General features: G+C 72.5%; 52 protein-coding genes, 2 tRNA genes and 2 pseudogenes (2 of these 56 only partly in view). 29 read left to right on the top strand and 27 right to left on the bottom strand.

Translation table 11 applies throughout. From position 1 onward, the window contains the following. From tdh to AB0E88_RS14030, 5 genes are all read left to right on the top strand, one after another. Positions 1-893: the 3' portion of an L-threonine 3-dehydrogenase gene (gene tdh / locus AB0E88_RS14050; protein WP_361629108.1), read on the top strand. It extends 136 nt beyond the left edge of the window; only the last 893 of its 1,029 coding nucleotides appear in the window; its start codon lies beyond the left edge, outside the window; its stop codon occupies positions 891-893. Between the two features lie 46 nt (positions 894-939). Next, the gene (locus AB0E88_RS14045) at positions 940-2,133 is read left to right on the top strand and encodes a glycine C-acetyltransferase (protein WP_361629105.1); all 1,194 of its coding nucleotides are present in this window, start codon (positions 940-942) and stop codon (positions 2,131-2,133) included. A 252-nt stretch (positions 2,134-2,385) separates the two neighbouring features. Then, complete coding sequence (locus AB0E88_RS14040) at positions 2,386-3,288, top strand: LysR family transcriptional regulator (protein ID WP_361629102.1); 903 nt, start codon at positions 2,386-2,388, stop codon at positions 3,286-3,288. Between the two features lie 192 nt (positions 3,289-3,480). After that, entirely contained in the window at positions 3,481-3,840 is a 360-nt protein-coding gene (locus AB0E88_RS14035) for an MmcQ/YjbR family DNA-binding protein (RefSeq protein WP_361629099.1), read from the top strand. Positions 3,841-4,035: 195 nt separating this feature from the next. Next, positions 4,036-5,304, top strand: coding sequence for an MFS transporter (locus tag AB0E88_RS14030; protein WP_361629320.1), 1,269 nt, complete (start codon positions 4,036-4,038; stop codon positions 5,302-5,304). Between the two features lie 133 nt (positions 5,305-5,437). Here AB0E88_RS14030 and AB0E88_RS14025 read toward each other — a convergent pair whose 3' ends face one another. Next, a complete protein-coding gene (locus AB0E88_RS14025) occupies positions 5,438-6,376 on the bottom strand; it encodes a transketolase C-terminal domain-containing protein (protein WP_361629096.1) in 939 nt (312 codons plus the stop codon). A 38-nt stretch (positions 6,377-6,414) separates the two neighbouring features. Beyond that, positions 6,415-7,119, bottom strand: a complete 705-nt coding sequence (locus AB0E88_RS14020; RefSeq protein ID WP_361629093.1) for a transketolase — start codon at positions 7,117-7,119, stop codon at positions 6,415-6,417. Positions 7,120-7,278: 159 nt separating this feature from the next. Between AB0E88_RS14020 and AB0E88_RS14015 the strand changes: the two genes are divergently transcribed. After that, positions 7,279-7,352, top strand: a tRNA-Pro gene (locus AB0E88_RS14015). 198 nt (positions 7,353-7,550) lie between these two features. Here the strand turns inward: AB0E88_RS14015 and AB0E88_RS14010 are convergent. Beyond that, entirely contained in the window at positions 7,551-8,648 is a 1,098-nt protein-coding gene (locus AB0E88_RS14010) for a glycosyltransferase family 2 protein (RefSeq protein WP_361629090.1), read from the bottom strand. Between the two features lie 131 nt (positions 8,649-8,779). On the opposite strand from AB0E88_RS14010, the gene AB0E88_RS14005 reads away from it, so the two are divergent. The 5 genes and pseudogenes from AB0E88_RS14005 (at position 8,780) to AB0E88_RS13985 (ending at position 11,592) form a co-directional block, all read left to right on the top strand. Beyond that, positions 8,780-9,439, top strand: a complete 660-nt coding sequence (locus AB0E88_RS14005; RefSeq protein WP_361629087.1) for a TetR/AcrR family transcriptional regulator — start codon at positions 8,780-8,782, stop codon at positions 9,437-9,439. A 205-nt stretch (positions 9,440-9,644) separates the two neighbouring features. Next, positions 9,645-9,821 (top strand): hypothetical protein, encoded by a 177-nt coding sequence (locus AB0E88_RS14000; RefSeq protein WP_361629084.1) that lies wholly within the window; start codon positions 9,645-9,647, stop codon positions 9,819-9,821. Between the two features lie 70 nt (positions 9,822-9,891). After that, the gene (locus tag AB0E88_RS13995) at positions 9,892-10,542 is read left to right on the top strand and encodes a class E sortase (protein ID WP_361629081.1); all 651 of its coding nucleotides are present in this window, start codon (positions 9,892-9,894) and stop codon (positions 10,540-10,542) included. A gap of 65 nt (positions 10,543-10,607) precedes the next feature. Continuing rightward, positions 10,608-10,769, top strand: a pseudogene (locus tag AB0E88_RS13990) (xanthine dehydrogenase); the annotation flags it as partial. After that, positions 10,765-11,592, top strand: coding sequence for an XdhC family protein (locus AB0E88_RS13985; RefSeq protein WP_361629078.1), 828 nt, complete (start codon positions 10,765-10,767; stop codon positions 11,590-11,592). The pseudogene AB0E88_RS13990 and the gene AB0E88_RS13985, both read left to right, overlap by 5 nt. Positions 11,593-11,605: 13 nt before the next feature. Here the strand turns inward: AB0E88_RS13985 and AB0E88_RS13980 are convergent, their stop codons facing one another. The 3 genes and pseudogenes from AB0E88_RS13980 to AB0E88_RS13970 form a co-directional block, all read right to left on the bottom strand. Beyond that, positions 11,606-12,133: an NUDIX hydrolase family protein gene (locus tag AB0E88_RS13980; protein WP_361629075.1), complete on the bottom strand. Its 528-nt coding sequence runs from the start codon at positions 12,131-12,133 to the stop codon at positions 11,606-11,608. 24 nt (positions 12,134-12,157) lie between these two features. Next, positions 12,158-13,285 carry an amidohydrolase family protein gene (locus AB0E88_RS13975; RefSeq protein ID WP_361629317.1) on the bottom strand — a complete coding sequence of 376 codons (1,128 nt, stop codon included), beginning with the start codon at positions 13,283-13,285 and terminating at the stop codon, positions 12,158-12,160. Next, positions 13,282-14,684: pseudogene (locus AB0E88_RS13970) on the bottom strand (glutamine synthetase family protein). The gene AB0E88_RS13975 and the pseudogene AB0E88_RS13970 overlap by 4 nt, the downstream one beginning before the upstream one ends. 134 nt (positions 14,685-14,818) lie before the next feature. On the opposite strand from AB0E88_RS13970, the gene AB0E88_RS13965 reads away from it, so the two are divergent. Beyond that, a complete protein-coding gene (locus tag AB0E88_RS13965) occupies positions 14,819-15,682 on the top strand; it encodes a Cof-type HAD-IIB family hydrolase (RefSeq protein WP_361629072.1) in 864 nt (287 codons plus the stop codon). 4 nt (positions 15,683-15,686) lie between these two features. Here AB0E88_RS13965 and AB0E88_RS13960 read toward each other — a convergent pair whose 3' ends face one another. Then, on the bottom strand, positions 15,687-16,307 hold the full coding sequence (locus tag AB0E88_RS13960) for a class I SAM-dependent methyltransferase (RefSeq protein ID WP_361629069.1): 621 nt from the start codon (positions 16,305-16,307) through the stop codon (positions 15,687-15,689). Between the two features lie 206 nt (positions 16,308-16,513). Here AB0E88_RS13960 and AB0E88_RS13955 point away from each other — a divergent pair, with 206 nt between their 5' ends. Next, positions 16,514-17,758 (top strand): amidohydrolase, encoded by a 1,245-nt coding sequence (locus AB0E88_RS13955; RefSeq protein WP_361629066.1) that lies wholly within the window; start codon positions 16,514-16,516, stop codon positions 17,756-17,758. 150 nt (positions 17,759-17,908) lie between these two features. On the opposite strand, the gene AB0E88_RS13950 is transcribed toward AB0E88_RS13955, so the two are convergent. From AB0E88_RS13950 to AB0E88_RS13935, 4 genes are all read right to left on the bottom strand, one after another. Then, positions 17,909-18,574, bottom strand: coding sequence for an endonuclease (locus AB0E88_RS13950; protein WP_361629063.1), 666 nt, complete (start codon positions 18,572-18,574; stop codon positions 17,909-17,911). Continuing rightward, complete coding sequence (locus tag AB0E88_RS13945; RefSeq protein WP_361629060.1) at positions 18,571-18,903, bottom strand: DUF3140 domain-containing protein; 333 nt, start codon at positions 18,901-18,903, stop codon at positions 18,571-18,573. The genes AB0E88_RS13950 and AB0E88_RS13945 overlap by 4 nt, the downstream gene beginning before the upstream one ends. A gap of 51 nt (positions 18,904-18,954) precedes the next feature. After that, positions 18,955-19,434, bottom strand: a complete 480-nt coding sequence (locus tag AB0E88_RS13940) for a DNA starvation/stationary phase protection protein (RefSeq protein ID WP_361629057.1) — start codon at positions 19,432-19,434, stop codon at positions 18,955-18,957. A gap of 180 nt (positions 19,435-19,614) precedes the next feature. Continuing rightward, a complete protein-coding gene (locus AB0E88_RS13935) occupies positions 19,615-20,439 on the bottom strand; it encodes a lysophospholipase (protein WP_361629054.1) in 825 nt (274 codons plus the stop codon). 135 nt (positions 20,440-20,574) lie between these two features. On the opposite strand from AB0E88_RS13935, the gene AB0E88_RS13930 reads away from it, so the two are divergent. From AB0E88_RS13930 to AB0E88_RS13920, 3 genes are all read left to right on the top strand, one after another. Continuing rightward, complete coding sequence (locus AB0E88_RS13930; RefSeq protein ID WP_361629051.1) at positions 20,575-21,762, top strand: thiolase family protein; 1,188 nt, start codon at positions 20,575-20,577, stop codon at positions 21,760-21,762. Between the two features lie 224 nt (positions 21,763-21,986). Continuing rightward, positions 21,987-23,498 carry a long-chain fatty acid--CoA ligase gene (locus tag AB0E88_RS13925; RefSeq protein ID WP_361629048.1) on the top strand — a complete coding sequence of 504 codons (1,512 nt, stop codon included), beginning with the start codon at positions 21,987-21,989 and terminating at the stop codon, positions 23,496-23,498. Positions 23,499-23,674: 176 nt separating this feature from the next. Next, positions 23,675-24,448 carry a sulfite exporter TauE/SafE family protein gene (locus AB0E88_RS13920; protein WP_361629046.1) on the top strand — a complete coding sequence of 258 codons (774 nt, stop codon included), beginning with the start codon at positions 23,675-23,677 and terminating at the stop codon, positions 24,446-24,448. Here AB0E88_RS13920 and AB0E88_RS13915 read toward each other — a convergent pair. Beyond that, on the bottom strand, positions 24,445-26,772 hold the full coding sequence (locus AB0E88_RS13915; protein WP_361629043.1) for a helix-turn-helix domain-containing protein: 2,328 nt from the start codon (positions 26,770-26,772) through the stop codon (positions 24,445-24,447). The genes AB0E88_RS13920 and AB0E88_RS13915 overlap by 4 nt on opposite strands. A gap of 296 nt (positions 26,773-27,068) precedes the next feature. On the opposite strand from AB0E88_RS13915, the gene AB0E88_RS13910 reads away from it, so the two are divergent. Both AB0E88_RS13910 and AB0E88_RS13905 read left to right on the top strand, forming a co-directional pair. Then, on the top strand, positions 27,069-27,794 hold the full coding sequence (locus AB0E88_RS13910; protein ID WP_361629040.1) for a DUF4232 domain-containing protein: 726 nt from the start codon (positions 27,069-27,071) through the stop codon (positions 27,792-27,794). A gap of 278 nt (positions 27,795-28,072) precedes the next feature. After that, positions 28,073-28,822 carry a cobalt-precorrin-6A reductase gene (locus tag AB0E88_RS13905; RefSeq protein WP_361629037.1) on the top strand — a complete coding sequence of 250 codons (750 nt, stop codon included), beginning with the start codon at positions 28,073-28,075 and terminating at the stop codon, positions 28,820-28,822. Here AB0E88_RS13905 and AB0E88_RS13900 read toward each other — a convergent pair. The 4 genes from AB0E88_RS13900 to AB0E88_RS13885 all read right to left on the bottom strand — a co-directional run bounded on the left by AB0E88_RS13900 (position 28,809) and on the right by AB0E88_RS13885 (position 32,842). Next, positions 28,809-29,276 (bottom strand): hypothetical protein, encoded by a 468-nt coding sequence (locus tag AB0E88_RS13900; RefSeq protein ID WP_361629034.1) that lies wholly within the window; start codon positions 29,274-29,276, stop codon positions 28,809-28,811. The genes AB0E88_RS13905 and AB0E88_RS13900 overlap by 14 nt on opposite strands. Positions 29,277-29,319: 43 nt before the next feature. Next, a complete protein-coding gene (locus AB0E88_RS13895) occupies positions 29,320-31,395 on the bottom strand; it encodes an MDR family MFS transporter (protein WP_361629031.1) in 2,076 nt (691 codons plus the stop codon). Between the two features lie 82 nt (positions 31,396-31,477). After that, entirely contained in the window at positions 31,478-32,251 is a 774-nt protein-coding gene (gene cobF, locus AB0E88_RS13890; RefSeq protein ID WP_361629028.1) for a precorrin-6A synthase (deacetylating), read from the bottom strand. Between the two features lie 48 nt (positions 32,252-32,299). After that, positions 32,300-32,842, bottom strand: coding sequence for a DUF309 domain-containing protein (locus AB0E88_RS13885; RefSeq protein ID WP_361629025.1), 543 nt, complete (start codon positions 32,840-32,842; stop codon positions 32,300-32,302). A 104-nt stretch (positions 32,843-32,946) separates the two neighbouring features. On the opposite strand from AB0E88_RS13885, the gene AB0E88_RS13880 reads away from it, so the two are divergent. Then, positions 32,947-33,020 (top strand) — tRNA-Pro (locus AB0E88_RS13880). 78 nt (positions 33,021-33,098) lie between these two features. On the opposite strand, the gene AB0E88_RS13875 is transcribed toward AB0E88_RS13880, so the two are convergent. From AB0E88_RS13875 to AB0E88_RS13860, 4 genes are all read right to left on the bottom strand, one after another. Further along, positions 33,099-33,407 carry a tyrosine-type recombinase/integrase gene (locus AB0E88_RS13875; protein ID WP_361629022.1) on the bottom strand — a complete coding sequence of 103 codons (309 nt, stop codon included), beginning with the start codon at positions 33,405-33,407 and terminating at the stop codon, positions 33,099-33,101. Positions 33,408-33,961: 554 nt separating this feature from the next. Then, positions 33,962-34,336 (bottom strand): hypothetical protein, encoded by a 375-nt coding sequence (locus AB0E88_RS13870; protein WP_361629019.1) that lies wholly within the window; start codon positions 34,334-34,336, stop codon positions 33,962-33,964. A 223-nt stretch (positions 34,337-34,559) separates the two neighbouring features. After that, positions 34,560-34,790: a DUF397 domain-containing protein gene (locus tag AB0E88_RS13865; RefSeq protein WP_361629016.1), complete on the bottom strand. Its 231-nt coding sequence runs from the start codon at positions 34,788-34,790 to the stop codon at positions 34,560-34,562. Positions 34,791-35,045: 255 nt separating this feature from the next. Beyond that, entirely contained in the window at positions 35,046-35,495 is a 450-nt protein-coding gene (locus AB0E88_RS13860) for a hypothetical protein (protein WP_361629013.1), read from the bottom strand. Positions 35,496-35,681: 186 nt separating this feature from the next. Between AB0E88_RS13860 and AB0E88_RS13855 the strand changes: the two genes are divergently transcribed. Genes AB0E88_RS13855 through AB0E88_RS13840 form a run of 4 tightly spaced genes read left to right on the top strand, consistent with a single transcriptional unit; the run spans position 35,682 to position 37,645 of the window. Beyond that, a complete protein-coding gene (locus AB0E88_RS13855) occupies positions 35,682-36,101 on the top strand; it encodes a hypothetical protein (RefSeq protein WP_361629010.1) in 420 nt (139 codons plus the stop codon). Beyond that, positions 36,061-36,585, top strand: a complete 525-nt coding sequence (locus tag AB0E88_RS13850; RefSeq protein ID WP_361629007.1) for a DUF6879 family protein — start codon at positions 36,061-36,063, stop codon at positions 36,583-36,585. Before AB0E88_RS13855 ends, AB0E88_RS13850 begins: the two co-directional genes overlap by 41 nt. A 7-nt stretch (positions 36,586-36,592) precedes the next feature. After that, positions 36,593-37,447 carry a helix-turn-helix transcriptional regulator gene (locus tag AB0E88_RS13845; protein ID WP_361629004.1) on the top strand — a complete coding sequence of 285 codons (855 nt, stop codon included), beginning with the start codon at positions 36,593-36,595 and terminating at the stop codon, positions 37,445-37,447. A gap of 12 nt (positions 37,448-37,459) precedes the next feature. Then, positions 37,460-37,645 (top strand): DUF397 domain-containing protein, encoded by a 186-nt coding sequence (locus AB0E88_RS13840; RefSeq protein WP_361629001.1) that lies wholly within the window; start codon positions 37,460-37,462, stop codon positions 37,643-37,645. A gap of 934 nt (positions 37,646-38,579) precedes the next feature. Here AB0E88_RS13840 and AB0E88_RS13835 read toward each other — a convergent pair. After that, the gene (locus AB0E88_RS13835) at positions 38,580-39,344 is read right to left on the bottom strand and encodes an IclR family transcriptional regulator (RefSeq protein ID WP_361628998.1); all 765 of its coding nucleotides are present in this window, start codon (positions 39,342-39,344) and stop codon (positions 38,580-38,582) included. Between the two features lie 130 nt (positions 39,345-39,474). On the opposite strand from AB0E88_RS13835, the gene AB0E88_RS13830 reads away from it, so the two are divergent. Then, positions 39,475-40,320 (top strand): methyltransferase domain-containing protein, encoded by an 846-nt coding sequence (locus tag AB0E88_RS13830; protein WP_361628995.1) that lies wholly within the window; start codon positions 39,475-39,477, stop codon positions 40,318-40,320. An 85-nt stretch (positions 40,321-40,405) separates the two neighbouring features. Here AB0E88_RS13830 and hutH read toward each other — a convergent pair whose 3' ends face one another. Beyond that, positions 40,406-41,941 carry a histidine ammonia-lyase gene (gene hutH, locus AB0E88_RS13825; RefSeq protein WP_361628992.1) on the bottom strand — a complete coding sequence of 512 codons (1,536 nt, stop codon included), beginning with the start codon at positions 41,939-41,941 and terminating at the stop codon, positions 40,406-40,408. 224 nt (positions 41,942-42,165) lie between these two features. On the opposite strand from hutH, the gene AB0E88_RS13820 reads away from it, so the two are divergent. After that, complete coding sequence (locus AB0E88_RS13820) at positions 42,166-42,969, top strand: IclR family transcriptional regulator (protein ID WP_361628989.1); 804 nt, start codon at positions 42,166-42,168, stop codon at positions 42,967-42,969. 103 nt (positions 42,970-43,072) lie between these two features. Here AB0E88_RS13820 and hutC read toward each other — a convergent pair whose 3' ends face one another. Beyond that, positions 43,073-43,828: a histidine utilization repressor gene (gene hutC / locus AB0E88_RS13815; RefSeq protein ID WP_361628986.1), complete on the bottom strand. Its 756-nt coding sequence runs from the start codon at positions 43,826-43,828 to the stop codon at positions 43,073-43,075. Positions 43,829-44,195: 367 nt separating this feature from the next. On the opposite strand from hutC, the gene hutU reads away from it, so the two are divergent. The 3 genes from hutU to AB0E88_RS13800 all read left to right on the top strand — a co-directional run bounded on the left by hutU (position 44,196) and on the right by AB0E88_RS13800 (position 47,597). Then, positions 44,196-45,872, top strand: a complete 1,677-nt coding sequence (gene hutU / locus AB0E88_RS13810; RefSeq protein WP_361628983.1) for a urocanate hydratase — start codon at positions 44,196-44,198, stop codon at positions 45,870-45,872. After that, a complete protein-coding gene (gene hutG / locus AB0E88_RS13805) occupies positions 45,869-46,885 on the top strand; it encodes a formimidoylglutamase (protein ID WP_361628980.1) in 1,017 nt (338 codons plus the stop codon). Before hutU ends, hutG begins: the two co-directional genes overlap by 4 nt. Before the next feature lie 109 nt (positions 46,886-46,994). Further along, positions 46,995-47,597 (top strand): GNAT family N-acetyltransferase, encoded by a 603-nt coding sequence (locus AB0E88_RS13800; RefSeq protein ID WP_361628977.1) that lies wholly within the window; start codon positions 46,995-46,997, stop codon positions 47,595-47,597. A gap of 91 nt (positions 47,598-47,688) precedes the next feature. Here the strand turns inward: AB0E88_RS13800 and AB0E88_RS13795 are convergent, their stop codons facing one another. Beyond that, positions 47,689-48,453: a TetR/AcrR family transcriptional regulator gene (locus tag AB0E88_RS13795; protein ID WP_361628974.1), complete on the bottom strand. Its 765-nt coding sequence runs from the start codon at positions 48,451-48,453 to the stop codon at positions 47,689-47,691. A 217-nt stretch (positions 48,454-48,670) separates the two neighbouring features. Between AB0E88_RS13795 and AB0E88_RS13790 the strand changes: the two genes are divergently transcribed. Further along, complete coding sequence (locus AB0E88_RS13790) at positions 48,671-50,512, top strand: glycoside hydrolase family 15 protein (RefSeq protein ID WP_361628971.1); 1,842 nt, start codon at positions 48,671-48,673, stop codon at positions 50,510-50,512. Here the strand turns inward: AB0E88_RS13790 and AB0E88_RS13785 are convergent. The 3 genes in view from AB0E88_RS13785 to AB0E88_RS13775 are tightly spaced (each overlapping or abutting the next) and all read right to left on the bottom strand, a layout consistent with a single transcriptional unit that may run on beyond the window. Further along, the gene (locus tag AB0E88_RS13785) at positions 50,427-51,197 is read right to left on the bottom strand and encodes a class I SAM-dependent methyltransferase (protein ID WP_361628968.1); all 771 of its coding nucleotides are present in this window, start codon (positions 51,195-51,197) and stop codon (positions 50,427-50,429) included. The genes AB0E88_RS13790 and AB0E88_RS13785 overlap by 86 nt on opposite strands. After that, a complete protein-coding gene (locus AB0E88_RS13780; RefSeq protein ID WP_361628965.1) occupies positions 51,194-52,444 on the bottom strand; it encodes a pyridoxal phosphate-dependent aminotransferase family protein in 1,251 nt (416 codons plus the stop codon). The genes AB0E88_RS13785 and AB0E88_RS13780 overlap by 4 nt, the downstream gene beginning before the upstream one ends. Then, on the bottom strand, positions 52,441-55,318 hold the 3' portion of the coding sequence (locus AB0E88_RS13775; RefSeq protein WP_361628962.1) for an EAL domain-containing protein. It continues 359 nt past the right edge of the window; only the last 2,878 of its 3,237 coding nucleotides appear in the window; the start codon falls outside the window, past its right edge; it ends in the stop codon at positions 52,441-52,443. The genes AB0E88_RS13780 and AB0E88_RS13775 overlap by 4 nt, the downstream gene beginning before the upstream one ends.

Here is a 55,318-nt window from a genome sequence, read left to right as displayed (position 1 = left end):
CCTGGGACGGCTGGGCGCAGCAGGCGATCGACACCCCGCTGGTCATCGGGCACGAGTTCGTCGGCGAGGTCGTCGAGACCGGCCGGGACGTCGCCGACATCGCCGTCGGCGACCGCGTCAGCGGCGAGGGCCATCTGGTGTGCGGCAAGTGCCGCAACTGCCTGGCCGGCCGCCGCCACCTGTGCCGGGCCACCGTCGGCCTCGGTGTCGGGCGCGACGGCGCGTTCGCGGAGTACGTCGCGCTGCCCGCGTCGAACGTGTGGGTGCACCGCGTCCCCGTCGACCTCGACGTCGCCGCGATCTTCGACCCCTTCGGCAACGCCGTGCACACCGCCCTGTCCTTCCCGCTCGTCAACGAGGACGTGCTCATCACCGGCGCCGGCCCGATCGGTCTGATGGCCGCCGCCGTGGCCAAGCACGCCGGGGCCCGCCACGTCGTCATCACCGACGTCAGCGACGAGCGCCTGGAGCTGGCGCGGAAGATCGGCGTCAGCCTCGCCCTGAACGTGGCGCGGGAGCAGATCGCCGACGGCCAGCGCGAGCTGGGTCTGCGCGAGGGGTTCGACATCGGCCTGGAGATGTCCGGCCGGCCCGAGGCGCTGCGCGACATGATCGCCAACATGACGCACGGCGGCCGTATCGCCATGCTCGGCCTGCCCGCCGAGGAGTTCCCGGTCGACTGGGCCCGGATCGTCACCTCGATGATCACCCTCAAGGGGATCTACGGCCGGGAGATGTTCGAGACCTGGTACGCGATGTCGGTGCTGCTGGAGGGCGGCCTCGACCTCGCCCCCGTGATCACCGGCCGCTACGGCTACCGCGACTTCGAGGCGGCGTTCGCGGACGCCGCGAGCGGCAAGGGCGGCAAGGTCATCCTCGACTGGACCGCGTGACCCCGCCCCGGCCCCGTCCCCGCGAGCAATCCTAGGAGCTTTGACGATGTTCGAATCCGTGCGCGACGACCTGCGTGCCACCCTCGACGAGATCCGCGCCGCCGGTCTGCACAAGCCCGAGCGGGTCATCGACACCCCGCAGTCCGCGACCGTCAACGTCACCGCCGGCGGCCGCCCCGGCGAGGTCCTCAACTTCTGCGCCAACAACTACCTCGGCCTCGCCGACCACCCCGAGGTCGTCGCCGCCGCCCACGCGGCGCTGGACCGCTGGGGCTACGGCATGGCCTCGGTCCGCTTCATCTGCGGCACCCAGGAGGTCCACAAGGAGCTGGAGGCGCGCCTGTCGGCGTTCCTCGGCCAGGAGGACACGATCCTGTACTCCTCCTGCTTCGACGCCAACGGCGGTGTCTTCGAGACGCTGCTCGGCGAGGAGGACGCCGTCATCTCCGACGCCCTCAACCACGCCTCCATCATCGACGGCATCCGCCTGTCCAAGGCCCGCCGCTTCCGCTACGCCAACCGGGACCTGGAGGACCTGGAGCGCCAGCTGAAGGAGGCGTCCGGGGCGCGCCGCCGCCTGATCGTCACCGACGGCGTCTTCTCCATGGACGGCTATGTGGCGCCGCTCGCGGAGATCTGCGACCTCGCCGACCGCTACGACGCGATGGTCATGGTCGACGACTCGCACGCCGTCGGCTTCGTCGGCCCCACCGGCCGCGGCACCCCCGAGCTGCACGGCGTGATGGACCGCGTCGACATCATCACCGGCACCCTCGGCAAGGCCCTCGGCGGCGCCTCCGGCGGTTACGTCGCCGCCCGCGCCGAGATCGTCGCGCTGCTGCGCCAGCGCTCGCGGCCGTACCTGTTCTCCAACACGCTCGCCCCGGTGATCGCGGCGGCCTCGCTGAAGGTCCTCGACCTGCTGGAGTCGGCCGACGACCTGCGGGTCCGGCTGAACGAGAACACCGCGCTGTTCCGCCGCCGGATGACCGAGGAGGGCTTCGACATCCTCCCCGGCGACCACGCCATCGCCCCGGTGATGATCGGTGACGCGGCCGTCGCCGGCCGGATGGCCGAGCTGCTGCTGGAGCGCGGCGTGTACGTGATCGGCTTCTCCTACCCGGTCGTCCCGCAGGGCGCCGCCCGCATCCGCGTGCAGCTGTCCGCCGCGCACTCGACCGAGGACGTGAACCGGGCCGTGGACGCGTTCGTCGCCGCGCGGGCGGAACTGGACGCCTGACCGGCACGTGGGGCGTGCCGCGCTGACCGGGGCGCCGGCCTGTCGCGTCGTGGCAGCGTGCCCGGGCCCGGAGCGGTGACGGCCTCCGCCGGTGCGTCGTGACTGCGGCGCGCAGTTCCCCGCGCCCCTTCGGGGCGTGATGCCGGCCGTCGCCGGTCTGGTGCCCGGGCCCCGGCCCGGCTCCCTGACCGGCGACGGTGGTGCCCCGGCCGGACGGCCTGCCCGCTCGGCCGACCTGAGACAATCGATTCCGTGATCGAAGCGCGGCGGCTCCACATCCTCCGTGCGGTGGCCGACCACCGCACCGTGACGGCGGCTGCCGCCGCGCTGTACCTCACCCCGTCGGCGGTCTCCCAGCAGCTCACCGCGCTGGAGCAGGAGACCGGTCACCGCCTGGTCGAGCGCGGCGCCAAGGGCGTACGGCTCACCCCGGCCGGGGAGATCCTGCTCAGCCACACCAACGCCGTCCTCGCCCAGCTGGAGCGGGCCGAGGCGGAACTCGCCGCCTACGGCTCCGGGCAGGCCGGCACGGTCACCGTCGCCGCCTTCGCCACCGGCATCGCGCTGGTCGTCGCGCCCGCGGTGGCCCGGCTCGCCGGGACCGCCCCCGGCATCCGCATCCGCGTCCAGGACGCCGAGGGCGACGCCAGCCTGCCGATGGTGCTGGACCGGCAGGTCGACGTGGCGGTCGCCGTCGAGTACCGCGGGGCGCCGCCCGCCGACGACCCCCGCCTCACCCACATGCCGCTCTACGCCGAGCCGTTCGACGCGGTCGTCCCGGTCAGCCACCGCCTCGCCGACGCCGTCGAGGTCCCCCTCGCCGACCTGGCCAAGGACCCCTGGATCGGCCCCTACCCCGGCAATCCCTGCCACGACGTCGTCGTCCTGGCCTGCGAGCACGCCGGCTTCCAGCCCCGCCTGGAGCACTCCTCCGACGACTTCCGCGCGGTCGTCGCCCTTGCCGCGGCCGACGCCGGAGTGGCCCTCGTGCCGCGCTCGGCGCTGCGCGGCATGGACCTCACCGGCGTCGTCGTCCGCCCGGTCGACGGCGCACCACCGACGCGCCGCGTCTTCGCCGCCGTACGCCGCGGCGCGGAGGAGCACCCGCTGATCCGGCCGGTACTGGACGCGCTGAGCGAGGCGGCCGACATCTGAGGCCGCTCGTGAGGCGTCCGGTCCTCCCACAGGGCTGGTCGGCCGGCCCGCAGGAGCGGGGCGGGCTCCGCCTCGACCCGACACGCGGCGAGCCCCGACGGCGTTCTGCGGCCGACGACCCTGCACTACAAGCAGGTCGCACCGGCCGGCGCCCCCGGGTGAGTGTCAGTGGCGGCGGCTACGGTTCGTGCCATGCCGGATGCCGAAGACGTACGCCGTGTCGCGCTGTCCCTGCCGGACACGACGGAGAAGACCGCCTGGAGCATGCCCACGTTCCGGGTCGCGGGGAAGATGTTCGCCACGCTGCCCGAGGACGAGACCTCCATGGCGGTGCGCTGTCCGAAGGAGGAGCGCGACGAACTCGTGCTGGCCGAACCGGGGAAGTTCTGGATCGCCGGGCACGAGGCGCAGTTCGCCTGGATCCGGGTCAGGCTCCGGGCGCTGGAGGACGAGCGGGAGCTGCGCGACATCCTCGCCGACTCCTGGCGCCAGGCGGCCCCGACCCGACTGCTGGAGTCCTACCCCGAGTTGGGGCAGCCGGCCCCGGAATGACCGTGGGGGAAAACCCCGTGGCGATGTCAGTGGCGGATGGCATGATCCGACGGCAGTGACGGCAAGGGCGGCAGCCGGAGTGGAGGGGGCTCCGGCTGCCACGGGACACCGGGAGGGGAGGGGCCTCGGGTGGGTGACACCAGGAGCGCGCCGGGGGGCGGCGCGGGAGGGGCCGGTGACACCGGAGCCGCGGCGGTGAGCGGCGGGGGAGGGGTGTGGTCGCGGGACTTCACGCTGTTCTTCGTGGCGCGGGCCGTGGCCCGGCTCGGCGACACCATGCTGCCGGTCGCCCTCGCCGCGGGGCTGCTCGAGCGCGGGTACGGCGCGGGCGCGGTCGGACTCGCCATGGCCGCGACCGCCGCCGCGTTCGCCGGGCTCGTCGTCTTCGGCGGGGTCGTCGCCGACCGCTTCTCGACCCGCAAGCTGATGATCGGCGCCGACCTGGTCCGGCTGGGCACCCAGTCCCTGGCCGCCGGCCTGTTCTTCGCCGACCACGTGGTGCTGTGGGAGATCTGCGCGATCGGGTTGGCCAACGGTGTCGCGGGCGCCGTCTTCCAGCCCGGCGTGGCCAGTACCGTCCCCCGTCTCGCCGCCGACATCCAGAGCGCCAACGGCGCCATCCGCATCGCCGAGTCCGCCGCGCAGCTCGCCGGCCCCGCGCTCGCCGGTCTGCTCGTCGGCTTCGCCTCCCCGGGCGGTGTGTTCGCGGCGCACGCCGCCACCTACGCCGTCAGCGCCCTGTGCCTCCTGCTGATCCGGATGCCCCCGCTCGCGCACGGCGAGCGCCCGGTCGGGCGCGGCGCCCGCGCCTTCCGCGCCGATCTCGTCGAGGGCTGGCACGAGTTCCGGGCGCGCACATGGCTGTGGGGGGTGATCGCCGTCTGGTGTCTGTACATGATCGCCGTGTGGGGACCGAGCGTGCCCCTGGTCGCCGCCGAGGTGGTCCAGCACCACGGGCCGCGCGCCTACGGCCTGGTCAACTCCGCCCTCGGCGCCGGCACCGTCGTCGGCGGTCTGCTCGCGCTGCGGCTGCGCCCGCGCCGCATGCTGCGCGCCGGGGCGATCGCCCTGTTCGGCTTCGTCGCCTTTCCGGCGAGCGTCGGCGCGGGCCTCGGCCTGCCCGCCATGGCGGCCGGGGCCGCGGTCGCCGGGGCGGCGATGTCGTTCTGGAGCGTGATGTGGGCGACCAGCGTGCAGACCCAGGTCCCCGCCGACGTCCTCAACCGCATCCACGCCTACGACGTCGCCGGGTCCCTGGCGATGATGCCCGTCGGCCAGGCCCTGGCCGGGCCCGCCGCCTCGGCGCTGGGCGCCGGCCACGTGCTTCTGGTCTCCGCGGCGGCCAGCGTCGTCGTCGCCCTCGCGCTCCTGTCCGTGCCCGCGATACGCGACCTGGTCCGCGCCGACGCGACCCCGCGGCGCGGAACCGCGATTCCGCGGCCGACGCGGACGGAACACGGCTGACCCGGCGCGCGGCAGGCGCTGCCGGAACGCGGCCGGCTCGGGCCGGGCCGATGCGGCCGGAACACGGGACTCGGCCCCGGCCGATGCCGACGGAGAGCGGCCGGCCCGGCGTGCGCCGGTGCGGACGGCCGGCTCACCCCCGGCCGGTGGCGACGTTCACGGCCGGCTCACCCCCCGGCCGCAGGAACCCGGCGATCCGCTCCCGCAGCGAGGCGGCGTCCAGGCCGTGCGCGGCCACGTGCTCCTCGATGGTCCCGTAGCGCCGCAGCTCGCGGCGTCCCACACCGAGCCCCAGCACCCGGTGCGGCAGGTCGGCCAGGGCGTCGTTCGCCGCGGCCGTCGAGGTGCCCGCCAGATACGGCTCGACCAGGACGACGTCCGGCCGTGCCGCGTCGGCCGCCCGGCGCAGGGCCGCCGAGTCGAAGGGCCGCACGGTCGTCGCGTACAGCACCGTCACGTCGAGGCCCTCGGTCGCCTCCAGCACGGCGTCCAGCATCGGCCCCACGGCGACGACGACGCCCTCCCGTCCCTCCCGCACGGTCGAGAACCGCTCCCCGTCGACGGGCCGGCCCTGGGCGTTCGCCTGCACCGACAGCCGCACGTACACCTTGTCGTCGCCCGCCGCGACGGCGTGCCGCAGCAGCGTCTCGGCCTCGTCGGGGTGGCCGGGAACGTGCACGGTCCAGCCGTCCAGCGTGTCCAGCAGCGCCACGTCCCCCGGCGCCATGTGGGTGAAGCCGCCCGCCGGCCAGTCGAAGGAGGCGGCCGCGCTGACCAGCACGGCGCCGAGTCCCTGGTGCCCGAGGTCCAGTTTCACCTGCTCGAAGGGCCGCTCCACCAGAAAGCTGGCGAAGGTGTGCAGCACCGGCCGCAGCCCGGTGAGCGCCAGCCCGGCGCCCGCGCCGACCAGCAGCTGCTCGCGGATGCCGACGTTGACCACCCGGTCCGGATGGCGGCGCGTCGCCTCGGCGAAACCGTCCTTGCCGATCTCGGCGAGCACGACGGCGACCCGCGGATCCTCGTCCAGCAGCCGGGTGAGCACAGGGGCGAACCGCTCGCGCATGGTCTCCATGAGAAAAGCTCTTCCTTCCGGGTCAGAGGGGGCCGGGATCAGGCGTACTTCGGTTCGACACGGGCGACCACGACGTGCGGGCGCCCCGGATGGGATGCGGTGAACGCGGCGTACAGCACGTCGTGGTCGCGGCCGTCCACGGTCACCGCCGACCAGCCCGCCGCCTCGAAGCGGGCCGCGATCCCGCCGGGCCTGGCATGGCTGGCGGAGGCGTTGTCGATCACGACCGTGTGCAGCCGGTCGAGACCGGCCGGCCCGGCGAACGCGATCGCCTCGTGGTTGCTGCCCTCGTCCAGCTCGGCGTCCCCGATCAGCACCCACACCGCCGGATCGGTCAGCTGCCGCGCCCGCAGCCCCAGCGCGGCGCCGACGGCGATCGGCAGCCCGTGCCCGAGCGAGCCGCTGCCGATCTCGGCGCCCGGCACGAGCATCCGGTCCGGGTGGTGCCCGAGCGGCGAGTCGTACGACCCGAAACCGGTCAGCCACTCCACCGGCACGAACCCCTTCGCGGCCAGCACCGCGTAGTACGCCATCGGCCCGTGCCCCTTGGACAGCAGGAACCGGTCCCGTGCCGGGTTGTCGAGCCGGTCCGGAGCGACCCGCAGCACCCGGTCGTACAGCACCCACAGCGCGTCCAGTGTGGACGTGGCGGCCGGCCCGTGCTTCTCGTCGCCGGTCATCAGCCCCATGAGCGCGGGCAGATCGGCGTAGCCGTACCCGCGAACTTCCTCGGTGATCGTCATGCCGACGAGCGTGCAACCTCAACCGGACTTGAGGTCAAGGCCGCCCTTCAGCGGCCTGCGTGCGGCCGTCGGCCCGAAAGGGGCGCGCGACCACCGACGCGAGTGCGGTATTGTTTCCCTGTCCGTTCGGCCGGGGGAAACCCCAGGTCAGGTGGGCAACGGGACGTGGCGCAGCTTGGTAGCGCACTTGACTGGGGGTCAAGGGGTCGCAGGTTCAAATCCTGTCGTCCCGACTTCGCGAAGTCGCGAGTCGGAGGCTGTTTCGGCGAGATGCCGAGGCGGCCTCCTCTGCGTTCCCGGCAACGGGACCGTCCACCGCCCGTCCACCGGTCGCCCCTCACCCGCCGCCCGTCCACCGGTCGCCCCTCACCCGCCCGGCGACCGCTCGGTCGTCGCCCGCCCGGCGCCCCTCACCCGGCGACAGCCCCCGCCTACCAGGTGCGGTCGCGGCGCAGTGCCGACTCCGCCAGCGCCCGGATGTGCACTCCCTGCAGGAACAGGTCGTAGAACCATTCGGGCAGGACCAGCATCGAGGTGGCCGCCACCCGCCATCCCCGGGCCTTGACGGTGATCGCGCGCTCGACGGCGTAGAACCCGGTGAGGGCCAGCCAGAACGGGGCGACGTGCACGCCGGCCCCGGTGGCCAGGTACCACAGGACGGCCCCGACGTAGATGGCGGACACGGCCGTGCCCAGCAGGGCGACGAGCTGTCTGCCCCATCCCTCGCAGGTGTGGCGCGTGAGCCCGTAGTCGAACAGGTTCTCCAGCGCTCCGCGCTTCCAGCGCAGTCTCTGCCGGGCCAGGTCGCCCCAGGTCGGCATGACCTCCGTCGTCATGGTGGCGCGGGAGGGGGCGACCACGCGCCAGCCGCGGTGTTTGAGGGCGAGGGTGAGTTCGTTGTCCTCGGTCAGCACCTTGGTGTCGTAGACGCCGTCCGCTGCCGGGAGCTGCCCGTCGCGTCGGGCGGCCAGGACGTCTCTCAGTGCCGCCACCCGGAACAGGCAGGCGGTGCCCGTCAGACAGAGCACCTTTCCCCGCTTGCGTGCGGTGTCCCGGGCGTACCGGACGTACTCGTTGCGCTGGAACGCGCCGCACAGTCCGCCGCCCTCGCGGCCGCGGAAGTTGCCGCCCACGGCGCCGTAGCCCTCGCGCAGCCTGACCAGCGTCACCTCGATGAAGTCGGGATCGAGGTAGGTGTCGGCGTCCTGGACCAGCACCGCGTCCTCGTCGGCGAGGGCGGGCAGCAGTTCGCCCAGCGCCCCGTTGAGGTTTCCGGCCTTCTTGTGCCGGTTGCCGGCCGAGTGCCGCACCTCCGCGCCCGCGCGGCCCGCGATGCGCTCCAGCTCGGCCGTCGTGCGCGGGTCCCGGTGGGGGTCGAGGGTCACGATCACCCGGTCCGCGGGGTGCGTCTGCCGGCTGAGCGCGTCGAGGACACGGGGCAGTGAGTCGACTTCCTTGTAGGCGGGCACGACCACCACCACCTGGTGTGCGGCGCCGGTGACACAGCGGTGCCCCTCGGTGCGAGACATGACGTCCGCCCTCCGTCGAGCAGAACCGGACGGGTTCCGAAATGTATGTTTACGGCGTATACGTACACTATGGAACCAGGGGGTGCGCAGTCAACGCGAGCGCGCGGCGCCGAGGGGCGTGGAGGTGCGGCATGGCGGCGACGGGACGGGGCGGCGGGTACGGCCGGCTGAGCCGGCGCCGCATGCTGCTCGGCGCCCTTCGGCTGGTGGACCGGGAGGGGCTCGCCGCGCTGAGCATGCGCCGCCTGGGGGCCGAACTCGGCGTCGAGGCGATGGCGCTCTACCGGCACGCGGCGAGCAAGGACGAGCTCCTCGACGGGCTGATCGAGGAGCTGCACCGCGAACACGAGGAGCGCCGGGCCGCCGAGGAGCAGCCGGATGCGGCGGACGGGACGGAGCCCTGGCGCGCCGGCCTGCACCGCATCGCCCGGACGACGTACGAGATCTGCCGGGACCACCCCCGGGCCGCACCCCTGCTGACCACCCGGGTGCTGGAGGCGCCGCTCGCCCGCCGGCCGCCCGCCGTGCTCAAGGAGCACCTGGCGGTACTCGCCCGGCTGCGGGAAGCCGGACTCGACGAGCGCCGCGTTCCCGTCGTCTTCCGCGCCTGCCTCACCTGGATCCACGGCTATCCGGCGGTGGATTTGTGCCTCATGGAGCCCCCGGAGGAGCTGCCGGAACTGCGGGCCGCCACGGCCGCCGAGCCGGGCGGGACGACCGGGCTCGCCACCGGTCTCGACGCGCTGCTCGACCGCCTAGTCGGGCCGGCCGGGGCGCAGACCGAGGGGTAGACGCCGCTGCGGTTGACGTGGGCGGCGCACCGGAGGAGGGTTGTATGTATACGGCGTAAACAGGCGCCGATACGGCGTAAACAAGCGCCTGTCGCGGCGCGACCGGGCGCCGTCGGCACCTCCCTCACGAAAGCGCGCGTATTCACGGACCGGGTTTCCTTTCGGCGTGCTTTTGCTTTTTCCGATCGTGCGAAAGGAGCACCTCATGGCGGATTACACAGGCGCCGGAACCGCGGCTTCCGCCGGTGTCGGTGCAGGCGTCCTGCCCGTCACCGGCCGGGTGGACAGCCTCTGGTTCTGGGTCGTGATGTTCGTCCTCGTCTCGGCGGGATTCGCCCTGCTGCGGCTGGTTCCGCGCCGGGCGCACGACGACGACACCTAGCCCAGCCGGCCCATTCCCGAGGCCGGGCCGCCTGCCCGCGGCCCCGCCGGAACGCCGAGGACGAGGCACCATGCGGACACTGATCCGTCTGTTCGGGTTCGGCCTGATCCTTGCCGGGCTGCTGGTCGGGGGTCTCGCCCTGTACCAGAACCGGCAGCACGACGAGGCCTACGGCCGGGCTCAGCGCGACCTGCGCGCACAACTCGCGCATCCGCCGACGGGGCACGACGAACCGGCCGTCGCCACCGCGAGACCACGGACGCGGACGCGGCCGGATCCCGGGGACGGAACCGCGCTCGCGGTGCTGCGCATCCCGAAATTCGGCGCCGCGTACCACCCGGTGATCGTCGAAGGCGTCACCCCGGACGATCTCACCGAGGGACCGGGGCACTATCCCGGCTCCGCGATGCCCGGCGAGGTCGGCAACTTCGCGGTCGCCGGTCACCGGACGGGCTGGGGCGAGCCGTTCCGGTGGCTGAACACGCTGGTGCGCGGCGACGCACTCGTCGTGGCGTGGCGCGGGCGGACGTACACCTACCGCGTCACCGGCACCAGGACGGTGGAGCCGACGGACGTCGGTGTCGTCCTGCCGGTCCCGAACAGGCCCGGCGTCACGCCCGACCGGGCCCGCATCACCCTCACCACGTGCGCGGACCGCGACCCGCTGACCCGCGCCTACACGCACCGCCTCATCGTCTGGGGAGAACTGGACCGGCCCTGACGTTCCCTCCGCCGCGCCGGCGGCCCGGGTAACCTGGCCCGCGAGCCGACAGGGAGGGCCCGCTCATGCGTGAACTCGCGGACACGGCGCGGCAATGGGCCGCTCAGGGACGGGCCGGAGTGCTCGCCCGGCCACTGACCGAGCGCGGATTCGGGCCCAAGCGGCCGGCCGACGCGCTGCTGATCGACGCGGACGGCCGCTGCCACGGGGCCCTGTACCGGGGTGCCGTCGACCGCCTCCTCGCCGACGAGGCCGCCGCGCTCACCGCCGCGGGCCGCACCGCCCGCGTGTGCGCGGTGGCCGTCCACGCCGACGAGGGTCCACCAGGCGCGGCTGACCTGCGGCGGCCAGGCGGAGATCCTCCTTCAGCCGCTGTCCGCCCTGCCCGCCCGCTGGTGGGACCTGCTCTCCGACGGCGCCGACGCCGCCCTGCTCACCCGCCTCGACGCGTCCCGCGACGAGGCCGTCAGCCGCGTGGTCGAGACCGCCACCGACACCACCGATGCCGTCGCCCCCCATGCCGGCGCCGACTTCTTCTCCGACGCGGCCGCGCAGGCCCGTGCCCTGCTGCGCCGGCACCGGGCGGGGCGCGAGGTCGTGCCGGGCGGCGACGGCGTCGTCCTGATCGAGAGCTGTCCGGCCGTTGTGCACCTGGTGATCGTCGGCGCGGGCGAACTGGCCGAGCTGCTCTTGGCGCAGGCCCGGCTGCTGGGCTGGAACGCCACCGCGACGGAGGACCCGGAGCGCGCCCGTGCGCTGCTGGCCGCCCGCCCGGCCGCCGCCTGCCTGATCGTCCTCAGCCACGAGCCCGAGGTCGACGTGCCGGTGCTGCACACGGCGCTGGCCTCCGGTGTCCCGTACGTCGGCGCGCTCGGTTCCCGGCACACCCAGGAGCGGCGCGCCGCCGCTCTGCTGGACACGGGCCTGGCCAAGGAGCGGCTGAGCGACATCCACGGCCCGATCGGCCTCGACCTCGGCGCGCGCACCCCGGCCGAGACGGCCCTGGCGATCTGCGCCGAGGTCCTCGCGGCACTCGCCGGAAAGCCCTGACGAACGCGGGGTGTCAGTGGGGCAGGCCGAGGTGCGCCAGGGCCTGGCGGAGCAGAAAGCCGTGGCCGCCCGGCATCTCGCTCTGCACGCCCGGCGAGGCCGCCTCGTGCGGGTCGAACCAGACCAGGTCCAGGGCGTCCTGACGCGGCCGGCAGTCCCCGGTCACCGGCACGACGTAGGCGAGGGACACCGCGTGCTGGCGGGGGTCGTGGTACGGCGTGATGCCCTGCGTGGGGAAGTACTCGGCCACCGTGAAGGGCTGGAGCGAGGCCGGGATGCGGGGCAGCGCCACCGGCCCGAGGTCCTTCTCCAGGTGCCGCAGGAGGGCGTCGCGGACCCGCTCGTGGTGCAGGACCCGGCCGGAGACCAGTGTCCGGCTGACCGTTCCGTCCGGCCCGATGCGCAGCAGCAGGCCGATGCTGGTGACTTCGCCGCTGTCGTCGACCCGGACGGGGACGGCCTCCACGTAGAGGATCGGCATGCGCGCCCGCGCCTGCTCCAGCTCGTCGGAGGACAGCCAACCGGGCGTGGTTTCGGTCATGTCAGACATTGTTTGATCATACTTTCAGGAGGGGCCGGAAAGGCGGTAGACCTGGCGGGCGTTGTGTGCTCCCGCCCACTCGGCGATACGCAGCGCGTCCGGAAGGCTCATCTCGTCGGCGGCCACCCGCGCGTCCAGCAGCTCGGCCAGCCCCCGCCGGAAGGCCAGCGCCCCGAGGGCGTAGAACTCGGCCGCACCGCAGGCGTCGGAGCTGTACAGCAGCTTGCGGAACGGCGTGATCTCCAGGGCCTCGGCCAGCACCGCACGCGCGCGGGCCGGGCCGACGTGGTGCAGGGTGAGGCCGACGTCCAGGTGGACCTGCTCGAACACCGCGGCCAGATACGCGGCCTGCCGCTGGTACGGCCAGCAGTGCAGCAGCAGGACCGGGATCGTGCCGGCGGTCAGATGCAGCCAGTCCGTCAGCAGCGCCGGGTCCGAGCGGTGCAGGCGCAGATCGTTGTCGCCGAAGCCGACGTGCAGCTGGAGCGGCAGCCCCAGGTCGACGGCGGTCCACAGCAGGTGCCGTACCAGCACCGGGTCGGTGAGCCGGCCGCCGTGCGCCGGCCAGGCCGCGGCCGCGGCGGTGACCTCCGCGTCCGTGGGGCGGGCCGGGTCCAGCGCGAAACCGGTGCGGTAGGCGGCGACCGACTTCACCGCGACCACGCCGGGCCGCCGTACGGCCTCGAGGGCGGCCGCGCGGAACGCGCCGGCGTACGCGTCCGCCTCGACCCCGCGCGCGGCCACCGACTCCGCGACCGACTCCAGCCGCACCACCTCGTACGCCACCGCCGCTTCCGCCGCCTCGGCGGGGCCGACGGATCCGGCGGGCGCGAAACCGGTGTCGACGCAGTACGCCTCCGTGTGCGCGGCGGCGAGGAAACGCCGGTTCACCTCCCGCGGGCCCAGCTCAGCACGGCGCGCCAGATACTCCTCGGCCGGCGCGTGCCGTTCCAGATCCAGCAGGGGAGCGCAGTACCGGCGTACGGCGAGGCCGACGGGTGTGTCGAAGGTCGACGTCCCGGGCCAGCGCTCGCCCTCGGTGAGCAGCTCCTCGAACCCGGCCCGGTCCAGGTCGGTCGCGACGACACCGTGGCAGTGGTGGTCCACCAGCGGCAGCGCGGCGAGCGCGTCGGCGACGGCGCCCACGGTCAGTACCGCCACCGGTAGGCGGCGGCGACCTGCGCGTCGTCCAGTCCGGCCACGGCGGCGACCTCCCCTTCGCGTACGGCGATCACCGCGTCCGCGAGGACCGGGCCGAGCGCGCCGCGCAGCACCGTGTCCGCCCGGAACCGGTCCACCGCCTCCGTCAGGGACACCGGCAGCCGGTGCACGTCCCGCTTCGCCGCCTCCTCGGCCGGAAGCCGGGCGGGGTCCCCGGTGACCTCGTCGGGCAGTACGGCGCCCGAGGCCAGTCCGTCCAGCCCGGCGGCGAGCAGGCAGCCCAGGGCGAGATAGGGGTTGGCGGCCAGGTCGACGGGCTTGACCTCGACGTTCGCGTCCGACGCGCGGCGGCCCGCCATGCCGGCGATCAGCCGCAGGGCGCACTCGCGGGTCTCCAGGCCCCAGGCGGTGTACACCCCCGCCCACTGCGAGGGCTTCAGCCGCAGATAGCTCGCGGGGCTCGGCGCGGTCACCGCCGTCAGGCCGGGCAGATGGCCGAGGAGGCCCGCCGCGAAGGACTCGCCGTCGGCCGTCATGCCGTACCGGCGCTCGCCGCCCGTGTGCAGGTTGGCCCCGGCCCGCCACGCGGAGAGGTGGACGTGTCCGCCGTTGCCGACGCCCTCGGCGAGCACGGCCGGCGCGAACGACACCCGCAGTCCGTGCCGCCGGGCCACCGTGCGGATCGTGTGCCGCACCAGCACGCTGCGGTCGGCCGCCGCCACCGGGTCGAGGGCACCGACGGAGATCTCGAACTGCCCGGGGGCGTACTCGGGATGCAGCTGGTCGACGTCCACCCCCTGGGCGTGGCAGGCGGCCAGCAGATCGGCGAGGTAGTCGCCGAGCTCCACCTGCCGGTCGGCGCCGTAGGCGGGACCGGTGGCGGCGGGCACGAACTCCCCGTCGGCCGTCGAGCCGAGCCCCACCGACCACTCGATCTCGATCGCGGCGCGGAAGGACAGCCCGTGCGCGCGGGCCGCGTCCGCGGTGATCCGGCGCAGAAAGGTCCGGCTGCACCCGGGATGCGGCTCCCCCTCCTGCGTGATCCGGTCCACGGGCGCCCACGCCCACCCCGGCCTGTCCGCCAGCACGGTCAGGCGGTCCAGGTCGGGGAAGAGACGCAGATCGCCGTCCGGGGAGCCGAGCACGTCGGTGGTGGCGATGCCGTCGCCCGCCAGGAAGGTGTCGAACACCGGGACATCCCGACGCCCCACGCCGCCGCCGAGGCGAGCTTGGCGGTCGGGACGGTCTTGATCCGGGTGACCCCGGCGGTGTCGACGTACGCCAGCACGATCCCCTGCACGCCCCGGCCGGAGAGCTCACCGGCCAGCGCGGTGGCCCGCTCGACGTCTCCTGGGCGTCCGCCGGGGACGGGATCGGCAAGGGTGGTCATCGCATCCTCCTCGTCGCACCGGGCGTCGCCGCCTCATTGTGCCGTCCGGTGATCACGCTGTCCCGGGAATCGGGACAAGGGCGCGCAGACACCTCCCGTAGGGTGGAAAGGACGCCCCCGACCGAGAGCAGGACATGCCCTACAGCAGCGCGCCCCTGGTCAGCACCCCCGAGCCCCGCTCCGGTGACGCCCCCGCCGACATCAGGCTGATCGTCACCGACATGGACGGCACGCTCCTGGACGACGACAAGCAGGTCCCGCCCGGCCTGTGGCGGACGCTGGAGCTGCTGCGCGAGCGGGGTGTGCTGTTCAGCCCGGCGAGCGGACGCCAGTACGCCACCCTCGCCAGGCAGTTCGCGGACGTCGCCGACGGCATGGTGTTCATCGCCGAGAACGGCACGTACGTCGTGCGCGACGGCGTCGAGCTGAGCTCCGACCCGCTGCGGCGGGAGGCCGCCGCCGGCGTCGTCGGCGCGGCCCGCCGTCTCGCGGCCGGCGGCGTCGACCTCGGCGTCGTGCTGTGCGGCAAGCGGGCCGCGTACGTCGAGCGCAGCGACGAGGCGTTCCTCGCCGAGGTGCGCAAGTACTACGCCGAGCACCGCGTCGTGCCGGACGTCACCGCCGTCGACGACGACTTCATCAAGGTCGCGCTGTACGACTTCGGCTCGGCCGAGCACGGCACCGCCCCCGGGCTCGCGGAGTTCGCCGGCACCCACCAGGTCGTCGTCTCCGGCGAGCACTGGGTGGACGTGATGAACCGCACCGCCGACAAGGGCGCCGCCGTCCGCCGCCTGCAGCGCGAGCTGAGCATCACCCCGGCCCAGACCATGGTGTTCGGCGACTACCTCAACGACCTTCAGATGCTGGACGCCGCCGAGTGGTCCTTCGCGATGGCCGGCGCCCACCCGGAGGTCGTGCGCCGCGCCCGGCACCTGGCCCCGTCGAACAACGACAACGGCGTCCTGCGCACCATCGCCCGCGTCCTTGGGCTGCCGTAGCGGCTCAGCCGGCGACCCGGCCGACCAGCACGAACTCGTTGTACGGGAAGACACCGCCGACGGCCCGGGGGAAGGGGAAGGAGTACGTCCGCGCGACGGCGATGCCCGCCTTCTGCGCGTGCCGGTCCAGTTCCTCGAAGCCGACGAAACGCACATGCGTGGCGTCGGTCCGGTAACCGGCCTCCTGCGGCGTGATCAGCACGACCGACCCGCCCGGCTTGACCAGCGGCAGGTACTGCTCGAGCACGCTCTGGGCGAGGTCCTCGTCCATGTGCTCCAGGACGTGCGCGCACAGCAGGCTGTCGAACGAGCCCGGCCCGCACTCGGGTGCCTCGGCCAGCTCTTCCGGCGTGTACGCGGTCAGCCCCCGCTCACGGCACATGGCCACGGAGTGCGCGTTGTGGTCGACGCCGACGCTGTCGGGTCCGCAGTTCAGCAGGTTGCGGCCGAGCCCGCAGCCCACGTCGAGAACCCGGCCGAGGCGCAGACGCCGCAGATTCCACCGGTACGGGGCCTGGGTCGGCAGCAGCCGTCGGATCCCGGCCTTCTCCAGCCGGGCGAGCCGCTGGGTGTAACCGGAGGATGCTGTTGCTGAGCCAAGAGCTTCGTCCTGGACTCCGGACATCGGTGACCGCCGTCCTTTCGGGTTCACGCAGGTGATCTCTGCCACAACCTATGACGTGGAACGGGCGCCGCACGGAAACGAATCGGCCATTCTCATATTTTCACCTTGCCGTCACTTGCGGTAGCGGCCGTGCGAGCGCGGGGGTCTGGAGCCGGCCCGGTCCGGCGGCGGAGAATCGCCGCAGCCGATCACGAGGAGGCAGCAGCATGATCGATCCGGCCGCCGTGGCCCGCCGGGCGCGCGAGGTGACCGACGCGGTGAAGGCCGCGGAGCTCGAGGACTTCTACCGCGACCTGCACCGCCATCCCGAGCTCGCCTTCCAGGAGCACCGCACCGCGGGCAGGCTCGCCGCACGGCTCGACGCGGCCGGATACGCGGTGACCGAGGGCGTCGCCGGCACCGGCGTGGTGGGGGTGCTGGCCAACGGCGACGGGCCGGTGGTGTGGCTGCGCGGAGACATGGACGCGCTGCCGGTACGGGAGGCGACCGGGCTGCCGTACGCCTCGACGGTGGACGGGGTGATGCACGCCTGCGGTCACGATCTGCACGTCACCTGGCTGGCCGGGGCCGCCGAGGCCCTGGCGGCGGCCCGCGCCACCTGGTCCGGCACGCTCGTGGTGATCGGCCAGCCCGCCGAGGAGAGCGGCGGGGGAGCGGGCGCGATGGTCGCGGACGGCCTGCACGAACGCTTCCCGCACCCCGACGTCCTGTTCGGCCAGCACGTCGCCCCCGGCCCGGCCGGGTTCTACCCGCACACCCCCGGCCTCACCATGTCGGCCGCGGACGACATCGACGTCGTCGTGCGCGGCGTCGGCGGCCACGGCTCACGCCCCGAGTCCACCGTCGATCCGGTCGTGACGGCGGCGTACATCGTCACCCGGCTGCAGACCGTGGTCGCCCGCGAGGTGGCCGCGAAGGATTCGGCGGTGCTGACGGTGGGTCAGTTCCACGCCGGCACCAAGCACAACATCATCCCGGACGAGGCCCGGCTCGCGCTGAACCTGCGCACCCAGAACCCGGTGGTACGCGAACGCGTCCTCACCGCCGTCCGGCGGATCGTGGAGGGCGAGTGCGCGGCGGCCGGCTGCCCGCTCCCGCCCGAGCTGACCGTGCACCAGGGCTACCCGAACACCGTCAACGACGCCGCCCTGGACGGCGAGATCGCATCGGTGCACCGCGCGCTGTTCGGCGAGCACACCGTCTTCGACTTCGGTCCGGCCATGGGCAGCGAGGACTTCTCGCTGCTGGCGCCGCAGGGCGTGCCGTACGACTACTGGTACGTCACCTCGACACCGGCCCCGGTGTGGGAGGCGGCCCCCGGCGAGGATCTGGCCGAGAAGTTCGGCAACGTCCCCGGCAACCACAGCCCCCTGTTCGCCCCCGACCCGGCGGTCCTGCTGCCGGGCGTCCAGACCCTGGTCGCGGCGGCCCTCACCCGCCTGGCGACCTGAGCGCAACGCGCGGGCGGCGGGCGGCGACCCGGGACCCCGGCCTTCGCGGAGCGCGGGGTTGGCGGGCCCGGGACCCCGACTCGAGCGGAGCGCGCGGGCGGCGGCCCGGGACCGCCGTCCGCACGGGCCGCCGCCGCATGCCGTACGGGCTCAGCCTCTCTGGACCCGCCGCCGCACGTCGTCCACGACCGCTTTGTCCAACGCGGCCCGCACCAACGCCGCGGCCAGCACCGCCGTGTCCGCGCCCCCCGCGAGCCGCACCAGCTCACCGGGGTCCTCCGGCAGCCCGAGCCGCGCGGCGCCCTGCAGTGCCTTGGCGTCCACCAGCGGGCCCACCTCCCCCCACACCCGCTGCACCTCCCGCAGAAAGATGTCCGCGCCGGCCGGCCCCACGCCCGGCACCTCCCGCAGCAGCCGCCGCAGCGTCTCCGTGTCGCCGCCCGCCTCCTCGCGCAGTCGCCGCAGGTCCCCCCGCCATCGCGCCATGACGAGCTCGGCCCCCTCGCCCAGCATGGTCGCCGTGCGCTCGTCGTAGCGCCGGTAGCCGCCCCGCCCCAGCGCGTCGACCCGCGCCTGCCAGTCCGCCTCGGCCATCCGGCGCGGATCGCGCAACCCGGCCGCGTCCAGCTCGCGCGCGGCGGCGATCGCCACCGAGGCCCGGATCCGGGCGCTGAGCAGCATCGCCAGTACCAGGAGCCGGTACAGCGGCTGCGGCGTGTCCCGCAGCCGGATGCCGGCCTCCTCGGCGTACGTGCGCCCGTGGGCGCGCACCAGCTCCCTTACCAGTTCCCGCAGCGCGCGCCGGTCGTCGCTCACGGCTTCAGCGGGTCGTGTCCGATCGTCATCAGCCGGTGCCGGCGGCGGGTGTCCTCGGCCTGCGGCTCGTTCTCGACGTCGGCCTCCTCCTCCACCGTCTCCACGACCTTCCGCATCACCCGCAGGTCGTCCTGGGTGAGGTCGGTGCGCCGCTTCTGCAGGATGGCCAGCACGTGCTGCCCGGTCGGGCTCCCCGCCTCCTCCGGCAGGGGCTCGGTGTCCTCGGCGGCGTCCCGCACCTTCAGCCAGGCGGCCAGCTCGGCGGAGGTCATGTTCACCGCGCGGTGGAAGTCCTGCCACAGCGCGTCGAGTTCCAGGGCGTCGGTCATCAGCTGCCCCTTTCGTTGTGTCGCACGGCTCACGGGGTTTCCGGATGCCCGTCAGTCCCGCGGGAAGTTCTCCGCCTCGAACATCCACCGCTGCTTCTCCAGCTCGGCGGTGATGCCGATGAGCAGGTCCTGGGTGACCGGGTCGGGCTTGTCGGTGGCCGCGATACGGGTCCGCAGCCGGGTGACGGCCTCCTCCAGGGACCGCACCATCAGCCCCACGACCTCCGTGTCACGCAGCCAGCCCTCCTTCGCGCCGGGCAGCCCGTAGGCGGCGGCGACGGTCTCGGGGCGGCCGTCCGGTGTCACACCCAGGGCCGCGGCACGCTCCGCCACGGTGTCGGCGAAGCCGCGCGCGGCCGAGACCACCTCGTCCAGCTGGAGGTGGACCGAGCGGAACCGCGGCCCCACCACGTTCCAGTGCGCCTGCTTGGCCACCAGTGACAGGCCGAGCAGGTCCACGAGGGTCTCCTGCAGGGCCTCGCCGGTGACCAGGCGGGCGTCCTCGGGCAGCGTGCTCTTCACCACGGTCATGGCGCGCTTCTCCTCCTCACGTCGTCCTCAAAGCCCGGAGCGGCCCGGCCCGCACGTTCCCGCGGGTCCCGACCCGCCGGCGGCGTGCCGCGGCCACCCCATGGGCGCGCGGGTGCCCGTGCCTCGGGGCGGCCAAACCGCGACGCCGGGGGAGGCGTCCGGGATGCGGCCCGAGCCGTCTCAGGACGTGAGCACCCGGTCCAGGAAGTCGGTGAGGTCGGCGAACACCTCGTCCTTGTTGGTCTCGTGGAAGACCTCGTGGCGCGCGCCGCCGTAGACACGCTCGGTCGGCCCGCCGTCCCCGGCCAGCCGCTCCACGCCGACCCGGCTGCCCGGCAGCGGGACGAGCCGGTCGTCGTCGCCGTGCAGCCACAGCACCGGCAGCCGCCCCACGTCACCGCCCTTCGCCACGCTCTCCAGCGTGCGCACGAAGGCCTCGAGCGTCGGCCGCTTCATCGGCCCGTGCCACACCAGCGGGTCCGCCGCGTACGCCGCCCCCACCGCCGGATCACGGGAGAGCGCCGCCGGGCTGATGGGGATGTCCGGGACCGCGCCGAGCCGCTCGGCGTGCGCGAGCAGCCGCTCCGGCGTCTCCCACGCACCGATCACCGGCCCGGACAGCACCAGCGCGGCCAGCTCGTCGCCGTACCGCTGGGCGTAGCGGGAGGCGATCAGGCCGCCCATGGAGTGGCCGATCAGCGCCACCGGCAGCCCGGGGTGCGCGGCCCGCGCGAGGCGGGCCACCGCGTGCACGTCGGTGACGACGTCCTCGAAGTCCTCGATCACCACCCGCTCGCCCGCCGACCGGCCGTGGCCGGTGTGATCCGGCCCGTACACGGCCGCGCCATGCTCCAGGAGTACGGTCGCGAGGCCTTCGTAGCGGCCGATGTGCTCGCCGTAGCCGTGCACGACGAGGGCGAGGTGCCGGGCGCGCGGGTTCGGCCACTCACGGGCGACGATGGTGCCGCGGGTTCCGGTCAGGACGTGCTCGCGGGACTCGGCCATGTCTCCTCCGCCGGGTGGGTGCAGCTGGCAAGGGGGGATCTTCCCAGGGAGCGGTCCCGCGGTCTATAGTCCAAAACTAGCAGTGCTAATTAAGAGCTCGCTGGTCCACAGCGCCGTCGGTCAGGAGTCCTTCCGTTGCGTCCCGTCCACTTCGCGGCCGCCCGTCGCACCCCCATCGGCAAGCTGCGCGGCGCGCTGTCCTCCGTCCGCCCCGACGACCTCGCCGCCGCGGTGATCCGCGGCCTGGTCGCCGACGTGCCCGCCCTCGATCCCGCCCGCATCGACGACGTCTACTGGGGCGCCGCCAACCAGGCGGGCGAGGACAACCGCAACGTCGCCCGCATGGCCGCCCTGCTCGCGGGCCTGCCCGAGACCGTCCCCGGCGCCACCGTCAACCGGCTGTGCGCCTCCGGCCTCGAAGCGGTCACCGCCGCCGCCCGCACGATCGCCGCGGGCGAGGCCGACCTCGTGATCGCGGGCGGCTCGGAGTCGATGAGCCGCGCCCCCTTCGTCCTGCCCCGCCCCGACGAGGCCCTGCCGCACCGCATCGAGACCCACGACACCCGGCTCGGCTGGCGGCTCGTCAACCCGGCGATGAAGGACCTGCACGGTCTGCTGGCCATGGGCGAGACCGCCGAGGAGGTCGCCGCACGGTACGGCATCGGGCGGGAACGGCAGGACGAGTTCGCGCTGCGCAGCCACCAACGCGCCGCCGAGGCACGCAAGCTGGGCCACTTCGACGACGAACTCCTGCCCGTCCGGCGTCCGGACGGCACGGTCGTCGACACCGACGAATGCGTCCGCGAGGACACCTCCTACGACAAGCTCGCCCGGCTGAGGCCCGTCTTCCGCCCCGAGGGCACGGTCACCGCGGGCAACGCCTCCCCGATGAACGACGGCGCGGCCGGCCTGATCCTGGCCAGCGAGGAGGCGCTGAACGAGCTGGGCCTGGAGTCCATGGGCCAGTACGTCGCCGGCGGCTCCGCGGGCGTCCACCCCGACGTCATGGGCATCGGCCCGGTCCCGGCCACCCGCAAGGTGCTCGCCCGCGCCGGCTGGAGCATCGGCGAGGTGCAGGAGGCCGAGTTCAACGAGGCGTTCGCCGCCCAGGCCCTCGCCTGCGTGGACCAGCTCGGCATCGACCCCGACATCGTCAACGCGAGCGGCGGCGCCATCGCGCTGGGCCACCCGCTCGGCTGCTCCGGCGCCCGCATCCTGACCACCCTGCTGCACCGCATGCGCCGCACCGGCGCCGAGCGCGGCCTCGCCACGATGTGCGTGGGAGTCGGCCAGGGCAGCGCGGTGCTGGTCGAGAGGCACTGAGCACAGCGCTCCCGGTCGCGGGGCGCCGGTCGAGAGGCGCCGAGCACGGCGGTCCCGGTCGCGGGGCGCTGGTCGAGAGGCGCCGAGCACGGCGGTCCCGGTCGCGGGGCGGCCGGGCCCGGCGCACGGCGGCTCCGCAGCGAGGAGCCGAACGGGGGCTGAACGGGGGCTCCCCTTCAGGGGATCCGGTAACACGAGCCGCAAGGAATCGGAGCGACACTTCCATGGCAACCCTCTCCCTGGCCGTCATCCTCGCCGAGAACGCCCGGCGCCGTCCGCAGAAGACCGCCCTGATCGAGGGCGAGCGGCGGCTGACCTTCGCCGAGGTGTGGCGACAGGCGCTGGCGCAGGCCGGCGCGCTGGCCGGGCTGGGCGTGGCGCCGGGGGACCGCGTCGCCCTCATGGCACCCAACACCGCCGAGTTCCCGCTCGCCTACTACGCCGTCGCCGCGGCCGGCGGAGTCGTCGTCCCGGTGCACCTGCTGCTGTCGGCGCCGGAGGTCGAGCACGTGCTGCGCGACAGCGGCGCCACCCTGCTGCTGGTCCACCCCGCGCAGGCGGAGACCGGGCGGGCCGCCGCCGAGACCACCGGCGTGCGGGTCGTCACCCTCGGCGAGGAGTTCGACAAGCTGGCGGCGGACGCCGAACCGCTCCCGTCGTACGTCACCCGCGCCGCCGACGACCCGGCCGTCGTCTTCTACACCAGCGGCACCACCGGCGTCCCCAAGGGCGCCGTGCTGAGCCACTTCAACCTGGTGATGAACGCGACCGTCAACGCCTTCGACGCCAACGACATCCGCCCCGACGACATCGCGCTGGGCGCGCTGCCGCTCTTCCACGCCTTCGGGCAGACGGTGTCGATGAACTCCACCTGGCGGGCGGGCGCCACCCTCGTCCTGCTGCCCCGCTTCGACGCGGCGCGCGCGATCGAGCTGATGGTGACGGAGCACGTGAACACCTTCCACGGTGTTCCCACCATGTTCGTCTCGCTGGCCGCCGCGGCCGCCGGCGCGCCGGCCCTGCCCGAGCTGCGGGTGTGCATCTCCGGCGGCGCCTCGCTGCCCGTCGCGGTGCTGGAGCGGTTCGAGGCGGCCTTCGGCGCGCCGATCTACGAGGGGTACGGGCTGTCGGAGACCTCGCCGACGGCGACGGTCAACCAGCCCTGGTTCGGCACGAGGGCCGGCACCATCGGACACCCGCTGTGGGGCGTCGACGTGGAGATCGCCCGCGCCGAGGTCGAGGACCGCGTCGAACTGCTGCCGCCCGGTGAGCTGGGCGAGGTCGTCATCCGCGGCCACAACGTCTTCTCCGGCTACCTCGGCCGCCCCGAGGCGACCGCTCAGGCCGTCGTCGACGGCTGGTTCCGCACCGGCGATCTCGGCACCAAGGACGAGGAGGGCTTCCTGCGGATCGTCGACCGCAAGAAGGACGTCATCATCCGCGGCGGCTACAACGTCTACCCGCGCGAGGTCGAGGAGGTCCTGATGCGTCACCCCGGCATCGCCCAGGTCGCCGTGATCGGCCTGCCGGACGAGCTGCACGGCGAGGAGGTGTGCGCGGTCGTCGTGCCGGCGCCGGGCACCTCACCGGACGCCGCCGCGCTCACCGAGTGGTCCAAGGAGCACCTGGGCCGGCACAAGTACCCGCGACGCGTGGAGTTCGCCGACGCGCTGCCGCTGGGCCCGAGCATGAAGGTGCTCAAGCGGGAGCTGCGCACGCAGTACGCCGGAGGCTGAGGCCCGCGTCCGCGACGGCGCCCGTTCGCCGACCGGCGGCCGGTCGGCGAGACGGGACCGGTGGCCGCTCGGCGAGACGGGCCCGGTGGCCGCCGGGCGGGCCTCGACCGGTGGCGGCCACCTGGCGGGACGCGCCTTCTGCGCACCGGATGTCAGGACATAACATCGGTGACCGCATGGACACGATGACGCTGTGGCACATATCCGGCTGGGGGTTCGCCGCGCTCGCCTTCGCGGCGCTGCTCGTCGGCTTCTCGAAAACCGCCGTGAGCGGGGCGAACACGGTCAGCCTCGCGATCTTCGCGGCGGTCCTGCCCGCCCGTGCCTCCACCGGCGTACTGCTCCCCGTGCTGATCGCCGGCGACGTGCTCGCGGTGCTCACCTACCGGCGGCACGCCCACTGGCCCACGCTGTGGCGGCTGTTCCCGGCGGTCGCGGCGGGCGTGGTGGCCGGCACCCTGTTCCTGATGTGGGCCGGCGACGGCCTCGTGCGGGTCTCCATCGGGGTGATTTTGCTGGTGATGGCCGCGGTGACGGTGTGGCGGCGGCGCACGGCCGAGCAGGCGGCGCAGCCGGACGCGGTCACCACCCGCGCGGGCCGCCTGAAAGCCCGCTCCTACGGAGTCCTCGGCGGCTTCACCACGATGGTCGCGAACGCGGGCGGCCCGGTGATGTCGATGTACCTGCTCTCCGCCGGCTTCCGGAAGCTGGGGTTCCTGGGCACGTCGGCGTTCTTCTTCCTCATCGTCAACGTCTCCAAGGTGCCCTTCAGCGCCGGGCTGGGCCTGATCGACGGCCGCTCGCTGCTGCTGGACGCGGCCCTCGCGGTGTTCGTGGTGCCCGGTGCGCTGTTCGGCAAGTGGGCCGTGCACCGGATCAACCAGAGGCTCTTCGAGCAGCTGGTCATCGCGGCGACGGTGGTGGGCGGACTGCAACTCCTCCTGCGTTAGGCGGTTCCCGTGCGCCCGGCGGTGCCGGCCGCGGTCTCGTCGAGCGCGGCCAGTGCGGTGGCGGCCTCGGCCCGGCGCGGGCTGCGCAGCGCGGCGAGGCCGTCGCGCGCGACGAGCAGCGTCTCCCGCGCCTCGAGGTGTCCCAGCGCCGCGAGCACCTGGCCGAGGTCGAGGCGGGCCCCCTCGGTCCAGGACGCCATGTGCGCGGCTTCGAAGGCCGCGAGGGCCTGCCGCAGCGGTTCCTCCGCCTCGTGCCAGCGCTTCAGGGCCGCCAGGTCGTTGCCGATCTGCTGCCGGGCGACCGCGTGGTACACCCTGATCAGCTCCGTCGTACGCCCCGGGACCCCTGCCCGGCAGATCCGCTCGCAGCGGCGGTGGATGTCCAGCGCCTCGGCCGCCCGGCCGGTCTGGCGCAGCAGGGCGCCGAGCGTGTTCAGAATCGTCAGCTCGCCCAGCCGGCCCTGCGGTGACTCCTGTGACGCGAAGCGGTGGGCCCCCTCGCGCAGGCGCGCCTCGGCCTCCTCCATGCGGCCCAGCCGATGGAGTGCGCCCGCGCCGTAACCGAGCGCCCAGCCCTCCTGGAGCCCGTCCTCACACTCGCGGGCCGCCTCCAGCGCCGCGTCGGCTCTCGACAGGGCGGCGCGCGGGTCGTGCACGCACAGGTTGTAGGCCCAGGCCAGGTAGTTGAGGTGCACCGCCTCCTCGCGCCTGCTCCCCAGCAGCCGGGCGGAGTCGGCGGACCGCTGGAACACCTCCACCCACTGCTCCCAGTGCTGGTTGAGATCGGAGAACCAGTGCATCGCCTCCGCCGTGTCCAGCACCTGCCGGTGCAGTCCGGTGCCGTGCGCCCGGCGCAGCGCGGCGAGCCACTGGGCCCGCTCGGCCTCCAGCCAGGCCCGTGCCTCGTCCCGGCCGGCGGGCGCCGTGTCCGGGTCCGGGTCGTCCTGCGGCACGGTCCCTTCGTGGTCGACGTCGAAGTGCAGTGCGGCGGCGGTGGCCCGGCGCAGCATCCAGGACGCCGTCCGGTCGAGGGCGGCGTCGCGGGCCTCGGGGCCGTCCTCGGCGTCGACCTGCTCGGCCGCGTAGAGCCTGAGCAGGTCGTGGAAGCGGTAGCGCTCGGCGGCGGCGTCGCTCTGCAGCAGTCCGGCGTCGGTCAGTTCCTCGGCGCAGGCGACCGCTTCGTCGTAGGACAGGCCGGCCAGGAGCGCGGCGGTCTCCGCGCTGAAGTCCGCTCCGGCGGCCAGCGCGGCGCGCCGCAGCAACCTCTTCGATTCCGGCGGCAGTTGACGGTAGGAGAGCGCGAAGGCGGCCCGCACCCGCAGGCTTCCGGCCTGCAGACCGTCCAGCCGCCGGCCCTCGGCGGCGAGGCGTGCGACCAGCTTGCCGAGCCGTTCGTGCGGCCGGCTCAGGAGTCGCTGGCCGGCGATCCGGACGGCCAGCGGCAGATGCCCGCACAGGTCCGCGAGGTCGCGCGCGGCCTGCGCCTCGGCCGCCACCCGGTCGGCGCCGATGATGCGGGTCAGCAGTTCCACCGCCTCCTCGCGCCGCAGCAGGGCCAGGTCGGTGCGGTGCACGGACTCCAGACCGGCCAGGGTGTGGCGGCTGGTGACCAGGGCCAGGGACGGGCCCGTGCCGGGCAGCAGGGGAGCGACCTGCGACTCGTCGGCGGCGTTGTCGAGCAGCACGAGCAGGCGCCGCTCTCCGGCCAGGGACCGCCACAGACCGGCGCGGTCGTCGGTGCCGGCCGGGATCGCCGCGTCGGCGACCCCCACCGCGCCGAGCAGCCGGGCCAGCGCGTCCCGGGGGCTGGTCGGCTCGGGATCCATGCCGTGCAGGTCCAGCGCGAACTGCCCGTCCGGGAAGTGCGGGGCGAGGCGGTGGGCGGCGTGCACCGCGAACGCGGTCTTGCCCAGGCCGGGTTGTCCGGCGATCACGGTGACCGCCGGGCGGGCGGGGTCGGTGTCCCGCGCCAGGTCCAGCAGCCGGGCGAGGGCCGGGCCGCGGGCGGTGAAGTCCTGGATGTCGCGCGGCAGCGTCAGGGTGCCGGGGCCGGCCGGCCCCGCGGCCGTCCGGGGGCGCGGTCGGCCGCGGGCGGCGGAGCTCTCCAGGCGTGCCGCCTCGTCGTCGTCCAGTCCCAGCGCGTCGGCCAGCGCCTGCACCGTACGGCGCTGCGGCCCCCGGGTACGCCCGCGTTCCATGTCCGCCAAGGCCCTGACACTCACCCCGGCCCCATGGGACAGTGCCTCCTGGCTCAACCCGGAGCGCAGTCGCAGGTTCCGCAACTGCTGCGCGAAGTCCCCAGCCAAAGGTGTGCCGTCGCGCACCGTCGATGTCCCCGTTCGTCCGGCTCGTCCGGTCGCGAGCCCCCGGCAGAAGTATCCCCGACGTCACTTCTGCCGGGAGAACCGCCTGGGCGACACCGACCGGAAATGGTCGACTGAAGGCCGACGCGGAACGCCTCCCCCGCACCTGCGGGGGCCGTGCGATCCGCGCGCGTTCGAGCCCGCCCGCCGACCGGTCACCGGCCCGGCAAGGGCGGCCGACCGCGACGACGACCGGCACGACCGCACCGGCCGACGGCAGCACGCCGCGGCCCCGCACCACCTACGGGGGACTTTCCATGAACACCTCGCGTCACCGCTCCGCGCTGCTCGCCGTCGCGGGCACGGCTCTGGCCCTGTCGCTCACCGCCTGCCAGAGCGACTCGGACGCCACGTCGTCGTCCGCGCCGACCACGTCGGCCACCGTGGCGTCGTCCCCGGCGGCCGCCGCGTCGACGGCCGACAAGGGGACCGCCGCGTCCGACGGGACGGGATCGACCGGCTCGGCGGGTGCGAAGACCTCGGCCGGTTCGAAGGGCTCGGGAGGCTCCACCGGAACCTCCGCGGGTTCGACCGGCGCGACCGGCGAGCAGGCGAAGGCGTCCACGCCCGTCTGCACCGCGGGAGACGTGCGCGTCACCGCCGCCCGCCAGGACGGCCCGCCCTACACCCACATCGTCCTCACGGCCAAGAACACCACGGGGCACTCCTGCCGGCTGACGGGCTTCCCGCACATCCAGTTCCTGGAGAGCCACAAGCAGGACGTCCCCTCCGTCGCCAAGAGCAAGCCGGCCGCGCCGGTCGTGCTCACGCCCGGCGCCCCGGCCTACGCCCTGGTCAAGCTGTCGGACGGCGGGGTCGACGAGGACAACGAACCCGTGTCGGCGTTCTCCGTCATGCTGGAGGGCGATTCCACGGTCATCGCCGTCACCGCGCCCGGCAGCGACGGCATCGCGGTCGACCCGGCCAAGGCCCTCACCGGCTACTGGACCCCGGAACTGCGCAACGGCGCGGACGACTTCTGAGGCCGTACGGCGGGGACGACGTCCCCGAGCGGCCCTGAAGTGACACGGTCGCACCGGCGTCGGAGCCACGGCTCAGGCCCACGCCGGTGCGCCCGCGACTGCCGCACCCCACGCCGGTGTCTGCGCGGCTGCCCCGCCCCACGTCTGTGCCGGCGCGGCTGCCCCGCCCCACGTCTGTGCCCGCGCGGCTGCCCCGCCACCGGCGACGGCGCCGGGGAACGGACACGGCGGCAGAGCCGGTGACCTGCCCGGACCCGGTACCTCGTACCCTCGACGCCATGCCGACCCCGCACGTCCTCATCCTCGGCGGCACCACCGAGGCCCGCCGACTCGCCGCCGTCCTCGCGCAGCGGGCGGGGGTGCGGGTGACCACCTCGCTGGCCGGGCGGGTGACCCGGCCGGGGGCGGTCGCTGGCGAGGTACGCGTCGGGGGGTTCGGCGGCGCGAAGGGGCTGGCGGGGTGGCTGCGGGAGCAGGCGGTGAGCGTGGTCGTCGACGCCACCCACCCCTTCGCCGCCGGCATCACCGCGAACGCCGCCGAAGCCGCCGCGCTGACCGGCGTACCGCTGGTGGTGCTGCGCCGGCCGGGCTGGCGTCCGGTGCCCGGCGACCGCTGGCACACCGTCGGATCGTTGGACGCGGCCGCGCGGGAGCTGCCCCGGCTGGGCCGCCGGGTGTTCCTGACCACCGGCCGCGTCCATCTCGCCGCCTTCGCCCACCTGACGGACACCCACTTCGTCGTACGGTCCGTGGAGCCGCCCGAGCCTCCGCTGCCGCCGCGGCTCGAGGTGATCCTGGCCCGGGGCCCGTTCACCGTGGCCGACGAGACAGCGGTTCTGCGAGAGCACCGCATCGACGTCCTGGTGACCAAGGACAGCGGGGGAGAGGCCACGGCCGCCAAACTCACGGCGGCCCGCGAGCTGGGCCTGCCCGTCGTGGTCGTACGCCGTCCGCCGCTGCCGGAGAGCGTGACGGCGGTGCCGGACGTGGCGGGGGTGCTGGAGCGGCTGGGGCTCAGCCGCGGGTGACCGAGGCCCGCATGCGGTCGAGGGCGCGGAGGATCTCGGCGCGGTTCTTCGCGGACGTCACCCAGGAGGGCAGGCGGGCGACGACCGTCATCTTCCGTCCGTGCTCGTACCAGGGCGCGTGCTCCCGCAGCCCGGCGGCGACGAACCGGCGGAGCTGGTCCAGGTGTTCCAGGTTGTACGCCCACAGCGTCCCGTGCCGGGTCCGGGCCGTCAGCCACAGGAGGGGCCCGGAGCCGCGGCCGCAGCGGGCCGTGGAGGAACGGGGCCCGCTCCGGCACAGTCCGCAGGAGCGGCACACGACGCGGGGCCCCGGCAGCAGGCCGCTGCCCGGTGCCTGGGCGCCCCTCGTGAAATGCGCGAGGCGTCCGCAACGGGGGCACCGGACCAGCACCGACGAGCTGTAGGCGCGGTAACCGGTGCCGGGATCGCGGAAGCGGACCGGGGCGGGGGACATGCCGCGAGTATCACCGGCGCGGCCCGCGCCCGCACCCGAATTGTCAGGCGGCCGCGGCTCGTTCCGGTTCCGCCGCTCGCTGGGGCAGGCCGTTGCTCAGGTCCTCCACCAGGAGCCGTTTGGCGATCGCGTCGACCGCGGCCCGCAGCTCCGCGCCCGACGGGCGGCCGATGTCCTGTTCGACCCGGTCCGCCAGCCAGGCCCCCCACGCCCGGGTGATGACGGCGGCCTCGCGGGCGCCCGCCTCGGTGTGGGAGATCAGATTGCCGAAGCGGGAGAGATAGCCCTCGTCGACCATCCGGTCGAAGACCGGCAGCAGCACCTCGGGCGGCATGTGGCGCCGCGCGGCGATCAGCCCGAGACTCGCGTGGCCGGTCATCCGTGTGAACAGCTCCACCTGCATCACCGCCCACGCCCCCGCGACGTCCAGCCGTGTGTCGGAGTCCGCGATCAGCCGGCGCGCCGTGGACAGGCCCGCACCGCCGATGATCTTCGCGACGGACGCCTCCAGCGCCCGCTGCGCGTTGGCGTCGTGCGGTGAGGCGAACCCCTCCCCGAGATCGGTGGAGCCCAGCCGCGCGCTGTCACGCAGCGGGACCTCCTTGAGGAACAGGGCGATCAGGAAGCCGAGCGCTGCGACCGGCACCGTCCACAGGAAGACCGTCTGCAAGGTGTCCGCGTAGGCGTCGACGATCGGCCGGGCGGCCGCAGCGGGCAGCCGGTGCAGGCCCTCGGGGCTGGTCGCCGCCCGGGCCACGACGGCCGGGGGCGCCGCGCCGGTGCGGGCCGCCGCCGCGACGCCGTCCCTCAGGTTCGGTCCCAGGGTGTTGGTGTAGATCGTGCCGAAGACAGCCGTGCCGAACGAACTGCCCAGCGTACGGAAGAAGGTGACACCGGAGGTGGCGGTGCCGAGGTCGGCGTAGTCGACGGTGTTCTGCACGGCGATCGTCAGGACCTGCATGCACAGTCCGATGCCGGTGCCCAGCACGAACATGTACAGCGACTCCAGCACCACCCCGGAGGACGGGCCCATCAGCGACAGCAGGTACAGGCCCAGGGCCATCACCAGCGATCCGGTGATGGGGAAGAGCCGGTAGCGGCCGGTCTTGCCGACCACGTTGCCGCTGAAGATCGACGCGATGAGCAGGCCGACCACCATCGGCAGGGTGCGCACCCCGGAGATCGTCGCGGAGTCGCCGTCGACGTACTGCAGATAACTCGGCAGATACGTCATCGCGCCCAGCATGGCGAAGCCGACGATGAAGCTGAGGGCCGAGCACACCGTGAACACCGGGTTGGCGAACAGCCGCATCGGCAGCATCGGTTCGGCGGCCCGTGTCTCGGCCAGGCAGAACAGGGCGAGGGCGAGCACACCGCCCGCGAACAGGCCGATGACGACGCCGGAGCCCCACGGGTACTCGTTGCCGCCCCAGCTGGTCGCCAGGATCAGCGCGGACGCGCCGACGGCGACGAGCGCGATGCCCACGTAGTCGATCACCGGCCGGGACGGCGACTTCACCACCGGGATCGTCCGGGCGGCCGCCACGACGACGAGGACCGCGATGGGCACGTTGACGTAGAACGCCCACCGCCACGACAGGTGGTCCGTGAACAGCCCGCCCAGCAGCGGCCCGATCACCGTGGCCACCCCGAACACGGCACCGATCGCGCCCTGGTACTTGCCGCGCTCCCTGAGCGGGATGACGTCGGCGATCAGCGCCATCGCCGTCACCATCAGCCCGCCCGCGCCGACCCCCTGCATCGCGCGCCAGGCGATCAGCAGCGACATGTTCGTGGCCAGGCCGCACAGGAACGACCCGGTGATGAACACGATCGCCGAGACCTGGAAGACCACCTTGCGGCCGAACAGGTCACCGAACTTGCCCACCAGCACCGTCGCGACGGTCTCCGCCAGGAGGTACGAGGTGACCACCCACGACATGTGCGCGGCGCCGCCCAGGTCCGAGACGATCGTCGGCAGCGCGGTGCCCACGATGGTCTGGTCGAGGGCCGCGAGCAGCATGCCCAGCATGATCGTCACGAAGACGATGTTCCGGCGGCGTACGTCCAGCACCGGTGGCTGCGCGGCCGGCGGTGCGCTCTGCTCGGCGACTGTCACGAGGTCACGATCACACCGGCGGCCCGCCCCCGCATGCCCGGTGGCCCGGGCGGGTGCCTCGGACGTTTCCTTGGCGGGTGCCTCAGCCGTCCTTCGGATTGCGGCGCAGCAGATACGTGTCCATGATCCAGCCCTTGCGCTCCCGCGCCTCGGCCCGCAGCCGCTCGATGCGCGGCGCGGCCTCGGCGATCGGACCGGAGGCGAGGATCTCGTCCGGGGTGCCGAGGTAGGCGCCCCAGTAGATGTCGATGTCCTGGTCGAGGTACTGCCGGAAGGCCTGGTGCGCGTCCAGCATCACCACCACGTCGTCCACCCCCTCCGGGAAGCCCTCCGCGAGCCGCCGGCCGGTCGTGATCTGCACCGGCCGCGCCACCCGGTTCAGCCCCGTGCGGTGCCGGGCCACGAGCGAGGAGACACTGCTGATACCGGGCACGACGTCGTAGTCGAAGGCGACCGTGCCCCGCTCGAGCACCTCGTCCAGGATCGCGATCGTGCTGTCGTAGAGCGCGGGGTCGCCCCACACCAGGAACGCGCCGGTCTCCTCCTCGCCCAGCTCCTCGGCGATCAGCCGCTCGTAGATGCCCGCGCGGGCGCTGCGCCAGTCACCGACGGCCGGTGAGTACGCGGCGCCGCCCGCGCGTCGGTCCCGCTCCGGGTCGCGCGCCTCGGCCACCCGGTAGCCGCCCTCGGGTATGTGCGCCTCGAGCATGTCCCGGCGCAGCTGGACCAGGTCGTTCTTCACCTCGCCCTTGTCGAGGACGAAGAACACGTCCGTGGCGCGCAGCGCCTTGACCGCCTGCAGGGTCAGCTGGTCGGGATCGCCGGCACCGATCCCGATGACATGAATCTTTCGCACGCCCCGAGTCTGCCGTACGCCACTGACAGTGACCGCACCGGCCGCCGGTCAGCGCAGCCGGGGTGCCCGCTCCCGGGCGTCCACGGGAGCGCCGCCGGCCTCCACCACGGCGGCCAGCTCCCGCGCCCAGGCCGCGAGGGAGCCCAGCTCCATGCCGTACGGCCGCCCCTCGCCGGTGTCCGCCGCCCACTCCTCGACGGCGCCCGCACCGCGCCGCAGCAGCCGCGCCCCGCCGGTGGCGTTCCCGCGCGCCGCGTGCGTGAGGCCCACGGCGAGCTGGGCGAGCCCCCGCCACAGGGTCCGTTCCCGCTCCGGACCCGACTTCCAGGCGTCCTCGAACACCTCGTGCGCGTGGAACGGCTTGCCCGCGTCCAGCAGCGCCTGCGCCTCGGCCACGGACTCCTCCGGGGCGCGCACCACCCCCTCCGGCTGCCGGGCCACGCCCGGGGCGCCGTAGGGCAGGGGCCGGCCCAGCCCGTCCCGGGGCCGCGCGTTGCGCGCCCGCCCCTCGCCGTCCCGGTCCCGGCCGCCGCCGCCCGCCCGCGGCGCGAACGCGCCGTCCTCGGATGCCGTGCCGCTCGTGCCTGTCATGCCTCGATTGTCCCGTGGCACCGGCGCCCCCTTCGGCCAGGCCCCCGGTGTGGGGTAAAGTGCTGTTCGCGCGATCACACGGGACACCCGTGGATCGGCGCGGCCGGGACGTGGCGCAGCTTGGTAGCGCACTTGACTGGGGGTCAAGGGGTCGCAGGTTCAAATCCTGTCGTCCCGACGGGAGCACAGCTCCGTAGTCGCAGGTCAGGGCCTTGGTTCGCACTATGTGAAGCAAGGCCCTTGATCATTTCTGAGATCAGCTCTCACAATCTGTCAGCAATAGGGATGATCTTCCCGACCCGAGCAGCTGAGCGGGCTTCTCTGAGCCTGCCTTGAGGCTCTGCGGATGAGGGTGTACGTAGACACGCTTGGTGAAGGAGAGGTCACTGTGCCCGGCCCCGGCAGAAACGACCGTGTCCGGCACACCGTTGTTCGCCATCCACGACAGGCATGCTTGCCGCGCGTCGTAGAGACGAACCCTACGCACGCCCGCGGCCTCCATCAGCTTCTGCGCCTCATGGCGAAGCTCGTCGGTCTTGAACGGACGGCCCAGTTCATCAACCACGACACAGCCTGAGTCCTCGTAGGCCTCGCCGGCTTGATCCTTCTCCCGCTCCTGGCGAGCCCGAAGAACGGCAAAGCGCGCTATCAAGGGGCTCGGGCAGCGGCAGGACGCGCTTGCCATTTTGCGTCTCGGGCTGCTTCTCGACGACCTTGTTTCGTAGACCGCGCTCCTGGCTTCGGTCATAGACGATGCTCCGGGTGTTACCAACGGCGATAGTCCCCTCACCCAGGCAGGCAACGTCCTCTTTCCGGCGGGCGCCGCATACTTCGGCTGGCCGCTCGGCAATAAGGGTGAGGAGCATCGGGCGGACGAGCTTCCCGAAACATTCGCACGTGCTCAGCAACCTTTCGCTAGAAGTGAAAGAACCGCGGGTCAGGGCTGGTGATGAATGGATGCTAGGTCAAGCCGAAACGTTTAACAGTTGCATTAATGTCCATATGGTGCAACTTGCACGGCATATGGCGAAGTGGCGCATTTTTCAATATGGCAAACAAGTTGATGGAAATCAGGAGAGCCCCGGCGGGCGCACAAAGACCAGGGCTCTCTGCTCGTATTCACAGCGCGGAAGGCAGTGGGCAAGCGAGATCCGGATGATGGATGTTGGGACAGCACACGAGACTGATGGACACGATGTTTCCCGACTTCGTGTAGTACACCCAACTGACGTCGACACCGCCCGGAAGCACCGCGAGCGCATACTCGCGCTTGGTGGCGAGGTCGCCGTAAGCCTGCTGTCCGTCCTCGGTCTCGACGGGTGGGTTGTCCTCGTGGTGCTTGGTCATCCAGTCCACAGCGGGAGACGCATCAGTCCATGTTCGATCGAGGGAGGCCTGGTTGCGTTTGAGGAGCCAGTGGCCCGACATCATGGGCGGCAAGCCAGAGGTGGGGAACGTGGCCGCGACTTCGCGGTAGCGCTGGAGCCGCTTCACCGCCTCCTTGTCCTCATCGTCTCTGGGCGGTGGGGGAGGGTCAGGGTGAGGTGGCCGGCGGTCGCCTTCGTTGTGGTAGACGTCCGGTGGTCCTACCCATGGGCCGAACCCATGGAAGTGTCCTGACCAGCGTTTCATTGGCACCTTTCCGTGAGACGGGGCAGACCGCCCCCGGACAAGCCGGGGACGGTCCGCAGTGGGTGTACCTGGACGTGTAGCAGGGTCAGACGGTCAGACCCCGCTTCTTCACCCACCCGAGGGCGAAGTCGTCCAGCTCCGCCTCGGTGAAGCGCAGCTCGCGCCCCGCGCCCTCCGGCTTGGAGTCCTGGATGACGAAGGCCGACTCGGCGCCGGGGATCGCAGCGATCTCGACGCAGCCCTCGGTGCAGGGGCCGCCACAGAAGTTCTCGGTCGAGAGGCCCTCGGCGGGCATCGTGTAGAGGTTGGCGTCCATGGGAAAGTCCTCCCTGGTGCATCTGGTTACGGGGATGCGGTCCCCGTGCCGCTGGTGCACTTGCTGACCCGCCCTCCGGTCCGACTTGTGACGTCCCAGACCGGGGGGCGGGCACTTGACCCCGCCCATCCGCCACGGGGGGAAGCAGACAGGCGAGGAGCTAAGAGGCGGGACGTGCGTCCCACTGGGCGACGTAGTCGCGTATGTACTGGCGCAGGTAATCGCAGCAGGCTTCGCAGGCGTAGACCGGAGCCGTCATGCCTGCGGTCTCGACTGGGCCGATAAACTGCACCAAGTCGTGGTGTCGGCCGATGATGCAGAAGCCCCGGATGAAGAGGCTCCCGGCATCTCGTGCGCATGCCCATACGCCGACAGCAAGGCCTTGGCGAAGACGGCGGTGTCGCGCATGAAGTTGTACGCCTCGTAGGCCGGCGTGCGCCTGGTCGGCCGGTCGCTCGGGTTGAGGTGCCGCTCCACAATGCCCAGGAGTCGCAAGACGTGCGGGTCCCGCTTCTCGTCGAGGGGCTGACCACGCAACAGGTTGATGTGTCCGATGAGCTCCTGGGTCCTCGTGTCGATGTCCTGGCGCGTCGACGTGCTCAGGCTCATGCTCCAGGCGAGGTCGATCGTCTCCGCGATCAGCTTCACGTCGATAGGCAAGCTGCCAACGGCCGTCTCGTCACGTTCTCCGGTCACGCTCGCCACCACGCTTCTCCCCTCGGTGCTTGCGTCTGAGTAGCTTTGGGCTCGACGACGAACGTAGAGCGGCTGGCTCCCAAGTCCCAAGCAGATTGCGCGAGTTTGCAGCAAGCCGGTTGACGGGCTCGAACGCCCTCACGACCATCGTCTTGTCGCGCAATCCGGCGCAAGGCAGCGGACAGGAGAACGACCTTGAAGCTACGGTTCCTTGGGAAGAACTCCAATGTCGGAGACTGCCCGACCCTGTACGCAACCGATCGAGGCACGTACCTCGTGCAGGGCTGGAAAATCTTCGCGAACGACCTACTCATGCAGCTGCAACTGGGCGAGGGGGAGACAGCAGTAGAGGTGCCGACAGAACTGTTCGAGCACCTGACGAAGGACGGGATGGCGACCGGTGAGATCCGGCGTGTCGAGGACCCCATCATGATCCTCACGCCGGGAGGTACGTTCGTCGTCCAGGGCCAAGAGGTGACAGACCCCGAGGCCCTGGCCCAGATGGAGATTCCGGACTACGAGACCGTGGTCGAAGTGCCCAAGGCCGCGATCACCGCCCTACTGGAGGAACCGCGTGGAGTTGATCTCCAGCGCCGAGCGCAACCAGCTCTTTGAGCAGTTCGCGCAGGATGCTTTCCACCTGGAGCTGCGGGACGACTACTCCGTCCCTGACGAAGACGGCCCGTACGCGAGCTGGCTCCGTGGGGAACCCGTCGACAACTCATACATGGAGCCGTGGCTTCGTATGGTCAGGCGGGTCACGGGCGAGGGCAAGACCGTGCGGCGAGTACGTGTGGTGACCGAGCCGCACTCGCCCTACATCCAGTGGGAGCACGCCACCACCTCGATCAACGAGGAGGCTGGCGAGGCAATCCGCTGGCTTCCGCGGCACGACGTGCCTGGTGACCTCAGCCTCCCCGTGGACGGGAACGACTGGTGGTTGTTCGACGGCCGGCTCTTGGCCGTAGGCCACTTCGACGCGCACGGCCGTGTTCTGGGGTCTGAGCTGGTCGACGCCCCAGAGGTGGTGTCCGAGTGTGCTCGGGTCCGCGACCTGTTGTGGGGCCTCGCGATTCCGCACAACGAGTACAAGCCCTGAACCAACGGTGAGCAAGCAAGCCGAAGAGGTACGGCAAGCCCTGGGTGCCCGGCTGCGCGAATTCCGGAAAGACGCCGGTTTCGCAAGCGGCCGGGCCCTCGCGCGTACCCTCAACTGGCAGGAGTCGAAGGTCTCCCGCCTCGAGAACGGGAAGCAGAACGCGAGCGAGGCCGACATCAGGGCCTGGTGTCAGGTCACCGGCAGAGAAGAGCACATCAACGATCTCATCGCAACCGTTCGCCACATCGATGAGCTGTGGGTGGAGTGGCGCCGGCAGATCCAGACCGGGGCTGAGCAGCGGCAGAAGAAGGCCCTCCCCGTGTACGCGAGGACCAAGGTCTTCCGCATCTGGCAGCCAAGCATGATCTGGGGGACATTCCAGACCCCGGACTATGCCGCTGAGGTCTTCCGGCAAGCCGTCGAGTACTACGAGATCCCAAACGACACCGAAGCCGCGGTGGCCAAGAGGTTGGAGCGGCAGCGGTACCTCTACGAGGGGACCCGGATCTACAGCGTGCTCCTTGGAGAGCAGGCCCTCTACTCCAACGTGGGCGGTCCAGACGTGATGAAGTCCCAGCTTGATCGCCTCATGGCGGTCATGGCGCTGTCGCGAGTCAGCCTGGGCATCATCCCTCGCTCCGCACCCACGGGCCTGTGGCTTGGCCACTCATTCTCGATGTTCGACAACACCCTTGTACTCGTGGAGACCTTCTCAGCGGAGATGTCAGTGACGCAACCTCGCGAGATCGAGCTGTACGCCAAGGCCTTCTCCCTCTTGCAGCAATCAGCGGTCTACGGGGCCGTGGCGAGAGACCTCATCGTCGAGGCCGTCCAGCACTTCGACACCATGGCAACGAACTAGGAGGAGATCAACGTGACTGTCGAACCAAACTGGCGCACCAGCTCCTACACCGGCACCGAGAACTGTGTCGAAGTAGCCGACAACAACCCCGCTGTCGTACTGGTCCAAGACACAAAACAACGCGACGGCGGCCGGCTGGCCCTCCCGCTGGCGGCATGGGCCCACTTCGTCGAGTTCACGAAGCGGTTCCCTCTGTAACGGCACCGCTCATGTAGCGCTCGGCTCGAAGGCCCTGAGGGTTTGGCCGGTGGCCTGCATCGTGTTGGGAGCAGGGAGGGCTTACGCTCGCCAGCGGATCGGGCAGACACCGCCTGCCCTCGAGTGCCCGAAGAGCCCTCTCTGCGTAGGGCCCCGATACGGCGGAGGTGGGGTGAAGCTCAGGAACCGCACCTATTGTCCTGGTGATCCCGCTAAAGTCAACATTGAGTTGTGTGTCATAACCTGCTCTCCTGGATGTGTCTGAGTGTCTCTTTGGGAGAGGAGATGTTTCAAATGTCACCTAAGACACAACGGAGTGGATTCAAACGAGCTGCCAGCGCCCTCGCAGTTGCGAGTCTTGCAATGGGCATAGGGTTTGCCGCTAGCCCCGCAAGCGCAGTCTCGCAAGTCTGTGGACGAAACAGCGCAGCTCCCGACGCCTATGGCTACACAATGGAAAAAGGCGCAACAACAGGCAGAATACCTGGCCATGCCTGGATCGGCTGGAGACTGCCAATCCCCGCGAACTCCCACGTCGAAGGTCCGGGCGGCGCTCAACTGTGGAAAAGCGAAAACGGGCTAGCGAAGTACCTCGTCAACAGTATGCCGACCATGTACCGACTGGTGTGGAACGTAAAGTGTGTCGATAGCGCACCGCAGTATGCCTAAACCTGTACGCGCGTCATAGAGTACTTAGGCTGACAATATCGACATCAGTGAACTTCTGGGCGTGCCGAGCGGATCATGGCGCCGATCCTCCATGCGTTGACGCGTTGCCGAATAGTTCACCGAACCCTGAAAACAAACACTCCGGCTGATGAGCGCCGAATCCGTCACTTCTCGACCAAGCCAATGTGTCTTCTAGTGAGCCAAGAGTTCAGGACCGGGTGGACCTCTTCGGTTTCCTCCTTCGCGTCATGCCCGGGGGCAGACGTCAGCCCGCCACGCCGCCCACCCGGCGGGTCAGTTCGCGGGCGACGCGGCCCACCTCGTCGGCGATCCGCAGCCGCTGCGCCTCGTCGACCTCGCCGCCGGGGAAGGTGACCGCCACACCGGCGATCGGGTGGGCGCTGTGGTCCAGCACGGCGGCGGCCACCGAGGAGAAGCCCGGAGTGATCTCGTCCTCCTCCGTCGCGTAACCACGCGCGCGTACCTCCGTCAGCAGGTGGCGCAGCGCCGACAGCGACGTCGGCCCGAGGTCGTTGCGGCGCACGAACGTCGAGGCGTCCGGGAACAGGGCCCGCACCTGCGCCGCCGGCAGACGCGCCAGGACGGCCCGGCCGCTGGCCGTGAGGTGGGCGGGCAGCCGTACGCCCACCTCGGTCACCAGCGGCGGACGGCCGGGTGCGCGTTCCTCGATCACATAGATGACCTCGCGGCCGTGCAGGACCGCCAGGTGCGCGTTGTGCCCGGTGCGGTCCACGAGCCGGGCGAGCGGCACCCTGGCCAGGCGTTCGAACGGCGCCTGCCGGCTGTAGCCGGAGCCCAGTTCGAACGCGCTGACCCCGAGGCCGTACCGCCTCTCCTCCGGCAGATGCACGACGAACCCCTCACGGGCGAGCGTGTCGAGCAGGTGGTACGTGGTCGACCGGGGCACACCGACGTCCCGGCTGATCGCCGCGGCCGGCACGGGCCCGGCCTGGCCTGCGAGGTAGCGGAGGATGGCGAGGACCTGGGCGGCGGCCGGTACGACGGACATGGCGCGAGACTACGTCCGCCCGGACCGAGCGGACGGACGCGCTCCGCGACGTCTTGGATGCGAGACGGATTGCCGGACGGGGCCGTAGCGTCACTCCTGTGGCGTACGCGGGCATCGCTACGATGCGTGCATGACCGCCTACGAACCGGAAACGGCCGACGAGGAGATCGCACCGGCGGTGCGGGAGGTCTACGGGCCCGTGGACCTGAGTTCGGTGCCCGCTTTCGCGGGCGGATTCATCAACTTCGGTGACTGGCAGGGGATGTCCCTGGAGCACCCCCTGAGCACCGAGGACCGGGTGCGCAGCGAACGGAACCTGTACCGGCGGGTGCTGCGGGCCCTCGCCCCCGAGGCCGGCCGCAGTCGTGCCGTCGAGATCGGCTGCGGGCTCGGGCTCGGCGGGGCGCTGGCGCTCGGCGAGTTCGGGTGCGCGGCGGTGACCGGAGTGGACATCCACCCGGAGCAGCTGGCGCGGGCCCGCGCAGCCCATGCCGACCTGCTGGCCCGTGACCCGCGGCGGTTTCGGTTCGTCCGCGGCGCGGCCGAACGGATGCCGTGCGCGGACGGTGAGTTCGACCGTCTGTACTCGGTCGAGGCCGCGCAGCACTTCCGTGATCTGACCGCCTTCGCGCGCGAGTCCGCCCGCGTACTGCGCCCGGCCGGACGGCTGGCGGTCACCAGCTTCTTCGTACCCGACGCCGACCCCGCGAAGGCCCAGGCCCTCGCCGAGCGTCTGGACAGTTTCGCGACCGGCCTGGACCAGCCGCACCCGCTCCCCACGCTGCTCGACGCCCTGCGCGCCGCGGGCCTGGCCGACGTGTGCGCCGAGTCGATCGGCGAGCACGTCTGGCCCGGCTTCGACCACTTCCTCGCCGGGGTCGACCTGCCCGCCGGCTGGCCGCGCAACTTCCTCGGCGCCTACCGCGACGGGCTCCTCGACTACTACGTGATCACGGCCCGGCGCCCCGCGCACTGAACGCGCGCGGCCCCGGTCCGAACGCGTACGCCCCGGTCCGCCTCGACGGCGGGCCGGGGCAACGGCCGTGGTGGCCCCGCGGGCGTTACGCCAGGGTGCCCACCGCGGCCTGGGCCTTGGACACGGCGGTGCCGGACGCGACGTAGGCGAACGTGGCCTCGATCTCGGGCGCCAGCCAGCGGTCGGGGCCGGGCCCCGCCACGACCTCGCGCAGGCCGTCGCGCACCGCGGCCGTGCCGGGCGCGGGGTCGAGCGGGGCGCGCAGGTCGAGGGCGCGGGCGGCCGTGTACAGCTCGACGGCGAGCACCCGGGTGAGACCGTCCACGGCGCGGCGCAGCTTGCGCCCGGCCGACCAGCCCATCGAGACGTGGTCCTCCTGCATGGCGCTGGAGGGGATCGAGTCGACGGACGCCGGCGCGGCGAGCCGCTTCAGCTCCGAGACGATGGCGGCCTGCGTGTACTGGGCGATCATGTGCCCGGAGTCGACGCCGGGATCGTCGGCGAGGAACGCGTTCAGCCCGTGGTTGCGGGCCGTGTCCAGGAACCGGTCCGTGCGCCGCTCGGAGATCGACGCCAGGTCCGCCACCGAGATGGCGAGGAAGTCCAGTACGGCGGCGACGGGCGCCCCGTGGAAGTTGCCGTTGGACTCCACCCGCCCGTCCAGGGTGACGACCGGGTTGTCGACCGCGCTGGCGAGCTCACGGGAGGCGACGAGCTCGGCGTGCGCCAGCGTGTCCCGCACGGTGCCGTGCACCTGCGGCGAGCAGCGCAGCGAGTAGGCGTCCTGCACGCGGGTGCACTCGGGACCCCGGTGACTCGCCATGATGCCCGAACCGGCGAGCAGCGACCGCAGGTTGGCGGCGCTGTCGGCCTGCCCGGGGTGCGGCCGCAGGGCCTGGAGGTCGGCGGCGAACACCGCGTCCGTGCCGAGCTGGCCCTCGACGCTCATCGCGGCGGCGATGTCGGCGACCCGCACCAGGCCCCGCAGGTCGTGACAGGCGAGGACGAGCATGCCGAGCATGCCGTCGGTGCCGTTGATGAGGGCCAGCCCCTCCTTCTCGCTGAGCACCACCGGGCTGATCCCGGCCTCGGCGAGCGCGTCGGCCGCGTCGCGCAGTTCGCCGTCGGCGTCCCGAACCCGGCCCTCGCCCATCACGGCGAGCGCGCAGTGCGCGAGCGGCGCGAGGTCGCCGGAGCAGCCCAGCGAGCCGTACTCGTGCACCACCGGCGTGATCTTGGCGTTCAGCAGAGCCGCGTACGTCTCGGCGACCTCGACCCGCACACCGGTACGGCCCGTCGCGAGCGTCGACAGACGCAGCAGCATCAGCGCGCGGACGACCTCACGCTCGACCTCGGGCCCGGAACCCGCGGCGTGCGAGCGGACCAGGCTGCGCTGGAGCTGCGCCCGCAGCGCGGTCGGGATGTGCCGGGTGGCCAGGGCCCCGAACCCGGTGGAGACCCCGTAGTGAGGCACCACGTCGTCCGCGAGGCCCTCGATGACCTCACGGCTGCGCGCGATCTCCTTCAGCGCGTCCTGGGCGAGCACGACGGGTGCGTCGTGGCGGGCTACCGCGACGACGTCTTCGGGGGACAGGGGACCGACATTCACTTCCACGTTCATGACTCCATGAACTCCCATGTCAGCGCCGCGCCGCGACGGTCTCGGCCGAGTTGGTGTCCGGTATCCCAGACGTTTCACCGACCGCCGGCGCGGTTGCGGCGCGCCACCGCGGACGCAGCCACAGCGCGTACACCGCGCGGCGGCGCTGCGGTCCTCGACGAGCCCGATCGACGGGAGGGTCGCTGTATATTCCTGTATAGACAGGAGGGTCAAGAGGTGGACCAATGACCGGACACGCGACCACATCGAGCAGTACCTCGCCCGCCGTGGGGCGCGCGCTCGACATCCTGCTGCATCTCGCCGGCCGCTCCCGGCCCGTACGGGTCGCCGCGCTCGCCCGCGACCTGGGCATCCCCCGCTCGTCGGCCTACCACATCCTGAACGTCCTGGTGGACCGCGGCTTCGTGTCGTACGTGCCGAAGGAGCAGGCGTACGGACTCGGTGTCGCCTCCTTCGAGATCGGCTCGGCCTATCTGCGGCACGAGCCGCTCGAGCGGCTGGCGCGGCCCATCCTGCGCACGCTCGCCGCGCGCCTGGGGCAGACCGTCCATCTCGGCGTCCTGTACGGCGCCGAGACCGTGTATCTGCTCAAGGAGCGGCCACCCAGCGGGTGGTCGGCGGACGTGGACGGCGCCCTCGTCACCGACATCGGGGTACGTCTGCCCGCCCATCTGACGGCCAGCGGACGGGCGATCCTCGCGTACTCGCCACCGGCCCAGGTCCGGGCGCTCTTCCCGCGCCCCGGCGACCTCGTCACGCGGACCGGGAAGGGCCCCCGCTCGCTCACCGAACTGCTCGCGCTGCTCGAGCAGGACCGGGAGCGGGGCTGGTCGGAGGAGGTCGAGCTGGTGTCGGAGGGGTTCCGGTCGGTGGGCGTCGCCGCGTTCGACCACAACGCCCTGCCGGTCGCCGCGCTCAGCAGCACCTGGCGGCGGCACTACTCACGGCACGAGGAGGAGTACGTCCGCGACGTGCTCCGCCAGGGCGCGGCGCGGCTCACGGCGGCCGTGTCCGGCCGCGCTCCGTGAACAGCCCCACGGAGGTCATGTCCGGCCGCGTGCCCCTGAACGGTCCTACGGAGGCCATGTCCGGCCGCGCGCCCCTGAACAGCCCCGGGGAGGCCGGATCCCCTCAGTGCGCCTCGAACGTGCCCTGCAACCGGTAGCGCGATCCGGGATGCAGCAGCCGCGCGACGCTCACCAGCGCGTCGTGCGACCAGGTGCGGCGCTGGATCAGCAGGCACGGCTCAAAGCGCCCGATGCCCAGCAGGGCGGCCTCCTCCGAGGACGCCAGGACCGCCTCCACGATGTGCTCGCCCCGGTCCAGGGGCGCGACCTCGGACAGGAAGGCGTTCGGGGTGCGCCGTGTGAAGTCCTGGTCGAGGTAGCCGGGTGCGAACCGCGGGTGCACGTACCGGTCCTCCAGCTGGATCGCCACGTCGTCCTCGATGTGCACCACCCGCGAGTGGAAGACGGTGCGTCGCGCGCCCAGTCCGAACTGGGCGACCAGGTCCGGCCCCGCCTCCTCCTCGCACAGCTCGAGCACCCGTGCCCGGTGGCGGTGCCCGCGGCGGCGGACCTCCTCGGCGATGTCGTGCACCTCGACCAGCGCGGACGTGCCCTTGCCCCGCGCCACGAAGGTGCCCACGCCCATGACGCGGCGCAGCACCCCCTGCGTGCTCAGCTCCCTGAGCGCCCGGTTGATCGTCATGCGCGACAGCCCGAGCGACTCGACGAACTGGTTCTCCGAGGGCAGCGCGTCGCCCTCGCGCCACCGCCCACTGGTGATCTGCTCGGTGACGAGGTCCTTCACGCGCCGGTATGCCGGCAGCGAGCCGGCGGTCCGCTCCTCGTACAGCCGGGCCAGCTCCGCATCCCTTGCGGCCAAGCCGCTCACCGTCCTCGTCGCCTGTCCGGGTCCGCCCGGAATTCTAGGCCGCGGCCCCCTTCCGCCCCGGTGCGCCCGCCCCCCGGGTGCGCCCGTCCTCCCGCCGGTTCACCCGTCCTCCGCCCCCGGTGTACCCGTCCTCCGGCCCCGGGCGCGCCCGTCCTCCCGCGCGCGGCCTTCCCGGCCGCCGCCCTCACGTCGTAACCGTCTCGGATGCGAGAAAGCGGGAGCGGGGCGCTGGTTCCGGACCGCCGCGTCGCCTGTCATGGAGGGTGTCGCCCCGGCCTCAGCTTGTCGGCAACATCTCCCTTCCGCCAGTTCGGCTCGCCCTTCGGCCTGCCCGGACGCGACTTCCCCTGGAGGCACCATGACCGGCGTTTCCCCGGACTCCCGCACCATCCGCGCCCCCCGCGGTACCGACCTGAACTGCCTCGGCTGGCAGCAGGAGGGCGCGCTCCGGATGCTCATGAACAACCTCGACCCGGAGGTCGCCGAACACCCGGAGAACCTCGTCGTCTACGGCGGCACCGGCAAAGCCGCCCGCGACTGGCCCGCGTTCGACGCGATCGTGCGCACCCTGAAGACGCTGAAGGACGACGAGACGCTGCTGGTGCAGTCCGGCAAGCCGGTCGGCGTGATGCGCACGAACGAGTGGGCGCCGCGCGTGCTGCTCGCCAACTCCAACCTCGTCGGCGACTGGGCGAACTGGGAGGAGTTCCGCCGCCTGGAGGCCGAGGGCCTGACCATGTACGGCCAGATGACCGCCGGTTCCTGGATCTACATCGGCAGCCAGGGCATCCTCCAGGGCACGTACGAGACGTTCGGCGCCGTCGCCCGCAAGAAGTTCGGCGGCAGCCTCGCCGGGACGATCACGCTCACCGCGGGTCTCGGCGGTATGGGCGGCGCCCAGCCGCTCGCCGTCACGATGAACGAGGGCGTCGCGATCTGCGTCGACGTCGACCCGACCCGGATCGAGCGCCGGATCGCGCACCGCTACCTCGACGTCGCCGCGAAGGACCTCGACCACGCCCTGAGCCTCGCCATCGAGGCCAAGGAGGCGGGCCGGGCGCTGTCGATCGGCCTGGAGGGCAACGCGGCGGAGGTCTTCCCGAAGCTGCTGGAGATGGACGCGCCGATCGACATCGTCACCGACCAGACCTCCGCGCACGACCCGCTGTCGTACCTGCCCCTCGGGGTGAGCGTGGCCGAGTGGCACGAGCTGGCGCGGAAGGACCCGGCCGCGTTCACCGAGCGCAGCCGCTGGTCGATGGCCCGGCACGTGGAGGCCATGGTCGGTTTCCTGGACAAGGGCGCCGAGGTCTTCGACTACGGCAACTCCATCCGGGACGAGGCACGCAAGGCCGGCTACGAGCGGGCCTTCGCCTTCCCCGGCTTCGTCCCGGCCCACATCCGCCCGCTGTTCGAGGAGGGCCTCGGCCCGTTCCGCTGGGCCGCCCTGTCCGGCGACCCCAAGGACATCGAGGCCACGGACCGGGCCATCCTGGAGCTGTTCCCGGACAACGAGCACCTGCACCGGTGGATCAAGATGGCGGGCGAGCGCGTCGCGTTCGAGGGCCTGCCCGCCCGGATCTGCTGGCTCGGCTACGGCGAACGGCACCGCGCGGGCCTGAAGTTCAACGAGATGGTCGCCTCCGGTGAGCTGTCCGCCCCGGTCGCGATCGGCCGTGACCACCTCGACTCCGGCTCGGTGGCCTCGCCGTACCGCGAGACCGAGTCGATGCTCGACGGCTCCGACGCCATCGCCGACTGGCCGCTGCTCAACGCGCTCGTCAACACCTCCTCCGGCGCGTCCTGGGTGTCCATCCACCACGGCGGCGGCGTCGGCATGGGCCGCTCGATCCACGCCGGCCAGGTCTGCATCGCCGACGGCACCGAGCTGGCCGCCCGGAAGCTGTCGCGCGTGCTGACGAACGACCCCGGCATGGGCGTCATCCGGCACGTCGACGCCGGCTACGAGTACGCCGCCACCGTCGCCAAGGACCGCGGGGTGCGCATCCCGATGGCGGAGACGGACGAGAAGTGAGCGAGACCCTGAGCACCCCGCGGACTGCCGGCGTCGGCGTGGCGCCCGCGCCTTGGACGGGCCGCGACGACGGTCCGGGCGCCGACACCCTGCGCTGGCACCACGCCGTCGTACCGGACGCGAGCGCGGCCCACGACGAAGGCGCCGCGTACGACGCCGCGTTCGTCGGCTTCGCCAGCGACGAGGGGGTCCGTCGCAACAAAGGCCGCCAGGGCGCGGCGGACGGTCCCTCCGCACTGCGCCGCGCCCTGGCCTCCATGGCTCTCCCGCACCCGCTGCGCGTCCTGGACACGGGCGATGTCGCCGTCACCGACGGCGACCTGGATGAGGGCCAGCGCCGGCTCGGCCGGGTGGTCACCCCGCTGGTCGACCGCGGTGTGCCCGTCGTCGTGCTCGGCGGCGGTCACGAGGTCGCCTACGGCAGCTACCGGGGCCTGGCCGCGAGCCGCGCGGTCCGGGGCGGCGCGCGGGTCGGGGTGCTGAACCTCGACGCCCATTTCGATCTGCGCGACGATCCCGTGCCCAGCTCCGGCACCCCGTTCCTGCAGATGGCGCGGGACGAGGCCGGTCGCGGCCGGGCGCTGAACTACTGGGTGCTGGGCATCAGCCAGCCCAGCAACACACAGCGGCTGTTCCGCACGGCGGCGGGGCTCGGGGTGCGGTACCTGCCGGACACCGGCTGCGGGCCGCTCGACCGGGACCGGACCGACCGGTTCGTGGACGAGTTCCTCGCCTCCTGCGATCTGGTCCACCTCAGCGTCGACCTCGACGTCCTGCCCGCCGGCACGGCGCCGGGGGTCAGCGCGCCGGCCGCGTACGGGGTCGCGATGGAGGTCGTGGAGCGGGTCTGCGCCCGGGTCGCCGCCGGCGGCAAGCTGGCGCTGTGCGACATCGCCGAGCTGAACCCGGGACTCGACGCGGACGACCGCACGGCGCGCGCCGGGGCCCGGCTGATCCACACGGTGCTGACCGCACGGGAGAGCGCCCGTCCGGGGCCTGACGACGTCTCGTGACCGGGCCGGCACACGGCGCGCCGTGGGGGACCGCCTCCGGGACGGTCCCCCCCGTCGGCGTGATCGCGAGGGCGCTACCCTGAACGACGGCCCCGACGGAAGGAGCGCGGTGATCCCCGTCCCCGCGGAAGCGACGGTTCTGACCTACCCCGAAGAGGCCGTCCCGGCCGGGCTGCGCCGGCAGGTGCGCGCGTTGCAGGAGGGGGCCTGGCCGTCCTCGGACGAGGTGTCGGCCGCGTCCCTGGAGCCGGTCCACGACCCCGCGCTGCGACCGGTGTCCATGCTGCTCGTGTCCGGTGACACGGTGCTCGCGGCGCTGGACGTGCTCACCAAGGAGATCACGCACGCCGGGCGGCGCTGGGCGGCCGGCGGGCTGAGCACGGTGGTCACGCGGCCCGAGGCGCGCGGCCGGGGCCATGGCAGACACCTGGTGAGCACCGCGCGGGAGGCGATGGCCGAACAGGGCCTGGAGGTCGGCCTGTTCACCTGCGACCGCCCGCTGCAGGCGTTCTACGAGAGTGCCGGCTGGCGGCGGCTGCCCGGCACCGTCCTGGTCGGCGGGACGGCCGAGTCGCCGTTCCCGAGCGACTGGTCCGCCTTCGACAAGGTGACCATGGGCTGCTTCTTCACCGCCGGCAGCCGCGCTGCGGAGCCGTCGTTCCGCGACAGCCGTATCGCGCTGCACTCGGGGAGGATCGACAAGCTCTGGTGACGGGGCCCGTTCAGGGCATCCGGTCACCATGGAGACAGCGCTGACCGGCGCCACCGGGGGCGCACGGTCGCGTTGCCGGCGGTGCCCTCGCTCAGCCTTGAGGCGCGCTCCCCGTGAAACGGTCGAGGAGCGCGTCCAGGCCTGCCGCCAGCCCCTCGGGTCCGCCCCGGTTCGTCAGGGCGGGCGCGACGTCCCGCAGTGCGGGCAGTTCCTGCGGCGGCATCCGGTGCAGGCCCAGACGGAAGGCGGGGTCCGGCTCCTCCGGGTTGTCCACCAGCGGACGCAGTTCGACCGTCACGTATCCGAGGAGCCAGGCGGTGAAGGCCTGGAACGCGGCCGGGACGTGGGCCTCGTCCACGCCGCCGTCCCGCAGCAGTCCGAGCACGCGCTCGTGGTCCCGCAGAACGGCCAGAGGACGCTGGGCGAGGGGAACCGCCAGCATGCGGGTGGCGAGCAGCGGTACCGCCTGCGGGTGGGCCAGGCAGACGTCGTAGGTGCCGCGTGCGACGCGGTGCAGCCCGGCGCGCCAGTCGGCCGCGCCGCTGTCCGCGCCGGACTCCGCGTCGTCGGCGAGGCGTTCCTCCAGCTCCAGGTAGAGCGCCTCGACCAGGCCGTCCAGGAGGGCGTCCTTGCTCGCCGCGTACCGGTACAGGGCCATCGCCTCGACGTCGAGTTCCGCGCCGAGCCTGCGCATGCTCAACGCGGACAGCCCCTCGCGGTCCACCAGCTCGAGGGCGCTGGCCAGGACCCGTTCGCGGCTCAGGCGTCCGTAGCGGCCGCGGTCGCTGGCCCGGCGCCCGGGTGACGGGTCGCCCCCGCTCGCCCGCTGTCCCGTCTCGGGTCGCTCCTTCGCCATGCCGTGCCTCCACGTGGTCGTCCGATGCGGCCGTTGATCGTGTTGACTGTACGCACAGGCGGGTGCAGAGTGTACGTATACGACGTAAATATACGACTCCGGGAGTCGGGGAGACCGGACGTCGGAAGTCAGGCGCGGCGACGACGGTGAAGTCGTCCTCACCGTCCTCGTCGTGGCGTGAGCCAGCGAAGGGGAGGAAGAGCGTTCCTCGCCGATCATGAGTTCCCGCATCGAGGATTACGCCCTCGTCAGCGACCTGGAAACCGCCGCGATGGTCGGCCGGGACGGGTCCGTCGACTGGTTCTGTCTGCCCCGCTTCGACTCACCGGCCTGCCTGGCCTCCCTGGTCGGGACGGAGGCCAACGGCTTCTGGCGGGTGGCCCCGGTCGGGGGAGGGCGCTGCACGGGACGCTCCTACAGGCCCGGCACCCTCGTCCTCGACTCCGTGTGGCAGAGCCCGGGCGGGACCGTCCGGGTCACCGACTTCATGCCGCCCCGCACCCAAGCGCCCTGCCTGGTGCGCGTGGTCGAGGGGATGCAGGGCGCCGTCCGGGTGCGCAGCGAACTGAGGCTCCGGTTCCATCAGGGACGGGTGGTGCCCTGGATCCGCGGCGACGAGACGGGCAGGGGCATGGTGGCCGTCGCCGGTCCGGATTCCGTGTGGCTGACCGCCGACGGTCCGGTCGAGGACCTCGGCGCCGCCGACTCCACGGTCTTCGACTTCACCGTCGCGGCGGGCCGGCGTATCGCCCTGACCCTGGCGTGGTCGCCCTCCCACCTGTCCGGTCCGCCGCCGACGCTGGCCGTCCCGGCCGAAACGGCGCTGAAGGAGACCGGCGACTTCTGGCGGTGCTGGAGTGCCCGGTGCCGCTACGACGGCCCGTGGCGGGACGCCGTCGTCCGCTCGCTCATCACCCTCAAGGCGCTCACCTACGCTCCCACCGGCGGCATCGTCGCGGCTCCCACCACCTCACTGCCGGGCCGCATCGGCGGACAGGACAACTGGGACTACCGCTACTGCTGGTTGCGCGACTCCACGCTCGCCCTGTCCTGCCTCCTGCGCTGCGGTTACCGCGACGAGGCCACGGCCTGGCTACAATGGCTGATGCGGGCCGTCGCGGGCGACCCGGCCGATTTGCAGAACGTCTACGGGGTGGGCGGGCAGCGACTGCTGCCGGAGACCGAGGCGTCGTGGCTGTCCGGCTACGAGGACTCCCGGCCGGTCCGGTTCGGCAACTCCGCCGCCGGCCGGTTCCAACTGGACGTCTACGGCGAGGTGCTGGACGCGCTCCTCCTGTCGTTGCGGGAGGGCATTGCCGTGCCGGCCCCGCTGTGGAGCCTGGTGGAGGCGCTGATGGCCCACCTCCAGCGGCACTGGCACGAGCCGGACCAGGGCCTGTGGCAGATGCGCGGCACCGGACGGCACTTCGTCCACTCCAAGGTCATGGCCTGGGTCGCCGCCGACCGCGCGCTGCGCATCGCGCGTCTGCTCGGACGCGACGGCGTCACCGCACAGTGGCGGGCCATGCGCGACGAGGTGCACCGGGAGGTCTGCCGGGAGGGCTGGGACGCCCGGCGGGGATGTTTCGTGCAGTCCTACGGCTCCACGGCCCTGGACGCCACGGCGCTGCTCATGCCCCGGCTCGGCTTCCTGCCCGCCGCGGACGTCCGGGTGCGGGGGACCGTGCGGGCGCTGCGCGCTCTGGACGAGGGCGGGTTTCTGCACCGCTACACGCCCGTCGCGAGCGAAGGGGGCACCAGGAACGGCATGGCCGGTCGGGAAGGAGCCTTCGTCTCCTGTTCCCTGTGGTTCGCGGATGCCCTCGCGGCGACCGGCCATGTCCCCGAAGCCCGCGAGATCTTCGAGCGGGTTCTCGCCGTGCGCAACGACGTCGGCCTGCTGGCCGAGCAGTGGGATCCCGTGGCGGGCCGGCAACTGGGCAACGCGCCGAAGGCGTTCAGTCACATCGCCCTCATCGAGACCGCCTTCGCGCTGTCAGCAGAACCATCCCCGAGTCGCCGTAGTCCGGCAGCGTCGGGTCGGCGTCGATCCGGGTGACGGCCAGTCGCTCCGTCCACGGGGTGAACACCTCGCGCACGACGTCCGCGTCGACAGGGCAGCCGGGCCAGCGTGAGGCACGGCCGATGCGGTACGTGGGCATGTTCTCCATGAACGCGGCCACCAGGTGCCCGCCGGGGGCGACGGACCGGGCGAAGACCCGGCACAGTGCGGTGAACTCCTCGAAGTCCTCGGTCACGCTCTCGGCGACGAAGTGCATGGACGCCAGACCGAACCCGCCGGGTGGCAGGGCCCTGGCGTCCGCGTGGACGACCCTCACCCGCTCCAGCGCCCGGGACGGTGAGGCCGGCAGGGACGGGAGCAGTTCCCGGCACAGGTCGTAGAACGGCTGCCAGCCGGCGTCCGGACCACGGCCGAGCTGCCGCCTGAGATAGGCGACGTTGGCCGCGCTCGTCTCCACGGCGTCGATACGGCGGCTCGTGGCGGCGGCGAGCATCAGGGGGTAGAGGTTCGGGCCCGCTCCGAACTCCACGGACCGTTCGACGCTGTCACGCGCCAACGTGCCGTAGTACGCCGCGTGATGGGCGATGACCGCCGCGTCCGACGGGTGCAGTTCCCGGTAGTTCTCGCTCAGGTAGTCCCGGACGGGCCAGCGGTCCCACTCCACGTCGTCGTTGTGGATCGGCGCGGTGCCGCGCGGGCCGGGCCCGGGCACCGTGGTCATCCCCGCCGCCGCAGGACCGCACGCTCGGCGAGCCGGCTCAGCACGTCGTTGAGCAGGTCGATGTCCTCGTCGGAGTTGAGCGCCGTGAGCTGGACGCGGAAGCCGACCCGGGCGCGCGGCACCAGGGGGTAGGCCGCGACGGTGACGTAGACGCCCTCGTCCCACAGGAACCGGACGACGTCGTCCAGGTCCGCCGTGTCACTGAGGGGGAACTCCACGATGGGGAAGCCCGTCGTTCCATGGGCGTCCAGTGCGAGGGCGCGGACGTGGTCGAGGACCCGCGTCGTCTTGCGGTAGAGGTCGGCGCGGATGGTGTCCCCGCGGCGGTCGTTGACCGACAGACCGGCCAGCGCCGTCGCCAGCGAAGCGGTGGGGGACGGGCCGGAGTAGAGATAGGGGCCCGCGGTGACCTTCAGATACTCCTTGAGCGCAGAGGGCAGCGCGAGAAAGGCCAGCAGCGAGGAGTACGCCTTGGAGAAGCCGCCGACCAGGACGATGTCGTCGTAGCTCTCGCCCGTGTGGCGGACCACGCTGTTGCCGCGCGAGCCGTAGGGGCACGTCTCCTGTGCCGTGCGCTCCCCGATCACACCAAAACCGTGCGTGTCGTCCACGTACAGCGTCGCGCCGTGCTCCCGGCAGATGCCCGCGAGCGCCGGGAGGTCCGGGATGTCGCCGCTCATGCTGTCGACGCCGTCCAGGCAGACCAGGAGCGGTCCGTCGTGGGGCGTGCCGCGCAGCTGGGCGTCCAGCTCGCCGGGCCGGTCGGCGCGGAACCTCCGCAGCCGCGCGCCCTGGCCGCGGGCCGACACACAGCCGTCGTACACGGTCTTGTGGGCCCTGGCCTCGACGAAGACGTGTCCCGCCCCCGCGAGTACGGGGATCACCGAAGCGTGGATCAGTGTGGCGGTGGGCAGCAGCAGGGTGTCCGGCGCTCCGAGCAGTGCCGCGAGCCGCTCCTCGATCTCCGGGTAGATACGCGGGTTGCCGATGAGGCGGGACCAACTGGGGTGTGTCCCCCACTGGCGCACGGCCGGCGCGATCGCGTCCATGATCTCGGCGTCCCAGTCGAAGCCGAGGTAGTTGCAGGAGGCGAAGTCGATCAGCCAGTGGTCGCCGCTCCTGATGTGGCGGCCCCGTACCTCGTCCAGCACCGCGTCGCTCATGGGGCTGGTCCGCCGCAGATGGTCGAGGTCTCTCCAGCGGGCATCGGCGCCAGCTCCTCGCGGCTCCGTGGTGACTGTGCTCATGGTGGGGTGCTCCCGGTGCGATCGGTGGGGTGACGGGGTGACCCGGGACGGGTGCCGTTGTGCCGTCGCAGCACGGCTTCGCTCTCGTCGACCGTCATCGGACGCGCGAACAAGTAGCCCTGCCCGAACCGGCAGCCGATGCCGGCCAGCAAGTCCCGCTGCTCCGGCTCCTCGATGCCTTCCGCGATCACCTGGAGGCCGAGCTTGTCGGCGAGGTGGACGATTCCCTCCACCAGAGCCATCTGGCGGCTGTCCGACGAGATGTTCTCGATGAACGACTTGTCGATCTTCAGTACGTCGATGGGGAAGTCCCGCAGATAGCGCAGGGAGGAGAAGCCGGTGCCGAAGTCGTCGACCGCGATCCTCACCCCGAGGTCCTTCAGCTCGCGCAGGACCTGGTCGAGCTGAGGGGTGCGCTGCATGAGCACCGACTCGGTGAGTTCCAGCTGGAGCGTGCCCGGCGTCAGGCCGGCGGTGTCCATGGCGCGGCACACCTCGCTCAGGAAGCCGGTGTCCCACCACTGCCGGGCGGAGACGTTCACGCTCAGATAGGGCGCCCGCAGGGCACGGTGCTGGAGCCGGGCCATGTCGGCAGTGGCGTTGTGCAGGACCCAGGAGCCCAGCTCCGAGATCCGCCCCGTTTCCTCGGCGAGAGGGATGAACTGTCCCGGCGGCACGGGGGCGCTGCCGAGGCGCGACCAGCGGGCGAGCGCTTCAAAACCCACGACCTCGCCCGCGGCGATGTCCACCACCGGCTGGTAACGCAGGTCGAACTCGTGCTTGGCGATCGCGTTGTCCAGCCGGACCTGCAGGTCGTGCCGGCGCACCATGCGGATGCGCTGCTGCGGCTGGAAACGCCGCCACTGCCGCTTGCCGGCCGCCTTGGCCGCGTACAGGGCCAGATCGGCGAGCGCCAGCAGCTCGTCGGCCTTCGTGCTGTCGCGGGCCGTTGCCACTCCCACGCTCGCGGAGACGCTCACCGATTCGCCCGACAACTGGAACGGCTTGCCCAGTCTCTGGATCACCTGCGCGGCGAGCAGCTCCGCGTCCAAGGGCTGTTTGGCGTCCTCCATGAGCACCGCGAACTCGTCGCCGCCGAGCCGGGCGGCGGTGTCGCTGCGGCGCAGTGTCCGCGACAGCCGCTCACCGACGGCGGTCAGCAGTTGATCACCGACCAGGTGTCCCAGCGTGTCGTTGACGATCTTGAAATCGTCCAGGTCGATGAAGAGCAGGCAGATGAGGGTCGATTCCCTCGTGCTGCGCAACAGCGCCCGCTCGGTCCGCTCCAGGAGCAGGGTCCGGTTGGGCAGGCCGGTGAGGGAGTCGTGGAACGCCCGCTGCGTGAGTTCGTGCTCCAGCTGACGCTGTTCCGTGACGTCCCGCAAGGTGACGACGAGACCGCCCACGGTGGGGTCGTCGCGCAGGTCGCGGCAGCGCGCCTCGACCTCCATGCGAGCGGCGTCCCGCGCCGTCCACCAGTAGTCGTGCACTTCCCGCCGGCCGGGAGAGCGGAGGGTGGTCAGGGTCCGGAGCACCCGCTCCCGCTCCTGCGGCGCCAGCAGCTCCGGCAGCGGGATCCCGGTCAGCTGAGCGGTACCGAAGACCGCCCGCGCCGACGGGCTGGCGTAGCGGACCGTCCCGTCCTCGTTCACGATGAGGATGACGTCGGAGGCGTTGCGGACCAGGGTGCGGAAGTAGGCCTCGCTCTCCTTGCGGATGATCTCCTCGCGCAGCGAGAGACGTTCGGCGGCCAGCCCGGCGTGCGAGGCCAGCAGTTCCAGCGCGCCCCGCATCTCGACCAGTCGCGGCTGCGGGCCCGCGGCGAGAAGCAGCCCCTGGAGCTCGCCGCTGCCGGGCCGCCGGTCCAGGGGACACAGCAGCGCGGCCGTCAGCCCCGCCAGCTGGGTGGACAGCTCCGGTCCGAGCGCGGCCACCGGCACCAGGAGGGAGCTGTGGCGGGCGGGATCGGCAGCGGCCCCGGGGCCGGGCCTTCCGTGTCCCGCCGCCCTGCGGTCGTGAACGAGGGCCGGGAACCGGGCCAGACGCGCGTACAGCTCTTTGGCCTCGGGCGCGGACAACAACCTGGTGGCATGCGGGACGTTGGGCCCGAAGAGGGCGTTGACCGCTTTGTCGCAGGTCCGGGCGATGTCCTGGGGCCAGACGGCGGACACCAGCGGCGCCGCGGCGGCGCGCAGCGCCTGCTCCCTGGCCATGGCCTTGCGGTGGGCGACGATCATCACCGCGAGCCGCAGGATCACCAGCAGGAAGAGCGCGCCGGAGAAGGCGGCCAGGGCCGTGGCGTCCTGTACGCGCCCCTGGCTCTCCTCCTGGGCCAGCACCACGGGCGGTATCAGGGTGGCCGCGGTGAGCAGCAGCAGCCGGCGCCACGGCGGCAGCAGGGACTGCGGCGGCGACTCCGGCTCGGTGAGCTCGCTCATCGTCGGATGCAGTGCGGCCAGTCCCCAGGCGGTGTAGAAGACGATCCAGCCGGAGTCCGTCAGCGTGCCGACCTGCCAGGTCTCGTTGAGCTGCAGAATGCCGTAGGCGATGTCGACGCACAGCAGGGTGACCGTGCCCAGGACCAGGAGCCGGGCGGCGGTGTTGGTGCCCGTGGCGGGGCGCGGGGCGAGCAGCCGGACCAGCATGGCCAGGACCAGGATGTCCCCGAGCGGGTAGGCGATGCTGATGGCGCGCTGCTGCCAGGTGAGGCCCTCCTGCCGGGCGAGCGGCTGCACGAGGTAGACCCAGACCGGGAGCGCGAGCCCGGCAGTGATGATCATCGCGTCGAGCAGGCTGGGAAGATCGCGATCCACCCAGCGGTACCGGACCAGTCCGAACAACCCCGCGGTCAGCAGGGGGTACATGGCGAGGTAG

The sequence above is a fragment of the Streptomyces sp. NPDC028635 genome (genome assembly GCF_040637635.1).
Lineage (GTDB): Bacteria > Actinomycetota > Actinomycetes > Streptomycetales > Streptomycetaceae > Streptomyces.
The sequence above is the reverse complement of the archived record's forward strand: the minus strand, read 5'-3'. Positions and strand labels throughout refer to the sequence as shown.

Excerpts from the sequence above, each read along its gene's own strand:
- AB0E88_RS14035 (WP_361629099.1), top strand. The coding sequence starts at position 3,481 with ATGCCGGATGCCGAAGACGTACGCCGTGTCGCGCTGTCCCTGCCGGAC.
- AB0E88_RS13865 (WP_361629016.1), bottom strand. The coding sequence starts at position 34,790 with ATGGACGCCAACCTCTACACGATGCCCGCCGAGGGCCTCTCGACCGAG.
- AB0E88_RS13780 (WP_361628965.1), bottom strand. The coding sequence starts at position 52,444 with ATGAGCACAGTCACCACGGAGCCGCGAGGAGCTGGCGCCGATGCCCGC.
- hutH (WP_361628992.1), bottom strand. The coding sequence starts at position 41,941 with ATGAACGTGGAAGTGAATGTCGGTCCCCTGTCCCCCGAAGACGTCGTC.
- AB0E88_RS13940 (WP_361629057.1), bottom strand. The coding sequence starts at position 19,434 with ATGACCGTGGTGAAGAGCACGCTGCCCGAGGACGCCCGCCTGGTCACC.
- AB0E88_RS13820 (WP_361628989.1), top strand. The coding sequence starts at position 42,166 with ATGACCGGACACGCGACCACATCGAGCAGTACCTCGCCCGCCGTGGGG.
- AB0E88_RS14045 (WP_361629105.1), top strand. The coding sequence starts at position 940 with ATGTTCGAATCCGTGCGCGACGACCTGCGTGCCACCCTCGACGAGATC.
- AB0E88_RS13980 (WP_361629075.1), bottom strand. The coding sequence starts at position 12,133 with ATGACCGAAACCACGCCCGGTTGGCTGTCCTCCGACGAGCTGGAGCAG.
- AB0E88_RS13920 (WP_361629046.1), top strand. The coding sequence starts at position 23,675 with ATGGACACGATGACGCTGTGGCACATATCCGGCTGGGGGTTCGCCGCG.
- AB0E88_RS13945 (WP_361629060.1), bottom strand. The coding sequence starts at position 18,903 with ATGACCGACGCCCTGGAACTCGACGCGCTGTGGCAGGACTTCCACCGC.
- AB0E88_RS13905 (WP_361629037.1), top strand. The coding sequence starts at position 28,073 with ATGCCGACCCCGCACGTCCTCATCCTCGGCGGCACCACCGAGGCCCGC.
- AB0E88_RS13955 (WP_361629066.1), top strand. The coding sequence starts at position 16,514 with ATGATCGATCCGGCCGCCGTGGCCCGCCGGGCGCGCGAGGTGACCGAC.
- AB0E88_RS14025 (WP_361629096.1), bottom strand. The coding sequence starts at position 6,376 with ATGGAGACCATGCGCGAGCGGTTCGCCCCTGTGCTCACCCGGCTGCTG.
- AB0E88_RS14005 (WP_361629087.1), top strand. The coding sequence starts at position 8,780 with ATGGCGGCGACGGGACGGGGCGGCGGGTACGGCCGGCTGAGCCGGCGC.
- AB0E88_RS14020 (WP_361629093.1), bottom strand. The coding sequence starts at position 7,119 with ATGACGATCACCGAGGAAGTTCGCGGGTACGGCTACGCCGATCTGCCC.
- AB0E88_RS13965 (WP_361629072.1), top strand. The coding sequence starts at position 14,819 with ATGCCCTACAGCAGCGCGCCCCTGGTCAGCACCCCCGAGCCCCGCTCC.
- AB0E88_RS14000 (WP_361629084.1), top strand. The coding sequence starts at position 9,645 with ATGGCGGATTACACAGGCGCCGGAACCGCGGCTTCCGCCGGTGTCGGT.
- AB0E88_RS13910 (WP_361629040.1), top strand. The coding sequence starts at position 27,069 with ATGAACACCTCGCGTCACCGCTCCGCGCTGCTCGCCGTCGCGGGCACG.
- hutU (WP_361628983.1), top strand. The coding sequence starts at position 44,196 with ATGACCGGCGTTTCCCCGGACTCCCGCACCATCCGCGCCCCCCGCGGT.
- AB0E88_RS13785 (WP_361628968.1), bottom strand. The coding sequence starts at position 51,197 with ATGACCACGGTGCCCGGGCCCGGCCCGCGCGGCACCGCGCCGATCCAC.
- AB0E88_RS13830 (WP_361628995.1), top strand. The coding sequence starts at position 39,475 with ATGACCGCCTACGAACCGGAAACGGCCGACGAGGAGATCGCACCGGCG.
- AB0E88_RS13790 (WP_361628971.1), top strand. The coding sequence starts at position 48,671 with ATGAGTTCCCGCATCGAGGATTACGCCCTCGTCAGCGACCTGGAAACC.
- AB0E88_RS13835 (WP_361628998.1), bottom strand. The coding sequence starts at position 39,344 with ATGTCCGTCGTACCGGCCGCCGCCCAGGTCCTCGCCATCCTCCGCTAC.
- AB0E88_RS13960 (WP_361629069.1), bottom strand. The coding sequence starts at position 16,307 with ATGTCCGGAGTCCAGGACGAAGCTCTTGGCTCAGCAACAGCATCCTCC.
- AB0E88_RS13900 (WP_361629034.1), bottom strand. The coding sequence starts at position 29,276 with ATGTCCCCCGCCCCGGTCCGCTTCCGCGATCCCGGCACCGGTTACCGC.
- AB0E88_RS13885 (WP_361629025.1), bottom strand. The coding sequence starts at position 32,842 with ATGACAGGCACGAGCGGCACGGCATCCGAGGACGGCGCGTTCGCGCCG.
- AB0E88_RS13995 (WP_361629081.1), top strand. The coding sequence starts at position 9,892 with ATGCGGACACTGATCCGTCTGTTCGGGTTCGGCCTGATCCTTGCCGGG.
- AB0E88_RS14010 (WP_361629090.1), bottom strand. The coding sequence starts at position 8,648 with ATGTCTCGCACCGAGGGGCACCGCTGTGTCACCGGCGCCGCACACCAG.
- AB0E88_RS13925 (WP_361629048.1), top strand. The coding sequence starts at position 21,987 with ATGGCAACCCTCTCCCTGGCCGTCATCCTCGCCGAGAACGCCCGGCGC.
- AB0E88_RS13935 (WP_361629054.1), bottom strand. The coding sequence starts at position 20,439 with ATGGCCGAGTCCCGCGAGCACGTCCTGACCGGAACCCGCGGCACCATC.
- AB0E88_RS13795 (WP_361628974.1), bottom strand. The coding sequence starts at position 48,453 with ATGGCGAAGGAGCGACCCGAGACGGGACAGCGGGCGAGCGGGGGCGAC.